Here is a 55,227-nt window from a genome sequence, read left to right as displayed (position 1 = left end):
GCGTGTACGTGTACGCGCCGTTCAGACTGAATTGCGGCGTGAACATATAGCTCGCGTTCACCTCGTAGTTGCTGAAGCTCGCACCCTGCCCGTTCTGCACGAGGCCGAGGCTGTTCGCGCCATTGATCGTGTCGAGGCCGCCCAGTTGCGAGCGGGTCCACACAAAGCCGAAGCGCGCATTGCGTGTGACGTAGTTCACGCCCGCGCCATAGGTGCGCTGCTGGGCCGCGATGAAGGTTCGGTCGGTGAGCGTGAGCGCGCCGTTCGTGTTGCTGCTGCCGCCGTTGTTCGCCTGCAGGTAGCCCGCGCCGAACTCGAATCCGCCGAAATCGTACGACGCGCCGAAACTATAGAGGCGATTGTCAGCAAAGCCGCCCGCTTCGTTCGAGAAGCCGTAGAGCGCGCCAAACTTCGCGCCGCCGTAGTTCGCGCTCGCGTACTTGACCGCGTTGTTCACGCGGAACGAGTTGTTGAGGTTGTCGTTGTCGTACGGGTGAGCCGAGAGATTGTTGCCGCCCGGATGACGCCCCGTGAAGCTGAGCGGCGCGAGATAGTCGACCACGGAGTCATACTGGCGGCCCAGCGTGAGCGCGCCGTAGCGATTGTTTTCGAGTCCCGCGTACGCCTGGTAGCCGAACATGCGGCCGCCCTGGCGCAGCGTGCCGTTCGTGACGCTAAAGCCGCTCTCAAGACGGAAGATGGCCCGCGTGCCGCCGCCCAGGTCTTCGCTGCCGGTCACGCCCCAGTGACTGCCCGTAACGTTGCCGCTGCCGGCCGCGAAGAGGCTATGGCCGCCAGCGTTGCTGTTGTACGAGAGACCGGCGTCGATCACGCCGTACAGCGTCACACTGCTTTGCGCGTGGGCCCCGCATGCATAGGCCGCGGTCAAGGCAGCGGCGACGAGCGTCTTTTTCATTGTTTTTTCCTTCGAGTTGTCACGAGTTTGACTTGAGGCTTGCGCCGCGCAGCGCGCAAACCGGCCCCGCATTCGCGCTGGGCGAATGCGGTCCGGTGTCGTGAAGACACGCGCTGAAACGGCGGATAGAACGGGCTGGCTACGCTGCGCTAGCGGCAGTTGGCGATGCCCTGTTGACCGGCGAGACCGTCGATCAGAACTTGAAGCTGTCCGCGCGAGCACGGCTCGATGCGCGCGCGAACGCTGAATACTTCAGCGAGGCTTTCGGCCGTGACGACCTCGGCCGGTGCGCCAAGGCGCGCAATGCGCCCCCGGTGCAGCAGCATCGCGCGGTCGCACGAACGCACGGCCGCGTTGATGTCGTGGAGCACAACCACGGTGACGATCGCGCGCTCGCGAGTCACGTCGCGCAGCACCTGCATCACCTGGAACTGATGATTGAGGTCGAGCGCGGAGCACGGCTCGTCGAGCAGCAGCACCTGCGGATCGCGCACCAGCGCCTGGGCAATCCCCACCAACTGGCGCTGCCCGCCCGAGAGTTCGTCGAGCGAGCGGCCCGCGAGCGCGGCAATGCCAAGCCGCTCGAGCACCGCATGCGCGTGCGCGATTTGGGTGGAAGATGCGCCGCGCTGCAATGCCGGATCGCGTCCCGCACGCGCGGCCACCACGACCGACTCCAGCACGCCCAGGCGCACGCCGGCCGGCAACGCCTGCGGCAGATACACCACGCTATGCGAACGCGCGCCAGAAACGGTGAGCTTGAGCGGCGCGCCATCGAGCGAAAGCGACCCGCTATGTGGCGCGTTCAGGCCCGCCAGCGTGCGCAGCAAGGTGGATTTGCCGCTGCCGTTCGGCCCGAGCAGCGCCGTGATCTCGCCGCGCGCGAGCGGCCCGGCGCTCAATTCGCTCAGCACTTCGCGCTTGCCGTAGCGCACCGAAAGCGCGTGAATCGACAGTCCGCTCATTGCGACATCCCCTGCGAGCGCACGACGATGCCGAGAAAGAGCGGAATGCCCACGAGCGCCGTGACGATCCCCACGGGAATGAGCACGCCAGGCACGAGCAGCTTCGAGGCGATGGAGGCGAGCGAGAGCATCAGCGCGCCGAGCAGCAGGCTGCCCGGCAGGTAGAAGCGATGATCCTCGCCGAACAGCGTGCGCGCGATATGCGGCGCAATCAGCCCGACAAAGCCGATGGTCCCGACGAACGACACGGCCAGCGCCGAAAGCGCCGACACGCGCAGCAGCGTGCCCAGGCGCAGGCGCCGCACGTCGATGCCGAAGCTCGCCGCGCGCTCTTCGCCCAGGCGCAGCGCGGTGAGCGTCCACGCGTTGCGCATCGAAAACGGCAGGGCCAGCGCGAGCGCTGCCGTGAGCACGCCGATCTTCGGCCAGTCGGCGCGAGCGAGCGAACCGAGCGTCCAGAACACGAGGCCTTGCAGCGCGTCGGCGGAAGCGATGAACTGCATCAGCTCGACGAGCGCATGAAACGAGAACACGAGCGCGATGCCCATGAGCACGACGCCCGCCGTGCTCATGCCGCGCCAGCGCGCGACGAAATCGAGCAGCAGCGCCGAGGCGAACGCGAACACGAATGCGTTGGCCGAGACGATCCACGTTTGCGCGACGCCTGGAATCGCCACGTCGAGCACGATGGCGAGCGACGCGCCGAAAGCCGCCGCCGCCGAAACGCCCAGCGTATAGGGGCTCGCGAGCGGATTGTTGAGGATCGTCTGCATCTCCGCGCCCGAAATGCCGAGCGAGGCGCCGACCACGAGTGCCATGACCGCATACGGCAAGCGGATCTGCCAGACGATCACGCTATTGGCGGGGTCGGCAGATGCGGGCACGAAGATCGTGCGCAGCAAAGTCGCAATGGGCAGGCCCGAAGGGCCCGAGCTGAGGTCGAACAGCAGTGAGGCGACGATCAGCAACGCGACCGCGACGAGGCACAGCGCGCGGCGCCGCGTGAGGCGCGCGTAGGCGCGCATCTGCAGCGTTGCATCGGGCGTCGCGTCCGCCGGCTGCGCGGCCTCTGCGGCGAGGCGCATGCCATTCATCGCGCGGCCTGCTGCGCTGGCGCATCGACCCACTCCGTGCCCGTATCGGGAATCGCGAGGAAGCGGCGATACAGCTCGCGCTCGGTCGCATGCACATCGAGCGTGCTGAACTGCTGCGGATAGAACCACTTCGCAAACGCCTCGATCGCGACGATGTTGTACGGCGAGTCGTAATAGTTGTGCGAGATGCCATGCACGCGGCCATCGTGAATCGCCTTGATGGCGTTAAAGCCTGGGCGCGCGGCCAGTTGCGCGAGGCTCGCGTCGGCGTCGTGCTCGCTCGTGAGCGCGCCTACGCGCAACGAAGCGAGGCCGGGCTTCGTGCGGCTGCCCGTGGCGATATACACATCGGGCTGCGCGGCGATCACCTGCTCCATGCTGATGTCGCCGAGCACGCCGGGCAACAGGCCCGCCGCGATGTTGCGGCCGCCCGCGGCATCCACGAATTCGCCGAAATTGCCCTTGCCCGCCGTGTGGCAGCAGCCGGCATCCCACACGCCCGCCAGCATGTCCACGAACACCTTCGGGCGCTGCGACTCGGGAATCGCGTTCACCACTTGCTGCACGCGCGCGAGATGCTGCTGGTAGAACTGGATGTAGGCATCGGCTTCCTTCTCGCGATGCAGCACCTCGCCGAGCAGCTTGATGCTCGGCAGCGTGTTCTGCATGGGGTGCACGCGGAAGTCGACGAACACCACGGTCGTGCCGGTCGCTTCGAGCTGCTTCACGAGCGCGTTGTAGCGGCTCGGGCCATGGCCCGCCACGCTGAAGATCGCCACGTCGGGCTTGAGCGCGAGCGCCTTCTCGTCGCTGATGCTGTCCTCAGTCGCCTTGCCGATCAGCGGAATCTGGCGGATTTCCGGGAAGCGTTGCGCGTAGGCGTCGTAAGTCTGCGGATCCATGGTCGGCAGGTCGCCCTGCCAGCCCACGATGCGCGCGAGCGGCTTCTGGCCCTCGAGCAGCGCGACCGCCGAAAGCAGGCGGCTTTCGCCAAGCAGGATGCGATGCGGCTCGGCGGGCACCTTGATCGTGCGGCCCGCGAGGTCGGTCACGACGAGCGGCGCCTGAGCGGTTTGCGTGGCGGCTGCTGGCGTGGCGGCTTGCGCAACCGCGCTGCCGCTCAAGGCGATGGCGGCAGCGGTCGCAGCCATGACGGCGCCCCGCTGCGCCGCGTTGGTCAAGCCGGGGATCAATCGAAAGGTCAACATGATATATTCAGTAAATGCGAACGATTGCTATTTGCGGGTGCAACTTTAACGGCCGCTTGTAATGGCGATGTGTTGAAACCGGCCGTTTTGTAATGGAATGTGTTGGCGCGGCTTAAGGCCCGCGGCAGCAAGAGAAAAAAGATGGATCACATACTGGTCGTCGACGACGACGCCAACATCCGGCAACTGCTGCGCGACTACCTGCGCGAGATGGGCTACCAGGCGAGCGCCGCCACCAACGGCGCGCAGATGAAGCAGATACTCGCCACCCACCAGGTCGACCTGATCGTGCTCGACCTCATGCTCGACGGCGAAGACGGACTCGACCTCACGCGCGAGCTGCGGCGGGTTCACGACACGCCGGTCATCATTCTTTCGGCGCGCGGCGGGCTGCTCGACCGCATCCTCGGCCTCGAAATGGGCGCCGACGACTATCTGCCCAAGCCTTTCGATCCACGCGAGCTGCTCGCCAAGATCAAGGTTGTCCTGCGCCGCACGCGCGCGGTGCCCGGCACGCGACCCGCCGACGCGAACGCGTTCATCACCTTCGCCGGCTGGCGCCTCGACACGCGCATGAAGCAGATGCGTTCGCCCGACGGCGTGGTCGTTTCGCTCGGCGGCTCGGACTACCGCACGCTGCGCACCCTGCTCGATCATCCGAACCGCCCGCTTTCGCGCGAGTTTCTGCTCGACCAGGTGTTCAGCAAGAGCCTGACGCCGCTCGACCGCGCCATCGACGTATGCGTGAGCCGGCTGCGGCAGCAGCTCAAGGATTCGGCGCGCGAGGCCACGCTCATTCGCACCGTGCGCAACGAGGGCTATATGCTCGTGGCCGAAGTCGGGTACGAAGCGTGAGGCGGGTCGTTGATTTCGCTTCGAGGTTGCGCCTCTGGCCTGACACGCTTTACGGACGCCTCGTCGTGATCCTCGCGGCGGGCATGTTCGCGGGGCAATTGCTGACCAGCACGATCTGGTTCGAAACGCACGACAACCGCACGCTCGAAATTCCCGCGCGCCTCTTTGGCAGCCGTCTCGCCGATACGGTGCGCCTGATCCAGCGCGCGCCCAATGCCGCGACGCGCGAGGCGATCGTCGGCACGCTCGGCGACGACCGTTATCGCCTGCAGTGGGTGCAGGGCGCGCCGCTGCCCACGCCCGCCACGCTTTCGCTCGCGCAGCGTGCGACCGCCGGGCTGATCGAGGGTGTGATCCGCAAGCGCCTGGGAGAGCCCATCGACGTGCATCTCATCGACGCCCAGGTGCGCGACGGCGCGCGCCGCGAAGGCGGCGTGCTGAGCCTGTTCGACTCGCGCATGCCCACCGGCGACTTTCACGTGCAACTCGAAGTGCCAGGTCGTGGATGGCTCGATATCCACGCGAACGAAGGCCAGGCGGGCATGCATACCGAGCGCGGCGCGCTCGTGATGGATTACCTGTTGCGTATCTATCTGCTGCGCTTCGCAGCGGTGTGCCTGATCGCGATGGTCGCGGTGCGCTTTGCGCTCGCGCCTTTGCGCCGCTTCGCGGCGGCCGCCGAAGCGCTCGGGCGCAACATTTATCGCGCGCCGCTTGCCGAAGCCGGTCCGCGCGAAGTGCGCAATGCGGCGCACTCGTTCAACGCGATGCAGCAGCAGTTGATCGACAGCTTTGCTGCGCGCACGCGCTTTCTGAGCGCTGTATCGCACGACTTGCGCTCGCCGCTCACGCGCTTGCGCCTGCGCGTGGAAATGCTGCCGGACCCGGCTTCGCGCGAGCGTTTGCGCGGCGATCTCGAAGACATGGAAGGTATGGTGCGCGCTACGCTCGACGCCGTGCAGGGCGTGGAGATCACCGAGCCGCGCCAGCGCATCGACCTCGTTTCGATGCTCGAAGGACTCGCCGGCGATGCTCGCGAACAGGGCCAACGCGCGCGCGTGACCGGCAGCGTGCGCGCGCCCGTTCCAGGCTTTGCGCGCAACCTCAAACGCTGCCTCCAGAATCTGTTCGACAACGCGATTCGCTATGGCGGCGAGGCGAGCGTCACCGTGAGCGACGTTGGCGATGGCGTGCGCGTAATCATCAGCGACAACGGGCCCGGTATCGCCGACGCCGCGCTGCTCGAACGCGTGTTCGAGCCGTACTTCCGCATCGATTCACGCAGCAGCGATGCGCCCGGTGGCACGGGATTGGGGCTCACGATTGCGCGCAGCGTAGCGGCCGCGCATGGCGGCACGCTCATGCTGCGCAACCGGGTGGTGGATGGGCGCATCGTCGGGCTCGATGCGGATCTGACTTTGCCGCGAGGCGATTGACCGGCTCCGTGCTGCTTATGCCTTCAGCACCGACGGGTCGATATACCCCGGCACCGCAGCCGAAAGCGATTGCTTCAACTCACGGCTGCCCGCATCCGCCAGCACTTCGCTTTCGCCCGCTTCGAGCGCGTCGTAGGCCTGGCGAACGACATCGGCGGGACTGACTTTCGGCACGTCGAAGTCCTTGGTGAGATCGGTATCCACGAAGCCGACATGCACGCCGACCACGCCGATATTGCGCGCCCTGAAGTGCAGCCGGATGTTGTTGGTATAACTCCAGGCCGCCGCCTTCGAAGCGGAATACGGTGCAAGGAACGGCACGGCTCGCCACGTGACATCGGAGAGCACGTTGATCACACCGCCGTTGCCGTCGCTGGGCAGCACGGACTCGAACGCGCGGGTCGTGCGAATGACGCCATAAAAGTTCGTTTCGAAAATGCGCCGGGCCTGCTCCTCCGCCTCTGTCGCAAGCGGCGACTCGAGTATTTCCGCAATCCCCGCGTTGTTCACGAGCAGGGTCACGTCCGACGCGATCTTCGCCGCCGCCGTGACGGAGGCCGGATCCGTCACGTCGATCTTGACGGGAACGATGCCGGGCTCGCTAAAGCGTTCCGGGTTGCGCACCCCTGCGTAGACCTTGGCAGCTCCGCGGGCAAGCGCTTCGCGTGCAAAAGCCAGTCCGAGACCGCGGCTGGCGCCCGTGACGAACACAACGGAATTCTTGATCTTCATTTTGAATCTCCTGAATTAGCAGTGAAAAGTGATCGAGTGATCGAATCAGGCCTGGAAAAGCTCGCGGTTGGCGCGAACGAACGCCTCGACCGTCTGCGGCGCCTTTCCAGTGACTTGCTCGATGATGCTATCGGTACCCTTGAACACGCCGTTCTGGTAATCGACGGCGACTTCAATGAAATGCTGGATAGCAAACTCGGGAAGGTCGTACTTTTGCAAATGCGCGCGATATTCATCGAGCGTACCGGGGCGATAGACGATCTTCCGGTCGATGACCTTGCCGATTTCATCGGCAATGCCATGGTGGTCGAGTTCGACCGGGCCGCAAAGCTCGTAGGCCTTGCCAATGTGGCCCGACGGTTGCGCGAGCACCGTGGCGATGAAGCGTGCCTGGTCGACAGCGGCGATCGGCGCATGACGTCCCGCGCCGTACGGCAGCGTGATCTGCCCTTCCTCGACGATGGTGTCGCGCACCCACGGGAAGATCAGCCATTCGGAAAAGAAGGTCGGGCGAATATGAATGGTCGGCACACCTGACCAGTCGAGCACGCGCTCCGCGATCCAGTGATCGCGCGCCGCGTGGCTCTTCGCATGTTCGCGCGCGGAAATCTGCGACATTTCCACGACGACTTCGAGACCCGCACGGCGCGCGGCGTCCGCGAAATACGCGGTGCCCTGAATGAACCCGGGCCGCACGGGATAGCAGAGATAAGCGCCCGTCACGCCTGAAGTGGCGCGAATCAGGTCGTCGTGATCGAGCAGATCGCCCACCACGACTTCGGCGCCGGCGGCACGCAGCGCGGCACTGCGCGCGTCTTCCGTACGGACCATTGCGCGAACCGCATGGCCGGCTTCGAGCAGGTTGTTGACCACATGCACGCCGGTCTTGCCCGTGGCGCCGGTAATCAGGAATTTACGCTGTTGCATGATGAATCCTCCGTTTATAGTGCATATGCACATATGAGAGCGAGTTGAATCGCCAGTCGCTGGCGACAGCTTTCTTCAAAGCATTTCGATGTGTTGCCTCACGTCTTCCAGCAGCGACGCGGAAGCGTCCTGATCGGGGATGATGCGCGCCATGGTCAGCGCGCCGATCATGGCCGCGAGCGCGAACACGGCCTGCGAGCGGTCCGCCTCTTCCTCCGGTGTTGCCATGCGCGCGGCCAGCATGTCCACGAGCGCGCCGAACCCGCGCGTCGCCGCCGTGCGTGTAGCGTCGTCCGCGCGCGCCAGTTCGCTGCCCATGCCGGCAAGCGGGCAACCGTTCGCTCGCGCATCGCGATGACCGGTGGACATGTACGCATCCACGACCGCCCGGAACGCGTCCTCGCCCGTAGCGCCATCGGCGGCCGCGGCGAGATTTTCGACGATGCCGGCAAGCCCCGCCTCGCAAGCTTCGGCAACCAGTTGATCTTTCGACTCGAAATGGCGATAAAACCCGCCATGCGAAAGTCCCGCGGCGGCCATCACGTCGGCGAGGCCCGTTGCGTGGATGCCATTCGCCCTGAATGCGCCGGCCGCGACTTCCACGATGCGCTCGCGCGTTTGCGCCGTTTCGACCTTTGACTTCCTCATGATGACCTGCGCTCCGTGATTCGATGTTGCTTTAGATGGTAGTCATCATCTAAACGGAAGTCAAGGCGCGTTTCAGTGGGACCGCGAGGATGGACCGTTTTATTTTGGTGCCCGTTGGTTATTCGAGCGGCCGTTCCGCACTGAAAGAAGTCGTCGCCGGCCATCGGACTTTGCACCCTCCACAGCTGATACCGCGGTTGTACAATCCGTAACTCGCGAACCATCTCCGCTGCCATGCTGAAAATCAGCCCCCCGACGTTGAGCGATGCCGAGGCGCTACTGGCATTCGAGGTCGAAAACCGCGCCTACTTCGAGCAATGGATTAACGCTCGCGCTAACGACTACTACAGTGCTTCCGCCGTTCGCAAATCGATAGAAGGAGCAACGAGCGATAAAGACGCCGATCGAGCCTATCAGTACCTCGTTTGGCTCGACGATACGATCGTCGGTAGAGTCAATCTCGTCAGCATTACTCGCCCATATTTCAACAAGGCGACGCTTGGATATCGCATAGGAGAGCACTTTGCCGGACGTGGCTATGCATCTGAAGCCGTTAGGCTTGCGATCCATATTGCAGCAAAGGAGCTAAATTTGTCGCGAGTCGAGGCAATTGTACGGCCTCAAAACATCGGGTCGATGCGTGTCCTGGAACGGAACGGGTTCGTGGCGTTTGGGCGAGCCAGCAGGGCCATGCATCTCCATGGCGAATGGCACGACCTCGTCTATTTCGAATGCCATCTCGACGAGCCGGGAGCGGCGCCTGCGATAGGCCCAGGGAAGGCTGAGTGGACTCCCAATTCGATCTAGTCGTTTTGGGACGGATGATAAGCAAAGCGCCAATTTTTACGCAGCCGAATGGCCGTTATCGCTCAAAAACGCACCAATCCACGCCCTCTTTGGTAGGACCGCTATCGGTCGGGTAGCGCCCACGGGTCAGACTAGATCTCCCTTCAATCGAAAGGAGATTGGCATGAGCACATCAACCAGCACAGGTCTGCAGCGGGCAACCGCTTGTTCGTGCAAAGGAATTTGCAACGAACTTCGCTCTGCTGTCGACGGGCCGAAGGCGGCCGATGAATAAGAAAAAACGCCACTGGCACAAGCCAGTGGCGTTTTTCACTGCATCGACCCACCGCCTTCCGGAGCCACCGCGGCGGCGGCGAGCGGGCAGTCCTTACACGGCGGCGATCGCCTGGCGGGCGGAAGCGAGCGCCGCGCTCGCTGCGTCCGGGCCCATCGCCAGGCCTTCAGCGTGGATGAAGCTCACATCGGTCATGCCGAGGAAGCCGAGGAACGACGTCAGGTACGGCGTCTGACTGTCGTGCGGGGTGCCGTGATACTTGCCGCCGCGCGCCGTGACAACGTACACCTTCTTGCCCGTAACGAGGCCTTCGGGGCCGTTTGCGGTGTACCGGAACGTGATGCCGGCTCGCGCGATGAAGTCGAAGTACGTCTTCAGTTGCGACGAGATGCCGAAGTTGTACATCGGCGCGCCGATCACGATAACGTCCGCGGCTTGCAATTCTGCGATGAGCGCTTCACTGCGCGCGGCGATGGCCTGCTGCTCCGGCGTGCGCTGCTCAGCCGGCGTGAAGAACGCGCCAAGAATGGCGTCGTCGAGGTGCGGCAGCGGCTCGGCCTGCAGGTTGCGCGTGACGACTTGCGCACCCGGATTCGATTGTTGCAGCTTCTCCGTCAGTTCGTTGACGAGGAGCGTCGACTGTGCGCCTTGCGAGCGGGCGGCGGAATTGATTTGCAGGATCGTGGTCATCGTGGTCTCAGGCTTCAGTTTGGGGCGCACAGTGTGGCGCGAGTGAAGCCATTGTCCGCGGTAATCGGGACTGGATAAATCCATCCGGGCGCGATGAATTGTTGCACCAGCGGGACAATCATCCGTGCTCAGCCGCGCTGAGGCGGCGCATTGGTGACATTCGGGTCTACAGTGAGCTGTCTCGCAGGACATCGCGCAGGTGAGAAAACGACGTTCCGGCCGCTACACCACGCGATGATATGTTGCGTGAGCCGCGCAGCGGTACCCCGCGGCTGGTCCCGTAACAGCATGCCGGCGTCCGCGCAAAATCCCTCAAGAGCGACCTCGTCCATCTCCGCCTCCGGATTCTGCTTGCACGCACCGGGTACCCGATATCCGCGAGTACCGCTTCTGTTCGACTGAGTATCGGGTCCGGGATACCCGTTGTGGCGACGAGTGCAAGGACTGGAGCCTGGAGAATTGTCCGTTCTGGGAGCACCAACAGGAACCCGCCGGTCCTCGCGGGAAGACGTGGCGGGCGGGTGTTGCAGGTGGATGACAAGCGGACGCGAGGCGACGGAGCCTCGTGCCTCGACGCCTCGGCACCGGCGGTGCCGAATCAGTTGTCGTCGCTTCTGGACGGGAGATGCTCGTGAGGCTCGGGCTCGGCCGCGTCGGCGTCAGGCAGGTCGTCGGGGGCCGGATTTTTTCGGCCCGTCTGTCCGGCCGGCCGATCGGGCTGGCCAGTCGTACCGGCGGAAGGGCGCGCGGCGTCGGGAGCGGTGCCGGTCGGACCGGCGGGTGGATGGGAGGTCATGATGGGCTCCTGCGCTGAAGAATGCAGCTCCATCATGATAGACCGCGTGGCCGGTCCGGGGGAGACGCGCGGGCAAGCCGGGGAAAACATGGGACGTTGACGAGGTCAGCCTTGCCCAGCTCGAGGAAGTCCAGGCGCAGCTTCATCGCGATCTGCCGCGCGCGCTATCCCCGAACCACGGCGATTTTCTTTTATCCCTCGTGAGTCTGGACCCCGACTGGGCGCTGATGCTTTACAACCATCTGCGCGATATGCCCGCGATACGCTGGAAGATTGAAAACCTGAGCAAGCTTCGCACACGCGACAAACGGCGCTTTTCCGATCAGGAAGCACGACTACGCGAAGCATTTGCAGCAATTGATCGCGAGGACAAGCGCGCATAGGAGATCGCGTGCGCGTCGGTTTCGCCTGATAAGTCGCGAACCGGGCCAGAAGGAGGCTTTCATTTGATACGTCGCCATGACAGTGAGCCGGCTGCTGCCCTTCCGCAAGCGGCCACTCGATCGCCCTGAGCTCGCGTCGTATCATCGACCAAAGCAGTTCCCCTCAGACCGGTCAACATAGTCATGGCGCCTCAATTCGAAATCAGCGAAACCCTGGTCGGCGCACTTTCGCTGCGGGCCATCAAGTCATTTCTCGCGGCCGCAAAGTTCAGCAGTTTTACGGGGGCCGCCAACGCGCTGAGCGTGACCCCGGCGGCCGTAAGCAAGCAGGTGCGGGAACTGGAGGATTACCTCGGGACGGCGCTCTTTGTCCGCTCAGGCAGGACTGTCGCACTGACGGCCGATGGGGAGATGTTCAAGGATGCCGCCCAGCTTTCCCTGATCAATATTCATCAAGCCGCCGAACGCCTGCGCAAGAAAATCCCCGCCAGGCAGACCCTGACCGTATGCTGTTCGCCAGCGTTTTCGGCGCTATGGCTCCACAGGCGACTGCCCGAATTCCTTCAGGACGCCCCGGATATCGAACTCACCGTGCTGGCCACGCAGAATTACGTCTCGATGGAAGGAGGGGTGCGGCCGGATGTGTACATCGCGAAACTGGCCAGCTTGCGCGACGGATACGACAGCGAGCACCTGTTCGACGACGAGGTCTATCCGGTCTGCACCCCCCAATATCTGCAGAACCATGGTCCGATCGAGTCGCCCGAAGACCTGCTGAACGTGTCGCTGCTGGACCTCAGCGCCTACGGCCGTTCGCAGATCTCCGAGCATATCGACTGGAAAGTCTGGCTGGCGCTGCACGACGTGGACACCCCTTGGTGCGCAGACACGCCGCGACAACTGTTCACCAGCAATGACTATCCGGCCATCGTGCAACTGGCGCTGGCACATCAGGGAGTGGCGCTGGGCTGGCATCATCTCGTCGGACACCTGGTCGATAGCGGCGAGCTGGTGCGTCCACTGCCGCACAAGACCGTGATGAGGAATCGTGGCCATTACCTTTCAGTGCGGAAGGACAAGGCCGACGCCAGCGTATGCAAACGGTTCTGCCAGTGGATCAGGCAGCAACTCGCGCTGCAATCTTCAACCAAAAGTTGAAGGACTGCCGCAGAAAATGTCGTTTTGGTTACCAATGAAACCAGCATAGATTTCTCTTCATGCCGCACAGGCGCGGCGATCCGGAAGAGGACATCAGTACATGGGTTTCAAGAGAAGCATCCATGCCGTGGAGACCCATTCGGGCATCCCCATGCGCGTTGTGACCGGCGGTATCCCGCACATTCCCGGCGACACTGTCCAGGCCAAGATGAAATGGCTGGAGGCCAATGACGACGGTCTGCGCAAGCTGCTGCTGCGTGAGCCGCGGGGCTACCCGGCCCATTGCTGCAATATCGTCGTGCCGCCCTGCCATCCGGAAGCAGACGCCGGCTACATCATCCTGGAGCAGGTCGAGTACCCGATGATGTCGGGCGGTAACACCATCTCCGTGGCTACCGTGCTGCTGGAAATGGGCATGCTGCCGATGCAGGAGCCGGTGACCGAGCTGACGTTGGAAGCGCCGGCCGGGCTCATCCGCATCACCGCCGAGTGCAAGGACGGCAAGGTCAAGAGCGTGAAGTTCACAAACGTACCGGCATTTGCCGCGCATCTCGATGCCTTGATCGACGTGCCGCATCTGGGCAAGGTGCGAGTGGACGTCGGCTGGGGCGGCATGTTTTACGTCATTGCCGACGTGCAGCAGTTTCCCGGGCTCGAACTGAAGCCTGAGCATGGCAAGGAGATCACGCGAGTCTCGGCCATGATCCGGCAGGCCGCCATCGAACAGCTGCCGGTCGCGCATCCCGACTATCCGGGCGTCGGCATCACCATTTCGCAGCTCTCGGGCCCGACGGATGATCCGCGGGCAGACTGGAAGAACGCGGTCACCATGCCCACGGGGCCGCTTTCCTGGGACGATCCTGCCACCTGGACCGGCGCGATCGACCGTTGCCCCTGCGGCACCGGCACCTGCGCCAAGATGGCCGTGCTGCACGCCAAGGGTGAATTGCCGCTGCATCAGGAGTTCCGGCACCAGGGAATCCTCGGTACGGTCTTCACTGGCAGCCTCGTGGGGACGACTCGAATCGGCGAGCAGGCGGCCGTGATACCGACACTGGCCGGCACTAGCTGGATCCATGGCATCAACACGATCGTGCTGGATCACGACGATCCGTTTCCGGAGGGCTACACCCTCGGGGACATCTGGCCGAAACAGTAGGAACGGTACGCATGCAGACCATCTCCTCGCAGCAGATCCAGTCGGTGCTGAACTGGAACGGCGTTCTTGACGCGTTACACCAGGGGCATTCCGGGTCCCGGCCCATGGGCGACGCTTACTTCATTGGAGATGCGAGCTTTGGCCTGTTCAGCCGTGGCGTGATTCTTCCGGGCATGGGTGCTGGGGTCAAAATCGCCTCGATCCATCGGGCCAACGGCGCTGCCGACCCACCCCTACCGACGGAGCAGGCTGCGTTTCTGGTTTTGGACGAGCGTACCAAGGGTCTCGTCGCCATGCTTGACGGTCCCGAAATCACGCGATGGAAGACCGCGGCCGACTCCGCGCTGGCGGCACGCATGCTAAGCAGCGAGCACAGCGAGGTCCTGCTGGTCCTGGGCGCGGGTCCGGTTGCACGGTCTTTAACGGACGCTTACCTGCACATCCGGCCGTCCATCCGCGAAGTGTTGTTGTGGAATCGCACACAGTCGAAGCTGGTAGCCGCCCGCTCGGCGCTCGAAGCGAGAAACATCCGGGTACGGATTGTCGAGGGCCTCGATGCCGCGGTCGCCAAGGCAGACATCATTGCGGCCGCCACCAGCGCATCCACGCCCATGATTCGGGGTAAGTTCCTTCGTCCCGGTACCCATGTGGATCTGGTTGGCGGGTACCGGCCCGACATGCAGGAGGCGGATTGCGACGTGTTCCAGGGTGCCCGGATCTTCGTGGATGACCGCAAGACTGCTGCTCAGTCGGGCGACATCCAGATTCCTATGCAAGCGGGCGTGATTTGTGAAGGCGACATCGAGGGCGATCTATTCGATCTGTGCAGGATGCAGGCATTCCATCGCTCGGACGGAGACAGGACGGTTTACAAGAATGCCGGCGGTGCGCACCTGGACCTGATCATCAGCCAGTATGTTGTCGAGCAATTGAAATCACGCTAACGACAAGACTGGCTTCAGGAGGGAAATGACTCGGCAACCTGGAAGGACACGACTATCTGGAGAGCAACAAGTATCGATTGCTCGCATCACACGCTGAAGCAGATGAAGGCCACCGGTTTCTATCGGTGCGGATTCAATCCGGAACACGTGACATTCGGGAAGCATCGGATAGTAATAATTAAATAGTTAGTAATGCAGATATAAGCCCGTTGAGCGCGAAGATGTGGCGAGGTGGGTTGAGAAAGAGGAGCACGGAATCTGGTTGATGTGAGGTATCAGTTTTCTGAAAAATCGATGTCCGAAGTTTTCAGTGCCCGTAGGAATATGCATCAATTGTGCTCTACCAGTTGATGTGGACAGGTCGATATTTAGTGTGTTTCGCTGTCAATGTGCTGAGAAAACGCTCAGCTTTGATGGATTAGATCGTTTGATTTTTCCCCGTCGAATTGCACTGCTAGTCTGAAAATTCGGCAAGTTGAACATTTATTGAACTGGTGTCTGCCATGCGAAAAGCCCTCTTATCGATCCTCGTCACCACTGTCCTTTCCGGGATGACAGGCGAGGCTCTTGCACAACAGGTTGTCAAGATTGGCATCTCTGCGCCGCTCACCGGCATAGGTGCTGCGAATGGCAAGGACATGGAGAACGGCGCACGCCTCGCAATCGAAGAGGCGAATGCGCAGCATCTCAATATTGGTGGGAAGGAGGTCAAGTTCGAACTTGATTCCGTTGACGACCAGGGCGATCCGCGAATTGGCGTTCAGGTGGCGCAGAAGCTGGTCGACGACGGAGTGGCCGCAACAATCGGTTACTACAACTCTGGCGTTGCCCTGCCGTCCGCCCCCATCTTTGCGAAGGCCGGCATTCCACTGCTTGATCCCGCTGCGACCAATCCTCAGATTACGCGCCTCGGATTGACCAATGTCTTCCGGATCATCGCTACCGACGTCCAGAACTCGGGCAATGCTGGCAACTATGCGGTTACCGTAACGAAGGCAAAGCGAATTGCAACGATGGACGATCGCACCGCCTTTGGTCAAGGAGCCGTCGAAGAATTCAAGAAGGCCGTTCAGGCCGCAGGCGGATCGATCGTCACGTCTGAGTATACAAACGACAAGGCAGTTGAATTCAACGCATTGCTGACGAATATCAAGGGTGCGAATGCAGATCTTCTGTTTTTCTCTGGCAGCAATGCCCAAGCCGGACTGATCGCAAAACGCATGAAGCAGCTTGGAATGCACACCCAGTTTGTCGGAAGTGGAGGTATCGCGGATACCGTCTTTATCCAGTCGGCTGGAGACGCCGCGGATGGATCGATGGCGTGGGAGTACGGACGCCCGATTGACTCTCTGCCGACAGGCCGAGCATTCGTCCAGAAATACAAGAAGCGTTTTGGCATGGACCTCCTCACTTATTCACCGTTTTCCTATGACTGTGCATGGATTGCCATCGACGCGATGAAAAGGGCAGGCTCGACAAACCCGGCCGTCTTTATGACGGCGCTTCGCTCAACCCAATATGATGGGATCACAGGCCACATTTCATTCGATAAGATTGGCGATTTGGCCAATCCCACCTCAACGCTGTATCAGGTTAAAAACGGCAAATGGGTCCCTGTAACAACGATTGGCGCAAGATAGGCAGCGAAAAATCGAAGGCTTCGTGCGCCATGGTACGCGAAGCCTTCATCGTACGTGTTAGCTCTCGCGACCGCTCGAGAGGTCCGAGGTACACCATACAACGGCCGGTCGACTGGGAACCTTTGAGCGGCAGCAACGGGTCGAAAATCGGCGTTGCTGCCGGCCTTAGGCCAACCGACGCCGGGTCATGCAGCACCGTTCTCCCGCGCCATCATTACCCCGCCCATGCTTACCTGGGGATGCCGGTTCAACCCGCCATAAACGCAACGCCGCGCCGGCTCAGCGCGGCGAGACGACAATCGCGACCCGGCGGTTTTGTGCGCGCCCGGCTTCCGTGCGGTTGTCGCCCACCGGGTCGCGCTTGCCTTTGCCGATGATCTCGACGTGTTCGGCAGGAAGGCCGGCGTCGACGAGTTCGAGCGCAACGACTTCGGCACGGCGTCTGGACAATTCAAAGTCATAGGTGTTCGAGCCCTCCCCGTCGCTGTAGCCATAGACGCGCACGCTGTTGAGTCCCGCCGACGTAAGCGTGTGACCAATGCGCTCGACAATCCGGCGGGCGTCAGGCTTGAGGTTATAGCGGTCGAAGTCGAACAGGATGGGTCCGGTCAAGCCGAACTCGAAGCCCTGCCCGGTCTCCTCGAATCCCGCAGACGTGAGTGCCTGGACCTGCTTCTGCGTCAGACCGCGGTAAAGCGGCGGCGTTTTGCAGCCTGCAAGCAGCAAACACAGGAACAGCGCGCTCACAATACTTGATCGCCAGATCCTTGCAGGAGACGAGTTTTTCTTCATCGTATTCCCCTCGAGCGCGCCTGCTTCGCGCGCTGGTTCGCATCCTTGCGACGGTCCGGCTGTTGCGCCATGCCATCGCGTCAAGCCGGGCCGGCAACACCTTCGGCGAACTGCCACGAGCCCGGTCGCGCCCGCTTGGCCCGGTACATCGCCGCATCCGCAGCGCGCAGCAAGCCGGTCGCGTCGCACGCGTGATCGGGATACAGCGCAATCCCGATGCTCATCATGGCGGCGACCGTGCGGCCATCGGACAACGTGATCGACAGCGCCATGCCGGACAGGATGTCCTCGGCAATACGGGCGGCGCTGGCCAGTTCGCGCATCGGCGCCAGCATCACGGCGAATTCGTCGCCGCCCAGGCGCGCGACCAGATCGACCTCGCGTAGCTGCGTGCGCAGCCGCGCCGCGATGCCGATCAGCACCGCGTCGCCGGCGTCATGGCCGAAGCAGTCGTTGATCTCCTTGAAGCGGTCACAGTCGAGATAGAGAACGGCGACCCGCTGCTCCGTCACCATGGCCTCGTCGAGAGCGCGCTTGAGGCGTACCTCGAACTGCAAACGGTTGGGCAAGCCGGTGAGCGCATCGTGCGTTGCCTTGTGTTCGAGCGAGGCGTTTTCGTTGCGCAGGTGGTTTTGCCAGTCTTCGAATTCATCGAGCAAGGCGTTGAAGTCGTCGCCGAGCTGATTCAGTTCAGCAATCGCAGTGGGCTCGACCCGTCGCTCGAACGCGCGTTCGCGCCGCACTGCGTGGGCGACGCCGGCCAGCGCGCGCAGCGGGGCGACGATGTTGCGCACCACGCGCTTCGAGCTGACATAGGCGCCAAGTACGCTAACGGCGAGGCAGGCCAGGATACCGCCGACGCCGCCGAGCAGGAAGCCGAAGAACTGATGCCCCTGGCCACGCACTTCGACGTAACCGACGGCGATGCCGTCATGCAGCACCGGTACGGTCACGGGTCCGGGCAGCGCAACGTCGGCGACTGCCCGCTCGAGCCGGGCGATCGCGCTGGCGGCTGGCGCCTGCCATGCCGCGAACGGCCGGTTCCTGCTATCCGTGACGACGATCTCAGCCATGTCCTCTTCCTTGGCGATCAGCTCGATCGCCTGGGTCGCTGCGACACGGTCGCCGAACACCAACGCCGCCTCGACCGTATAGCCGAGCGAGCGTGCCAGCAGGTTCAGGTTGTTGCCGGAATAGGCGCGTAATGCGATCACAGCGACCATGATCAACGACACCGTGGCCATTGTGACGGCGACGAACGCCAGACGCAGGTGCGCGCGGCGCAATACGCCTTCCAGCGTCGGGCGCGGCGTGGGCGGAGGGGAAACGGGGGGCGCGGGCTGTGTCATGGCGTCACCGGCCGCCGCGCGAGGTTGAGTACATTCGGGTGGACTCGTACGCCGCTGCGCGCCACGGCATCGAGATTGATATCGAACGTTATGCGTTCGCCATCGACATTCAGACAGAACATGCTGCCTGTGGTGCAGGACGGATCGTGTTCCGCAATTGTCAGGACAGAATGGCCAGCCACGGCGGCGCTGACCTGCTGTCGCTCGGTGTCGCTCAGGTCGCCAAGATAGACGACCTGGCAGGTCGCGCCGAGGGTGGAATCATCAAACTGGACGTGCTGTACCTCGAGCGGCGTCGAGCCGGCCTGCAGCGCGTCGACGAGGCCTTGCGCGTAGTCGGGCCGGCCCGTCACACACAGGTGCAGGCGCGCGGGCGGCGTCGGCCAGCGCGTAAAGCTGATGATGCCCAGCACGACCCGGCGCACGGCGGCGTCGCGTGGCGAAACGGCGGGGTCGGTGCGGCTCGCGCCGGCAATGTACGCGGCGTTGGCTGGATCGACTGAATTGGCGGGTGTGTCGGCGGGCGCAGCCGGTGCCGCGCCCAGCGCGCAAGCCAATGCGAGCAGGACATGGCGAAGCGAGGCCGACCAGCCAGGCCGGCCAGACGTCGCCAGCGCGGCGATCTCCGTCGCGCACCCTGGCCTCAGTGCAGACGCACGACAGGCACCCGCCGCGCGCACGTTCGCATCCATGATGAAAACACTTTTTGGCGTCGATCCGCGCGCTGCCTTCTGGCTCCCGCTATTTGCGGGCCTGCACCAGCTTGTGCGCATAGAAATTCATCTTAGGCGCAAAGTCGCACAATCAACCAGTAGGAAACACCTGTTTTCGTCGTGGCCAGCGACGATTGCCGCTTTGCAGCGAAGTGACGTGCACATTTTCGGGTCAAAACCGTCCGTGCAGGTTGCCGTGCAGCACGTTCGAGGCGCCGCATTCGCGTGGCCTCTGACAGTAGTACGATATTCGCTCGCCGCCGCGCCGTATGCGATGCGATGCGTCGCTCCGCGCTGGCGAGACCGTTCCGGATAAGGAGGAACTATGCGCGTGCTGATAGTTGGCGCAACCGGACTGATCGGCAAGGAAATCGTTCGACTGCTCTCGCCCGAACACGAGATCATTGGTGCAAGCCGAAATGGCCCGGACCTCTTCGTAGACATCGCTGAGAAGGCATCCATCGTCTCAATGTATCAACAGGTCAGAGCCGTTGATGCCGTGATTTGCGCTGCGGGTGCGGCGAAATTCGCACCGCTTGAATCGCTGACGGATGAAGACTTCGGGTTCAGTCTGGCGAACAAGCTGATGGGCCAGGTCAATCTCGTCCGGTGCTCGGTCGGACACGTCACCCAAGGTGGGTCTTTGACGCTGACCAGCGGCATTCTCTCCCTGCATCCGGTCACAGGGAGTGCCGTGGTGGGCATCGTGAATGCAGGGGTCGAGGCGTTCGTCCGCTCCGCAGCTCTCGAATTGCGGGGTACACGGATTAACGTGGTCAGCCCAGGCTGGGTTTCAGAAACACTTGCCGCGATGGGGCAGGCTTATTCGGCAGGTACTCCCGCCGCGGTGGTGGCCCAGGCCTACAAGCGAAGCCTGGTCGAGAACATCACAGGCCAGGTCATTCCAGTCAGAAAGGCGTGAAAGCAGCGCCACCGTCGTACCAATCCAAGCATTGAGGAGATGACCATGAACCTCGCCGGCAAGACAATATTTATGTCAGGCGGCAGTCGGGGTATCGGACTCGCCATTGCACTGCGCGCGGCACGCGACGGAGCGAACGTTGTGATTGCAGCGAAAACGGCCGACCCGGACCCGCGGCTTGAAGGCACGATACATACGGCCGCCGCTGCAGTGGAAGCGGCTGGCGGAAAGGCGCTTCCACTCGTCGTCGACATCCGTGATGAGGAGCGCGTAAAGAACGCCGTTGCCAGGACCATCGAGGTATTCGGCGGTATCGACATACTCGTGAACAACGCGAGTGCTATCCGCCTGACGGGAACGCTGGATACACCCGTCAAGCGGTACGACCTGATGCACGGGGTGAACGGCAGGGGCACATTTGTCTGTGCGCAGGCCTGTCTGCCCCACCTGCTCAATGCGCCTAATCCACACATTCTGACGCTGTCACCACCGCTCGTCACAGACGCAAAGTGGTTCAAGGATTTCCCGGCATATGCCATTGCAAAATACACGATGAGCCTGTTTACGCTCGCGCTCGCTGGCGAGTTCAAGGACCGTGGCATCGCCGTGAATTCTCTGTGGCCAAGAACCGCGATTGCGACTGCCGCCGTTCGAAACGAGATTGGCGGTGCACGGATGATCGCTGCGTGCCGAAAGCCGGAGATCGTTGCCGACGCAGCCCACTTCATTCTGACGCGCCCATCAAGGGAGTCCACCGGAAAATTCTTTCTGGATGACGAAGTTCTCTTGGGGGCTGGCGTCCGGGACTTCTCGCAATACGACGTCGAGCCTGGCGCGGCATTGCAGGCCGATCTTTTCGTTGAGGCCTTGCCGGGCATGCTACGGGCAGACAATATGATAAAAGCCGCGAAGCCCTCGTGAGTGCGTGAGCGGCAATCTACCTTCACCAACTCCACCACAATCAGGTTTCCTGAACAAGTTGGCGTTACCGGCGGTGACGCGAATGAAGTGACAACAGGAGCGGCAGTCGACAGGTTGCCGTGCGGCTACGAATTAGTCCAGCCAAACGAAGCGGCCGCGCACCGCTCATACCGCCCCGTCGTAACCGACAGGGCGGCCTGGCGACGGCGAACCGCTTTTGAGAGCTCACTCGAATACGATTCGCGGGAAGTAGAGGGAGACAATCCAGTTAGGCCGGTCGACGATCTCGCTGATGCGCAGGTCGGCGCAAACGCTGCACAACAGGTAGGCATCGATCGCGCTGATGTGATGTTCTCGCGTCAGAAGGTCGATCATTCCAGTGACAGCAGCCCGAGCATCTTCCATCAGATCCGGACCGATGCCAGTGGTGACTTCGTAACCCTTCGAATCGAGATGACGGCTGACAGGGCCCGGCGTTGTAAAGCGGGGAAACGCGAGGTTCGCCTGTTTGACCAGTTCGAATTTCGCGGTCAGTGCTACCGGGCTCTCGATGGCCGTTCCGCATACCTCGCCGTCACCTTGTGCGGCGTGCGTGTCACCCACCGAGAATAGCGCGCCCTCCACCTCCACAGGGAGATAGAGTTCTGTGCCTGCACCAATGTCGCGGATATCCATGTTGCCGCCGACACGACGTGGTGGAATCACGCTGTGCAAACCCGGCTCTCCCGGGGCGAGGCCGATCGTGCCGCAAAATGGCTTTAAGGGAACACGTCCACCAGGGCCGTACATGGCAGGGATCGTCAGATCTGCTGCGTATTTCCAGATGTGCAGGGCGGGGTCGGGAAACTGATCTGCGAGCAAGCCAAAGCCGGGAATGTTTGCTGTCCACCCCCAACCCGACGGAGCAAACGACAACAGTGTGACCTTGACGGCGTCGCCCGGTTTCGCGCCGTCGATATAGATCGGGCCAACAACCGGGTTCACCTTCGCGAAGTCCAGTCGCGCAATTTCGCCGACGGTCGAACGGGCAGTGAGCTGACCACCCGATGCGTCGACGGGAAAGAACTCGACCGTTTCACCGGGAGCCACGGTCAACACAGGTGTTAGCGACTGGTCCCAGCCAAAATGGCTCTGGTGCTCATGAATTGAATGGCGCGCCCAAGGTATTCCGCTCATTACCTACCTCCTGGAAGCCGGCCAGGTCAAACGACAACGAGAGCACGAGGTCAATCGACTATCTGTGCGTTTGCGCACATTACGAATATTGACTCCCAAGTCAGGTTGCCCGAATGGCGTGCCGCGCTTTGCCCAGGGATTTGCCGCTGATTCGATGTTCTGAACGGGTTTGCCCGGCGCTGTGGAGAACTGCTCGTGGTCGGCGCGCGTCCACGGGTGAGCTCTGCGTTCACCACCAGCCAGCGCGGGACCCGTTTAAACGAAAGCCGGCGCGAGAGCGAAGCACCGCGGTGGTCGCAATTGCAGATCGAGGCCTTTGGCCAGGCTTCACTTGCGCGGAACAGCCACCAGCCCTTTATCTGGTCATCTGCGATCCGGCCCGCATCACTTATGACGTTCAGCGTCGGGACCCGATACGGGGATAGTCCACTCATCCACCGCTTCCCCCGCCTCGGGCTCGCGCTCTCGCCGAAGCTCCAGGATGCGACCGTGAGCGACAACCACTTTCAGGTCGAGTCTCACGCCTTTGCGGAAGTGGAACAAATAAGCGGTGAAGGAGGCTGTGTTGCTGGCAAGGTAACCGTCACTCAGAAACTGTCGGCGCGCGACAAGTCCATCGCTTGCCACCCAGTAATCGGCCATGGCGCAATCGAGCGACTTTGTCTGCCACTCCTTTCTCGGCAGGTCTTCGGGGAACGGCTCGAAATCCCGAGAAAACTCGAATGTATCGTTCATCCTCGAGCGCGGCTTCGCTGGTGTTAGCGTCGATCAAGGGTAGCATGGCGTCCGCTTTCTCCGGGCTGGAACTGCAGAACTGGTTCGGGCCGCTTGCGCGCCACAGTTTGCCCGCTGCCGGAATGTGCGGGACGGGACCGCACCGGAATCCGTAAGTTGCAGTGGAAGTTGAGAAAAGGTGCACCAACATCAGGTGCATTCCTCACCAACAGATTGCTCACCATGAAAATGGAAAGCTGGGTTGATCCATCGAGCGGAAATGGCATCCGTTGCGTCGCATCGACCCTGAACTCGATGTCGAAGAGTTCTCCCGCCACGTGCTCGCGGCACACAAGACAGGATTCCAAGGCATCGGCACACAATCTCGGGCTCTTCTGGGAAGGCGTGTGGGGTGCAAACAACAGCAGCCCTGTTCCGGACCGGATCAAGGCCATGCAAAGCTATCGACGAGGTGGAGATGACCTGCGCTGCCAACGCCGTCTGGAAGCGCTGCGTTGAAGCCGGTCTCGGGCAGCCACCAGCGCGCGCCAGAACGGTGACGGAGACAGGGCTTTCGCGTGTGGCCAGGGACGAATCCACAATGCGTCAATGTTTCTGCGATTCTTTTCGAGCACTGTTCCTGCACCATTTCAAAATCAGTCTTCGCGGCGTAGCCTGCAGGCTTCCCTGGGACTCCCGGTTGCCGGGTAGATCGCGACTGCCGCGCGGCAATCATATGCTGCCGCCGTCCGGGATTAGAATGACGAATATCTGCACCGGGTCTGGGTCGTTGAAGGCCGGACCCTGCGCTGTCCGTGGACCTGCTGATTGGCAGGTGTCATACCGGTATGGTAAAAAGTCGTCCCTTGCGGGTAATCGCCCAACGCGATGCCGTATTCTCGCAATTTCAGGTTTCAACATCGACAGGATTCAAAAATGGCAACTGGCACAGTGAAATGGTTCAACGATGCGAAAGGCTTTGGCTTCATCACCCCGGATGACGGCGGCGAAGACCTGTTCGCCCACTTTTCCGAAATCAAGACTGAGGGCTTCAAGTCACTGCAGGAAAACCAGAAGGTAAGCTTCGATGTGAAGATGGGGCCGAAGGGCAAGCAGGCTGCAAATATCAAGCCAGCCTGACCGCCGCGCGTCGCATCCAGATGTATGGCCCGTCCCGCGGGCCAGTTTTTCTTGCGCCCTGCGTATCAATCGTCAATGAAACGATGGGCATCCGGCACAAGTTGCGCAACGAACAACTGTGCTGTCTGCAGGAACGTCAGCGTCTCGTGATCGTTCTCAGTTCCCGTCAGGGCGCCGCCTCGCCGACAACGAGCAGGCTCCGGTAATGATCCGCAGCGTCTTCCGCGCCGGCAACAACGCTGTCCTCGACGAATCGACATCCCCGACCAGAAGCACTACGATCGAAAACATGCCGGTCGCCATCGCAGGTGCCCGTCGCAAGATAATTTTCTGAAGATTCGCACTAACCGCGCCGCCCACCGATGTCGTGGCCCATAGCGCCTCGCGGCGCATGCGTAGTGAACCGGCGCGGTCCCGTGCAGGATGGCAGTGAACGTGACGCCGTCCGCCGCGTAGATTGTTTGAATCAGGCGAGGAGGCAGGTGCCGGAAATACGTGGCGCTATCCTCGGTGGGTGCCCGTCGATGCCACCACCCGGTGGACCGACGCCGGAAGCCGTGCTTTCAGGGGAATCGCCATGACGACGACTGAGTCACTTCTGACGTTGGCCGAATATCTCGAGCTGTCCCTGAACGCTGGTGGAAGCGTGATCATGATGCAGAAATGCAATGACGCCTGTGCCATGTACGTTGGCGATGCCAGGAGAGATCAGGATCGCCTGAGATATCACGGGAACATTGCCGCAAACCTGGCCGAAGAAATCCTTGAACAAACCCACGCTGGACGAAACCGGCTGGAGATTGGCGGACAGCAATACCGTTTTATCCGGAGCTTCAAACATTTTGAGGATCGCGGCGCGGTCGTTTTCGCGCCGTCGTGACACCGGACGCACGACGATTTCGGGAACCGTAAATTTGACGTTTCCGGGCAGGTTGTCCATTCCCAAATACTGAAAATCCTCATCAAGGACTTGTCAGGTGAAGTACGTCGCGCTCGGAGATGATCGGGTGGTCGACCTGCCAGTCGGCGGCCAGCGTCATGAGCGGTCGTCACGCGGCTCCAGGCATTCAGATGACGCACAAAGGCCCTGAGGGTCAACCCGTCTCTCAAGCAGGGTTGCCAGATTGTGGTGAGCATCCACGTACGACGGGTCAAGCTCAAGGCAACGCTCATCGCTTTCAGCGCCGTCAAGCCGCCCCGGTTCCTCAAGGGCAACGGCCCGCTCTCCAAGGTTGAAATGCTCCAGAGATATCAGGCCGGTCGCAATTACGCCCACTGTTAGAATGGCTGCCTTTTTTCAGGAGACGCAAATGTCCTGGTTTATCTATGAAGTGCCCGAATACAACGAAGACGGGGCGCGCATCGAGCCCTTCAGCGAGCTGCGTAGCCGCGTCGTGAAACTAAGTGGGCAGGCAATGGCTGACGAACTGGAAAGCGTCCGGGAGAACGCCGCAACGACGGCGGACACGCCCACGCGCCCGCTGCGCACGGCGGAAAACCCTCACGTATTTCCGATCCCCTATGCCGACTCCATGATCCTGGTCGGGTTTATCTTCGAACTGAAGCGCGAGTTCCGGCAGCTGGTGGTGTCACCCGTGGAAATGCCCTGGCTCAAGGACGCGTAGAAAACCATACGAGCGAAGCAGGCCCTCGTACCGCCCCGGTCGTTCGATCAAGCGGTGAGACTTGCCAGCGCAGCCGTCAAGCCAGGAAGCGTTACTTTGCATCGGGAACCGAGCGCCCAAAAATCGAAAGACCGCTTAGCTCTGGGTATTTTCCTCGCAATCCTTCCAGTACCGCAGCGGATCCAGATGTTGCGGGTAGTGTGAGTTGAGCCACGCTGTCAGCCTGCCCCAATCCGGATGATTGGTACCGGATTTTGCAGACCAGATTGATGATCTCTCGAGAATCTGGCTGTTTGCGCGATCACGGACTACCAGGCTACCCAGTCCAGTCGAACTGTTCGCCTGCGAATCAACCAGATACCGCGGCAGAATCCTGAGTTCAGCGTCCTCGGCCCACCCGTACAAGGCACGGACCACGCCTGACGAATCTCGCAACTCGATGGGTCCACTTTGCGGGCGAACAGCTGTCCATCCTTCAGGAAATTCGGCGACAACCTCGTTTCCCCCTTCCCGCACCCACTTCATGCGCCATGCCCGCGCCATCGCCTCGCGCATGCGGGATACCGACTCGTAGCCAGCAGGCAACTCGATCGCTACCGGAAGCGTGATGAGATTGTCTTTCCAGAGTTTGGCTTCGTCGTCGACGCGCTCGACCTTGGCGAACGCCACTGATTCGAATGGGTTCTCGGGCCGGCTCGACACCTTCACGTTCCCGCTGGGTAGTCCCTCGAAAAGTCGTTCAGCATCATGACGCGTAAGTTTCGCCTTTCCTTTCTTCATTTGTCCCTCTTCAGCATGATTGTCTTGCCAATGCACCGCCCTGAAATACCAACTCGGGCGCGTTTGAACGGCCCCGTGATCTCATTTTGAGCTATTCGCTTGTTCGCATTACCCTGAGGTACTGGCGCGGCTTGTGTCGCCATCCCTCCCCCCGGATATCGGATGAATCGATCCACAGAGCCTTGGACGACGCCGGGCAACGCTATCTCGTGAGATGACCTTCGTGAATTGACGATAGCTGGCTGTTGCTGCCCGTGCGCAGTCTATTGAGCCTCTCGGCCGCCGCCCACTGAAGCAATTAGCCCCCGGCCCGCTTCGCACTATGGCCGGACTTTTTGAGTTCTTCGATGACGCGGTCGCAATGGTCGCCCTGCACTTCAATCACGCCATCCTTGACCGTTCCACCCGAGCCGCAGGCCGCGCGCAACTGCTTACCCAGCAAGGCCAGGCCAGCGGGGTCAAGCGCCAACCCCTTAACGATCGTCACGCTCTTCCCGCCCCGACCTTTGGTCTCGCGAACCACCCGTGCAACGCCGTCGCCTGCCTGTCGTGTACTGGCGATCGTCCGGCAAACACATTGCGCGAGCACCCGCCTGCAATCGGGACACATCCGCCCGCCGTCAGTGGAATAAACGAGGCCACCCTTCGCACTGCTCTTCATGATTGGTTTACTAAAAGACATCAAGGTCGACAACCAATGAGTCTAGCAGGTGACGTCTGCCCCTTCCTGCTACGTCAAATCTCTTTCCGAACCTCGGCTACGTAGCGGAGCTAGATGGCAACTGCACGACCCAGACGCTCTTCGTCGACGAGCATGTCCGTGACGTGCGTAACACCTTTCCTAATCTGCAGCTGCCATTCACGCTCGCGCCAATCGAAACACAGGTGCATACGCATACGCAGTCTGCCTCCGACCCAGGCATTGCGTGACTGCGTGAGACCCTCTGCGACATGTTCCGGCAGCCCGATGACTGACACGCATCCATCGCGCTGATAGCGGCACACGATTTCGGCTGATTTGACGCCGGATTCCCCCATCCTCGACACTGCCTGGCATATGTTGCGCGCGCGGTGGACTCGCGCACTGCCCCTTTCACAGCGAGTACCTATGGCTTCCGTTCATTCTCCGGCCTCCGTGGCGCACGCGGCCAGGCACACCGAGCGCTCCCTCAAACGCATCGTGATTGCGTCCGTAGCCGGCAATGCGATGGAATGGTACGACTTCTTCGTGTACAGCACAGCCGCCGCGCTCGTATTCGGTCAGCTGTTCTTTCCGCCAGACGCCGACCCGCTCGTGGGTACGCTCGGTGCGTTCGCAGCCTTCGCAATCGGCTTCGTTGCGCGCCCACTGGGCGGCATTGTTTTCGGTCATATCGGCGACCGCTACGGGCGGCGTGCGTCGCTCGTCTGGACGTTGCTCATCATGGGCTTCGCGACCTTCGGCATCGGCCTGCTGCCGGGTTATGCCCAGGCAGGCCTGTGGGCGCCCGCTGCACTCGTCGTGTTGCGGGTCTTCCAGGGCATTGCGTCGGGAGGCGAATGGGGCGGCGGCGTCCTGATGATCAGCGAGAGCGCTCCGCCCGAAAAGCGCGGCTACTACGCAGCGTGGAGCCAGTTGGGCGTGGGCGCCGGCTTTGTGCTTTCGTCCGCAGCGTTTCTTGCAGTCGAGGCGCTGCCTCGCGAGCAATTCCTCTCGTGGGGCTGGCGCCTGCCCTTTCTCGCGAGCATTCTCATCTTCGCAGTGGGCGTGTATATCCGCCGGCGTCTGCCCGAAAGCCGCGACTTCCAGACTGCCGAAAAGGCGGGAAAGACCGCGCACATGCCGGTGCTCGAAGCCATCAGGCGGCACCCCAAAGAGATCCTCATGGCGATGGGCCTGCGAGTCGCGGAGAACGGCGGAGCCTACATTTTCCTTGCGTTCTCGCTCGTCTACGGCAAATTTGCGGGTATCCCGAGTTCGACCATGCTCACCGGCGTGATGATCGCCATGATCGTCGAAATGGGCGCGATGCTTGCGTGGGGAAAGCTTTCGGACCGTATTGGCCGCAAGCCCGTTTACATGATTGGCGCTCTCTCGCTCGTCGCCATGGCGTTCCCGTTCTTCTGGCTGCTCAACACGCACTCCACGCCGCTCATCTGGCTCGCGCTCGTGGCAGGCACCGCAATCTGCCACGGCGCGATGATCGGTACGCTGCCCGCATTGGTCGGCGAACTCTTCAGCACCGAGGTGCGATACTCGGGTGTCGCGCTCGGCCACGAAGTGGCATCGATTTTCGCGGGCGGTCTCTCACCGTTGATCGCCACGGCTCTGCTTTCCCGCTTTCACGCTTACTGGCCTGTCTCGCTGTTTCTGGCCGCGCTCGGCATGGTCACAGTCGTAACGTTGAGATTCACACGCGAAACCCGTCAAACATAAGGGCGCGAGATGATCAATGCAGTGCCTGGCTGCTGCCGATGGTCTCGTCATCTGCGTCATCGCGCGAGGCTTCATCGAGGATCGCGCACCGGAAGTCGAACTTGACGCGAAGGATCGCCAGTTCAACACGTGCGTCGCCGCGATGGCCACTGAGGCGAGTATTGATCTCCTCCTCGACGGCGAGAATCGCCTGCTCGACGCTCTCCGGATCATCGCGATCGAATCCGACCTCAACCTCAATGCTCTCCAGAAGGTTCAACGCTGCAGCAATGTCTTCGGAAGCAACGAATAGCGTTTCGGCGTTTTCTCTCATCTCCCCTCCCGGTTGCGTTGTCCACCGTCTTCAGACAGGTGCGAGTTGCACGACTATCGTTGCACATCCAGAAGAAAACTACCGGGGACGAAGGCGGGTGTTGGGCTCGAAACAACGGATGGCTTGCGGTCCATCGTGAAGCGAATAGAATAGAAGGTTCCAGCTGGTCTCAAGCCCCAGTCAACGGCGGTAGCGCCGACACCGCCTCCGCAAAACAATCGATCAAATAATCGCACGCAGCCGTATTCAACGCGTCGCGTCGCGATACGATTCCGACCGTCACCCGCGGCAAGCGTTCCACGACCGGAATGGCGACCACACCGCCACTGAACCACGGCGATTCGAGAAAGGCCTTGGGGCAGCACGACAGCAGATCGCTGTTGGCCGACATCGAAAAACTGGCGCTGAACGAACTGCATTCCATCACGACGCGCGGTGCACCCGCGCCCATATCGACGAAATAATCCTGCAAGACCCGGCCAATGCTTTCGGGCGTCGTGTTCAACATCCATTCGGCACCCGCGAGTTCGAAGATCGACCGCGCGTTGGCGAGCGGATGGCCCTGCCGCGCGGAAATGATCAGTTCTGCTTCGAGAAGCGGTCGAAACTGGAATTCGTTCGAGATCTTTGTATCGTCGAGAATAGCGATGGCAAAGTCGAGCGTACCATCGCGCACTCCCGCCATTGCCTGAGTCAGAAAGCCTTCTTGCACCGCAAGCCGCGTCGTTGCCATGCGCTTCCTGAACATCCTGATGGCGCGCGGCAGGTATTTCAGCGATATCAGCGGCGTCACCGCGCATGACACTACGCCGCCCTCGAGACCCGAGAGTCGATACACGTCATCACGCGCGTGCTGCATTTCCGCGAGTATGAGCTTCGCCCGCGTATAGATAGCGCGGCCGAATTGCGTGAGTTGAGCGCCACGCGCGCTGCGTGCGACGAGCGGTACGCCAAGATCCTGTTCGAGCTCGCGGATTGCCTTGGTGAGCGCGGGTTGCGAAAGGCAGACGGTCCTGGCCGCGGCGCGCAAGCTGCCGTGCTCGGCAATCGCGACGAGCGCGCGTAACTGGTTGTGCTTCAAGGTCGTGATTCCGGAATCGAGATCGGACGGGGTCCGGGGCGGACCCATGCGTGTGACACGGTCCATGCTACCCCGGAAGAAATATCGGAACCATGCGGCTTAGCCCGCATCTGCGCGGGCGTGTGATAACCGCGCGTTATCACAATAAGAAAAAGCAAATCGGTGGCTTTATTTTGTCTCCCTAGACTCTTCCTGTCGTCATGAGCGAGTCATGCAAAGCTCCTGGCGCGTATGCCATATCGACGAACGATTCACTTTCGACAGGAATGCCGTTCATGAAGTCAACCTCCATGCGGTCCGCCGCACTCGCATCGTCGGCGCCAGCGCGACCCATTTCGACCCGCAGCCTGATCGTCGCGACCACGATCGGCAATGCCTTCGAGTTTTTCGATCTCACCGTCTACAGCTTCTTTGCCGTCCTTCTGGGCAAACTCTTTTTCCCGCTTGCCACGCCACAACAACAGTTATTGCTTTCCGTGGGCACGTTCGGCGTGGGCTTCATCGCCCGACCGCTGGGCGGCGTCATGTTCGGGCTGATCGCAGACCGCTTTGGGCGCGTCGCCGCGATGAACCTCACGCTGCTGGCCATGGCGCTCGGCACGGGCTTGATCGGCCTCACGCCCACCTACGCGCAGATCGGCATCGCCGCGCCGCTCCTCGTGCTCGTCGCACGGCTTCTTCAGGGGTTCTCCGCGGGCGGCGAAGTCGGCGTGGCGACGACCCTGCTTGCCGAGCGAGCGCGTGTTGGCGAGCGCGGTTTCATCACGAGCTGGCAGTTCGCGAGCCAGGGCGCAGCCGCTCTCGCCGGCTCTTTCGTCGGCTTTCTGCTCTCGCACTTTCTCGACACGGCTTCGCTGGAGAGCTGGGGCTGGCGTGTGCCGTTTCTCGCGGGCGTGTTGATCGCGCCGCTTGGCCTCTACCTTCGCGCGCGCATCGGCGACGATGCGCACCGCGCATCCGACGCCAGCCATGGCGGGCACGGCGTGCTTCGGACCGTCTTCACACGCGACGGCAAACAGCTTCTCCTCGCCCTGCTGCTCGTCATTGGCGGTACGTCCGCGCATTTCATCGTGCTCTATTACATGTCGACCTATGCGATCAAGGTCCTGCACCTGCCCATGGATACCGCCATGTGGTGCGGCATGCTTTCGGGTGCGGTGATGCTGGTAATGTCGCCGATTGGCGGGCGCTGGTCGGATCGCTACGGCCGCAAACGCGTCACTTTCGTTTCGCGCGCGCTGCTCACACTGCTCATCCTGCCCGGGTTTCTCGCGATCACGCACAAGCCATCCGTCCTCACGCTTTATCTCGTCGTCTGCGCTCTCGCGTCACTGCATTCCATCAACGCTGGCGCAACCGGCCCTCTGCTTCCGGAACTCTTCCCACGCAGCACGCGTGCAACCGGGCTTTCGCTTTCCTATGCGGCCGGTGTTTCGATCTTCGGCGGCTTCGCGCAGTTCATCGTCACCTGGCTCATCGGCGCGACAGGCGAACCCACTTCGCCGGCATGGTACGTAATCGTATGTGGCCTGCTTTCGCTCGTGCCTCTCGCTTTCATCACGGAACGGGCCAACGAAGAGATCTAGCCGCTTCCCGCTTCTTTTCACGTCCGTTTTTCATCCCGCTGCAACCGAATACTCTGCTATGTACGACACGCCAAACACTGCCTCATCCACCTCCGACACTAATTCGTTATGCGAATTATCTGCGCTCGCGCTGCTCGAACTTCAGTTGAAGCGCGAAGTGAGTGCCGTCGAGATACTCGACTCCCACCTCGCCCGCATTGAAACGGTCAACCCGCGCGTCAACGCGCTCGTCACCGTCGCCGATCCGGAGCGACTCCGCGCACGCGCCCGGGAGATCGATGCGCGCTGGGCGCGTGGCGAATGGCAAGGCGCTTTGCACGGCCTTCCCGTCTCGCAGAAAGACCTGACCGCCACGCGCGGTGTTCGCACCACGTATGGCTCGAAGGCCTTCGAACATCACGTGCCGGACCATAGCGCACTGATCGTGCGGCGCTGCGATTCAGCAGGCGCGCTCATGATCGGCAAGTCGAACACGCCCGAGTTCGGCGCGGGCTCGCATACGTTCAACGATGTGTTCGGCGCGACCCGCAACCCGTGGGACCCGAGCAAGTCCGCCGGCGGAAGCAGCGGCGGCGCAGCGGCTTCGGTGGCTTGCGGCATGAATCCGCTTGCCTGTGGCAGCGACATGGGCGGCTCGCTGCGCAATCCCGCGGCCTGGAACGCCATCGTGGGGCTGCGGCCGTCGCCGGGGCGCGTGCCGCGCGCGCCCGATCTCAACGGCTGGACCACGCTGGGCGTGGACGGCCCGATGGCGCGCAACGTGGCGGATACTGCCTTGCTCCTCAGCGCGATCGCCGGTCCGAGCGGCGAAACCGCAACCGAGCTGGGCGAGCCCGGTGCACGGTTCGCGCGGCCCCTGCAGCGCGATTTCCGCGGTGTGCGCGTGGCCTTCTCGGAGAGTCTCGCGGGGCTGCCCGTGGACCCCGAAATCCGGCGCATGGTGCAAACGCAGGCGGCCGTATTCGAATCGCTCGGCTGCGAAGTGGTTTTCGCGGACCCCGATCTCGCAGACGCCGAAGACGTCTTCCGAATGGAGCGCGCGTGGATGGTCGGCACGCTCGTTCAGCAGCTCGATGCGCAAGCGCAGTCGCTCCTGAAGCCCGAGATCGAAGACGAATGCCGCCTGCACCGCTCGATGAGCGCCGCCGATCTCGGCCAGATGTTCGTGCGCAAGACGGCGCTCTTTCAGCGTATGCGCGAATTCATGAGCCAGCATCCGTTCTACGTGTTGCCGGCCACGCAGATGCATCCATTCGACGCTTCGCTGCGCTGGCCCACCTCATTCATGGGCGAGCGCTATACGTCGTACATCGACTGGATGCGCATCTGCTGGTATCTCTCCTCGACCGAATCGCCGGTGCTTGCCGTGCCGTGCGGTTTCAGTGCCTCGGGACTGCCGGTCGGCATGCAGATCGCCGGCCGCTACCGCGACGACTGGGGTGTACTGCAACTCGGCTATGCCTATGAGCAGGCGGCCGCGCACAGCATGCCGAGCCCGCCCGTGATCGGCGCCTAGCGCCTGCGCCCTTCGCGGCGCCTCCACGCAATCCGGTTTCCCTGGGCGCTCCGCGTGAGAGCGCCCCAACCTCGCGTGCCCGCTCCTCGCGGCGCGCTCCTGTTCGTGCAGTCACAACCTGAGCGTCTGACCACATGAAAAAAAAGCTTCTCGCAGTTTGCGCAGCGGCCGCCACACCCGCGCTCGCGCAGGCACAAAGCTCCGTCACGCTGTACGGCATCATCGACGAAGGCATCAGTTATTTCAGCAATGTCGCCACGGCCAACGCAGGCGGCGGTGTTTCCGGTCACAGCGCCGTGCGTCTCTTGAGCGGCGTGATGCAGCAAAGCCGCTGGGGGCTGCGCGGTTCAGAGGACGTGGGCGGCGGCTTCAAGACGATTTTCGTGCTGGAGAACGGCTTTGACGCGAGCACGGGGAAGGCCGGCCAGGGCGGACTGCTGTTCGGCAAGAAGGCCTATGTGGGCATGGCTTCGCCGTACGGCACACTCACGCTCGGGCGCCAGTACGACACCAACGTCGACATGATCGGCACGATGGAAGCGGGTGGCCAGTGGGGCGGCTACATGGTCGCGCACCCCGGCGACCTCGACAATATCAACAACACCAACTCCACCAACAACGCTATCAAGTTCACAAGCAACACGTATGCGGGTTTCACATTCGCGGGGATGTTCAGCCCAGGCGGCGTGGCCGGCAACTTCGCGCGCAATCGCATCTGGTCGGCAACGGCGGGCTATGCGAATGGCGCGCTCACGCTCGCTGCGGGCTATCTCGACGTGCAGAACCCCAACACCGCCTTTTTCGGAAGCGGCGGCAGCCCGGCCGCCGTCGTCAACGGCGTGCCGGGCAACAACATGCTCTCGCCTGTCTACTCGGGCTACGCATCCGCGCAATCGATGGGTGTATTCGCCGCCGCGGCCGCCATCACGGCGGGCTCGGGCACTGCGGGCGTTGTCTACTCGAACACGCGCTTTCGCGATCTCGGCGATCTTTCCTCCGGTCCCAACCCGCGTGGCCTGAGCGGCACGGCGATGTTCAACAATGTCGAAGTCAATTTCCGCTATCAATTCACGCCATTTCTGCTGTGGGGTATTGCGTACAACTACACACACGGCAATTCGATGGCGGGCGAAAGCGGCGCGACGTACAACCAGTTCGCGACGGGCGTCGACTATCTGCTTTCGAAGCGCACCGACGTCTACCTGATTGGCGTTTATCAGCATGCGTCGGGAACCGATTCGACCGGCAACGCCGCCGTGGCCGCCATCAATGGACCTTCCGCATCCGCAAACGACAAGCAGGCGATCATTCGCGTTGGTATGCGGCACAAGTTCTGATACGGCGCGCCTCATGGAGGCGCTATAGAACAACGGCGCCTCGAATGAGGCGCCGCCCTTTACTGCGTCATTTGAATAATCGTGCCGCCGCTCAGGACAATTACGCCGTTGCCTCGGCGCGCAGGCGATAGACGAGCTGGTTGTCCTTACCCTGCAGCAGCGGCGTGAGCGTGAAATTGAACTCGATGTTCTTGTACGTATCGGCTTTCAGGCCGAGCGCCGTACCACCGGTCTTTTCCGTCACGGGCGGAATCAGTTCTTCACGGGTCGCGTAGGCGAAGTCGTCCCAAATGAGCGGATCGCCTTCGATATTGAATTGCGTCGTGAGCTTGCGGCTGTTATCCGCCGAGACGAAGAAGTGCACGTGCGCCGGGCGGTTGCCGTGGCGGCCAAGACCGTTGAGCAGCTGCTGGGTCGAGCCGTGCGGCGGGCAGCCGTAGCCCACCGGCATGAGCGTGCGGAATTCGTACTTGCCGTCTGCGCCGGTCTTGACCGCGCCGCGCAGGTTGAAGTCGTCCTGTGCGCCGGTCGGGTCGAAGTGCGAGTAGAAGCCCTTCGAATTGGCGTGCCAGCATTCGACTACGGCGCCCGCGAGCGGCTTGCCGTCGAGGCCGGTGACCGTGCCGTGAATCACGAGCGGACCCGCATCGGCGTCCGGGTTGATGTCGATTCGCGAAACGCTCTCGTGCACCGGTGCGCCCGCAACGTAAAGCGGCCCTTCGATGGTGCGCGGCGTGCCGCCTTCGAGACCCACCGCCTTGTCGGCGGCATCCATGCGGATGTCGAGGTACTTTTCCAGACCAAGACCCGCAGCGAGCAGCGCCGCTTCGCCGTCCTGGCCGAGCTTGTTCAGATAGTTCACGCCGGCCCAGATTTCATCGGGCGTGATGTCGAGATCGTCGATGGCCTTGAACAGGTCGCCCAGCAGTCGATGAGTGATCTGCTGGAAACGGGCATTGCCGCTGCTACCGTTGAGATTCGCCGCTGCCTTCAGCAGGTCCTGCACTTCCTTTGTTTCGAATACTTTTGCGCTCATGGTCTTTGTCTCCTGGTGATTCCTGGTGCTTGCTGATATTGGGGGGATTAGCTCAAGCGTCGTTGTCCCGAACCGAGGACGGGTGGCGACACAACGGCGTGACCGTTATCTTCATGTACGGGAAAAGCGGCAAGGCGGTGAGGATGTCGTGCAGTTCTGCATTGCTCTCTACATCGAAGATGCTGTAGTTCGCGTACTCGCCCACCAGTCGCCAGATATGGCGCCACTTGCCGCTGCGTTGCAGCTCCTGCGAATACTCCTTTTCGCGCGACTTGATCTGATTGGCGACTTCGGCAGGCATGTCGGCCGGGATGTTCACATCCATTCGTACGTGGAAAAGCATCGTCTTGTCCGTTTATCAGGTGTCCAGATTACTTCGTGACTTTCATCAGGCCGTCGCGGGTGAAGCGCTTGACCTTCGCTTCATCCAGTTCGATGCCCAGACCCGGCCCGTTCGGCACCGTCAGCTCGAAGTCGCTGTAGTCCAGCGGGGAAGTGAGAATCTCTTCGGTGATCAGCAAGGGGCCAAAGAGTTCAGTGCCCCACTGGAGGTTCGCGAAGCTCGCGAACAGGTGTGCCGACGCCACCGTGCTGAACGCACCTTCGAGCATCGTGCCGCCGTACAGCTCGATACCCGCGGCGTCCGCAATCGTGGCCACGCGCTGCGCCGCGAACAGTCCGCCGCTTTGTTCGATCTTGATGGCGAACACATCGGCGCCCTCGTTCTTCGCAATCTCGAACGCGCTTTCCGGGCCTTGCAGGATTTCGTCGGCCATCAACGCCACCGGGAAACGGCGCATGAGGCGCGCCAGCGCCGCGGGCGTTGCGACCGGCTGTTCGACCAGTTCGCAGCCGGCTTCCGCCAGCGCGGGAATCGCCCACGCCGCCTGCGTCTCGCTCCAGGCCATGTTGACGTCCACGCGCACGGCGGCGCGATCGCCCATCGCCTTCTTGATTTCGGCAACGTGCTTGATGTCCGTCTTGAGTTCCTTCGCGCCGATCTTCAGCTTGAAGATCTTGTGGCGGCGTACTTCGAGCATCGACTCGGCTTCGGCGATGTCCTTGGCCGTATCGCCCGAAGCGAGCGTCCATGCCACCGGCAGGCGCTCGCGGCGGCGGCCGCCCAGCAGTTCGCTCACCGGCACGCCGAGGCGCTTGCCCTGCGCATCGAGCAGCGCGGTTTCCAGCGCGCACTTGGCGAAGTGATTGACCTTTACGAGCTTGCCCAGGTGCGCCATGAGCGCCTGGATACGCGTGGCGTCCTGGCCGATCATCGCCGGCGCGAAGTAGGCGTCGATCGCCAGTTTCATCGCTTCCGGGCTTTCCGGGCCGTAGGCCATGCCGGCAATCGTCGTACCTTCACCGATGCCGGTCACGCCATCGCTGCAGTAGACCTTTACCAGCATCAGGGTTTGCCCGTACATCGTGGCGACGGATAGCTTGTGAGGGCGAATCGTCGGCAGATCTACCAGGCGGGTTTCGATACGTTCGATCGTCGCTGCATTCATTAGGATGTCGTATTAACTACGCGTGGGGATTCATCCCAGAAATTAGAGACTGGCGCCATATCTGTCAAATCAATCATATATGGCGGGTATCATCCATGGCATCGATTTTCATGGGGCGACTGCCGACTGATAACGCGGCGCCAGTCCAAGATGTTCGAGCAATCGCCCGAACTCGCCGAGCCTGCGCTTCACGTAAGCGGGCACCTCGACGTCCGCGTAGTCATAGAAGCCTTTGCCGTCGCGAATGCCATCACGCCCTTCCTCCATATGGCGCGTGACGATGGAGGCCGGTTCGAAGCGCTGACCGATCTCATTCGCGAGGTAATGCGACGCGTAATAGAGAATGTCGCAACCGCCCCAGTCGATGAACTCCAGCAACCCCAGGATCGAAAAGCGCAGACCAAAGCCCGTACGCACGGCCGTGTCGATGTCGTGTGCGCTGGCCACGCCCTCCTCCACCATGCGCGCCGCCTCGTTCATGACGAGCGCCTGAAGGCGCGGCACGATATAGCCCGCCGATGGCGCGCATTCCACGCTGACCTTGCCCGCGCGGCGCAGCAGATCCTTGAGCCGCGCGACGACCGCATCGTCCGTCAAGCTGCTGCGGCTGATCTCGACGAGCGGCATGAGATGTGCGGGATTGAGCCAGTGAGCATTGACGAGACGCCGCGGATGCGTGACCACCTTTTGCAGATCGGTGACGAGAAACGTCGATGTCGTGGACGCAATCGTCGCCGCATCGCCGACATGCGCACAGAGCCACGCGAACGCCGCCTCTTTGGCTGGCATCACTTCGGGCACCGCCTCGAACACGACCTCGCAGCCGGCGAGCGAGGCCTCGGCGCCCACGCGATCGAGCACTTCGACACGCGCGAGCGCTTCGTCGGCCTCGCTGGCGTCGATGCGCCCGAAGTCGACCAGGGTCTGCAATTGCCGCGCGATTTCGCCGAGGGCGGCCGCGGCGAACGCGGTGCGCGCTGCCTGATCACGCTCTTTGAAGTCGATGAGCGTCACGTGCAATCCGGCAAACGCGAACGCGAGCGCAATGCCCTGACCCATGCGTCCCGCGCCGAGCACATGTACGCGCTTTACGTCGGCGGCGCTGTGCATCATGCGAGCCCCCGTGCCAGCATATTGCGCATGGCTTCGCGCGAAAGCGTGGCCAGCCCGAGGTTTTCGAGCGTGCGCCCTTCGCCATAGAGGTCCCGCTCCGACACCGCGCTCGCGATGCTCAGAAGTCCCTGTGCGACCGGCGTAGGCACGCCAGCCCAGCGCCCTACCGAAACGATGAGCGAGAGGCCGAGCCGCGTGTCCTCCAGCATGTAGCGGTGCGCCTTCAGGTCGATCTTCTCGCGCCAGTCGCCGCTGTCCGTGAGTTTGCCGTGCGCGCCGCGCCCGTACATCCACTCGTCGCCCTCACTTGCGTAGTGATCGGCGAGCGGAAAGTGCGGCGCGCCGTATCCCAACGCTTCGCGCACCGCCATGCGCTCGGCGTCGAGCGCATTCGTCACGCGGCGAATCGACGGCTGCGTGCCTTCGTTGTGAATGTCCCAAGCGTCGAAATGCTCGAGCGGCCCCGCGTTCATCATGATGAGTGGCGGGTGTATCACCGGCCCCGCATTCATGAGCGCGCCGCTCAACGCATCTTCGATGGGCTCGACGCTCGCGTAGCCTTCCTTGAGCACTGGAAACGCCCACTCGCCCGCTTCTGCCGGAAACACACCGGTAGGCAGCCGCGTGGCGTAGGCGCTAATGACCACATCGTTCTCGCCGTGGCGTCGTACGAGATACGGCAACGTGCCCGTTTCCGCGAACGCCACGCGCGCGCGGTTGCCCGCGTCGGCCATCGCCTTCGCGAACACATAACTGCCAAATGTGCCCGGCGGCAGAAATACCACCTGATCGTCTGCAAGGTGAGGCGCGAGTTGGCTTGCCAGCGATTCGTGCGTGGTAGACGGCAGCGGGATCACGATGAGGCGCGCCTCGCGCACCGCGCTGCCGAGATCGTCAGCAAGCCGTATCGCGCCGCGCGTCTCGCCAACCGGCACGCGCCGCTTGCCGCGCCAGTCCTTCACGTTCAGTTCGCCAAGCTCGCGCAAACGCGCGCATGCGGCGGTATCGCGCCGCCACCACGTCACGTCGTGGCCCTTTTCGAGCATGTCGATCGCCGCCGCAAAGCACCCGTGCCCGCCACCCAGTACGCTAACCTTCATTCTCAACCTCCTTGTGCAATCACTTGATTCATGGGTTAGCGTCGAGATTAAAGGGGCGGCACGCGCACTGCGATTCAACACGCGCAATCGCTATTCAATGCCGGCAACACATTCGCGCGGCGTATGAGGGTGAATCCTTTCTTGCACAGACTTATTGACCATCGGATCATATGCGCGAGGCTCTGCCGTCACTTCGAGGCTATTGAACGATGGAAATTGCGATTCCCCGCAAACACAGCAACCGGCTCGGCGCCTCGCGTGCGCGCGAGGACGTCGAGCGCGAAGTGGCGAAGTTGCTTTGCGAGCACCGCATGGAAGTATCGGGCCGAGAGCCGCTGAATGCCGAACTGTATGGCGTCGCGATGCATCGTGCGAGCCTGCTCGAGCTGTGCTACGGCCGCGAGACGCAGATCGATGCGGGCGAACTCGATCATCATTACCTCTTTCGCACGACACTTGCAGGCCGTTGCGAACTGCAATCGGGCAATGAGCGCGTGTCGCTTTCGGCGGGTAGCCTCAGCGTGTCGTCGCCTTCGCGCAAGAGCCGCATTCGCACCGACACGGCGTGCCGCAGCCTGCTGCTGCGTATCGATCGCGCCGCGCTCGAGATCAAGCTCGCGGAGATGCTGCAAAGCTCGCTGCGCCGCCCGCTCGTGTTCGACCTCGAAATTGGCGGCACACACAGCGGGGCCGCCGTGTTTCATTCCACCCTGCGCTATTTGTGCACCCTGTGCGAGCAGATCGAGCCGAGCGCGCGCGACAGTCTGCTCGGTCCCGAACTCACGCAGTGGCTCGCCACGTTGTTGCTCATGCAACTTCCCCATTCATACAGCGAAATGCTCGCGCGCGGCGCGAAGCCGCCGCTGCCCGCGCACGTCAAACGGGCGCGCGACTATATCGCGTCGCATCTCGGCGATACGCTTGCGGTTGCAACGCTCGCGCACGTGGCGGGCGTGTCGCCCCGCACGCTGCAAAACGGCTTCAGACAGTTCCTCGACCAGTCGCCCGCCGACTATATCCGCGAGCGGCGCATCGAAGCCGTGCATCGCGCGCTGAAAGCGGAACCGGAGCGCAGCGTGACCGACGTATTGCTCGAACACGGCGTGCACAGCTTCGGCCATTTCGCGAAAGCGTATGCGCGGCGCTACGGCTATCCGCCCTCCGCGACCGCGAAGTGCGTCTCGTGAATCGCGCCCCATGCCAAACGCCACTGACCCCATAGCGCCCTCGGGCGACGATCCCCTCGACACACCTGCCGACGCACTGCGCGTGCAGGATCTCGACCTGAATCTGCTCAAGACCTTCAACGCGGTCTATGCGGAAAAGCACGTCGGGCGCGCGGCGCTGCGCCTTGGCATCACGCAGCCTTCGGTGAGCCATGCGCTAGGACGGCTGCGCCTCCTGTTTCATGACGCCCTCTTCGTGCGCACGGGCGGCGGCGTCGAACCCACGCCGCGGGCGCAGCGTCTCGCGGCCTCGATCGACCGCGCGCTCGCCATACTCCAGGCCGTGCTCGACGAAGGCGCCCAGTTCTCGCCCGCCACATCCCGCCGCACCTTTCGGCTGCATATGAGCGATTTCGCGGAAAGCGCATTCTTGCCCACCTTGATGCGCGAACTCGACGAGCGCGCGCCCGGCGTCGTGATCGAGACACTACATATCGAGGAAAGCCAGTTCAACGTGGCGGTGGAGTCGGGGCGCATCGACTTTGCAATGGGCCATTTTCCCCATGCATTCGCGCATTTCCATCGCAGCGAACTGCTGCAGGAGCGCTATGTCCTGATGATGGCGCGCCGAGTAGCCGAGCGTTACGGACTCGACGATCATTTCGTGCTCGACGCCACGTTGCCGCCCGCGCTGCAGTTCATCTCGGTGAGCTCGCACCCGCAAGCGATGGCGCTTCTCGAACAGCATGGCCTGACCTCACGCGTGCGTGTCGCCGTGCCGAACTTCATGGTCGTGCCCCCGATACTCTATCGCTGCGACTATGCGCTCATCCTGCCGCGCACCGTCGCGCGCGCATTCGCGCCGCTCGGCGAGATGGCCGCGTTCGAGATCGCCAATGCGTCGACGTGGCCCGTCAACGCATACTGGCATCGGCGCTTCGACGCCGATCCGGGCCACCGCTGGCTGCGTGCGCTATTGATGGAACTGTTCCACATCGGTACACGCGAGCCGTACGACAGCTGGCTCGCGATTCCGCCCAATCTCAAGCCGCCCGCCCTCAATGCATAAGGGCGAACGCCTCGTTTAGAACGACGTGAGAATGCCCGCCACGATCGAGCTTGCCGTGGCGCCTGGCTTGCCGAGCGGCACCGCGCCGCCGCCCGCGCCGTTAATGGAAAACGCGGCGTGCTCGCCGTTGTGGACCAGCGCCGCGCCCGTATAGAGCACCGTGCGCTTCGAGAGCGGATAGTCGAGGCGCAGGCCGTACGAGTCGGCATTGCCCTCGCTGTCCGCGATCTTGTGATAGTGACCGTAGCTCACGAGCAGCGACGCGCGGCCAATGGGCACCGTCGCATTCAATTCGAAGAAGTCGTTGTGCGGGTTCGAATATGCGCTTGCCACCGCTGTCGTCACGTCGGGACCGCCACGATGGCGCAAATAGATGAACGCGGGCTTGACGAAGCCGAAATCGTATGAGATCGCGCCGAGCGCGTAGTTGCCGGTGCCGGTGGGGCTCGTCGGCGACAGCGCCGCAGCCGTTGCCGTGCTGAACTTCTGCTGCATGTAGTCGACGTCGATCGAAAGCGGCCCGTTCGCGTAGTTGACGCCGGCGCCATAGGTGTCGCCGAGTGTGGAAGGCACGTTGCTCGCGCCGTTCGCGCCGCGCGAAGCGGTGGCGCGCAGGAGAAACCCGGCCAGGCGCGGCGACGTGTAGCGCAGCGTGTTGCTCGTACGCAGGAACCAGGGCTGCACGAAGTTGTTCGACGCATTGCCCCATGCAAGGCCCGCGCCGTATCCCGGCAAGCTGTAGGTCACGAACGACGTGTGCAGGATCGTATAGGTTTCGCCGGCCTGCAGGCCGCCAAAAGGTCCGGTCAACCCCACCCACGCCTCACGGCCGAACAGTGCGCCGTTGCCGCTGATCGCACCCGTGGCGGAATTGAAGCCGTTTTCGAGCTTGAAGATCGTCGCGTATCCGCCGCCGAGATCCTCCACGCCCTTCAAGCCCCATTGCGTCGCGAAGAGATTGCCCGTTCCCATGCGCACCACGTGATTCGGCCCGAAGTTCGCGTACTCGATCGACGTGTCGATGCGGCCATAGAGCGTGAGGCTCGATTGAGCGAGCGCCGGTGCGGCCGCCACGCCCACGATTGCAATACACCACTTCCAGTTGGTCATTTATGTCGTCCCCGCGAGTCATGAAGAATCGGGGCGAGTCTAGAAAGGCCAATAACCCGAGTCGATCTAACCAGCCGCATATCACTTATAGATTGCGTTCATGAACGCCGCGGCACGTGGTCAAAGAGGCCGCGAACGCCCGTCTGTGCGGCAATTCCCGGAGAGACCCCTGGTAATTTCTTTAGGCCGCTCGGTAGTTGCGAGCAGACGGCTGGGAAATTTGTATCTATGTCTGTGAAATTTGTTTGCGTACGCTGGTCCCCCAGAGTGCATGCACCTGAGACCACACGACCGACACATCGGAGATACGCCATGACCCCCACGCCCGCCAGCGCGCCAGCCAGCCCAACGAGCGCCAGACGCTACACCTATGAGTGGTACGTAGTGCTCATCTGCATGCTCGCCTATGTCTTTTCGTTCGTCGATCGCCAGGTGCTGGCGCTCATGATCGAGCCGATCAAGCGAGACCTGCATCTCACCGATACGCAGTTCAGCCTCGTGCACGGCTTCGCGTTCTCGCTCTTCTACGCGGTAATGGGGATTCCGCTCGCGTACCTCGCCGACCGCTTTGCGCGCCCGCGCATCATCGCCACGGGCATCGCGCTCTGGAGCGTCGCCACGGCCGCTTGCGGCGTCAGCCAAAACTTCCTGCACATGTTTCTCGCGCGCATGAGCGTGGGCGTGGGCGAAGCCTCGCTCTCGCCGGGCACCTATTCCATGCTCGCCGACTACTTCCCCAAGGAAAAGCTCGGCCGCGCGGCAGGCGTCTATTCGTTGGGCTCGTTCATTGGCGGCGGCATTGCGTTTTTGATCGGCGGCTATGTGATCGCGCTGCTCAAGCAGGCCTCGATGGTCACGCTGCCCGTGGTCGGTTCCGTGCATGGCTGGCAAGTCACGTTCTTTATCGTGGGGCTGCCGGGGCTTCTCGTGGGTCTTCTCTTCATCCTCACGGTACGCGATCCGCAGCGCAAGGGGCTCGTGCAGGACGCGAGCGGCAATGCCCGGCGCGTTTCGATCGCCGAGTCCGCGCGCTTTATTCGTTCGCATGGCAAAACATTCTTTTGCCACTACATCGGCTTCTCGTTCTACGCGATGACGCTGTTCTGCCTCATGAGCTGGACGCCCGCGTTTTATATCCGCCGCTTCGGCATGTCGCCGGTGGAAGCGGGCTATACGCTCGGCACGATCCTGCTCGTGGCCAATACGACAGGCGTGTTCTGCGGCGGATGGCTGAACGACTGGCTGATGCGCCGCGGCCGCACCGACGGCCCCATGCTCGCCGGTTGCATTGGCGCAGCGGCCATGGTGCTGCCTGCTGCCGCTTTTACGCAGGTGAGCAGCCTTGGCGGCTCGCTCACGCTGCTCGTGATCGCCATGTTCTTCGCCTCGTTCCCGATGCCGACCTCGACCGCCGCGATGCAAACGCTCGCGCCCAACCAGATGCGTGCGCAGATTTCCGCCGTGTTCCTGCTCGTGTCGAACCTGCTCGGGCTTGGCGTCGGCACCACGCTCGTCGCATTGTTGACCGACAAGGTGTTCGGCACGCCGCTTGCCGTTGGGCATTCCATGTCGATCGTGAGCCTCGTCGCGGCGCTGCTCGCGACCGTGCTGCTGGGCTTCGGCTGCCGCCAGTTCCGCCTGAGCCTCGCGCGTGAGGACGCGCAATCGCATGGCGCAGACGCCGACGTGGACGCACAAGGCGTGGCAGCCGCAACGCTGAGCGCCACGCGCGCCTGAGATCAACAAGCGCCTCCCGCGCCCGCATTATCAATGGCATTTATCCGGGAGGCCATTTTTTATCGATTTGCCCGATCGACCGGGCGGCCGTATGCTCGGTTCAACCCCTCGCGCATCGCGCGCGAGTGTTCCATTCAGTCCAGCATCAAGCAACTACCGCTACTTCAGCGATCGGGCCTCAACATGCAAGCCACTTCATTCAAGGTTCGCGTCGACGCAATGCACGACGAAGCACACGGCATTCGCTCGTTCAGCATTTCGCGGCTCGACGGCCAGCCGTTCGACGCCTACGAGCCGGGCGCGCATATCGACGTCACGGCGCCGTCCGGCGTCACGCGCCAATACTCGCTCTGCGGCGACCCGGACCAGCGCGAGATGCAACTCTTCGCCGTGAAGCGCGAGAGCGCATCGCGCGGCGGCTCCCGTTCGCTGCACGACGACGTGACGGTCGGCACCGAACTCGCGGTTGGCGCGCCCCGCAATCTGTTCCAGCTTGCGCCGGGTGCGCAGCGCCACGTGCTGATTGGCGCGGGCATTGGCATTACGCCGCTTTTGTCGATGGCGTATCGCCTCGTCAAGCAGAATGCGCCATTCGAATTGCACTACTTCGCCCGCAGCCAGGAACATGCGGCGTTCCTGCCGCTGCTCGCTCGCGCGCCGTTTGCGGCCTACGTGAAGCTGCATTACGGCGTGGAGCCCGACGCGCTGGACGGCGCGCTCGCGTGGTGTCTCGCCACCGCCGCCACGGGCACGCACGTTTATACCTGCGGGCCTTCCGCGTTCATGGAGCGCGTAGTCGCAGCCGCCGAACAGCGCCTGCCCGAAGACGCGATCCATCTGGAACGCTTCGCGGCGGAGCCTGCGGCACCAGAAAGCAGTGCGGCGCTCGACGCGTTCGACGTGCAACTGGCCAGCACGGGTCAAACCGTGCGTGTGGAAAAGAACACGTCGATTGTCGATGCGCTCGCAACCATCGGCGTCGAGGTCGATACATCATGTGGAGAAGGCGTTTGCGGCACCTGCATGATCGACGTCGTGGCGGGCGAGCCTGAGCATCGCGACCACTGCCTGAGCAAGGCGGAACGCGCGAGCAACAAGGTCATCTGCTGCTGCATTTCGCGCTCGCGCTCGCCGGTTCTCGTGCTCGATCTCTGACCAACGCTTCGTTCAGCGCTTCTCCTTGTCGAAGCGCTCCATGATGCCGTGAATCAGCCCACGCATCCACGCAATGCCTTCGTCGTCGTGGAAGTGCTCATGCCAGTGCATCGTCACGGCGGCGACGGGCATGGCCACGGGCAGCACGTAGATCTGGAAGCGCCCGTCCGCGTTGAAGATCTGCGCGAGGCGGCGCGGCAGCGTCGCGAATAGATCCGTCACGGCGAGCACGCCCGGCAGCGCGACGAAGTGCGGCAATTCGAGCGCGATGTTTCGGCCCACGCCTTGCGAGCGCAGCGCGTCGTCCAGCGCGTGATGACTGTGCTCGACCGACTTCACCTGCACATGCGAGGCCTCGACGAACTGCGCGAGGCTCAGCGCCTCGCCGCGCGGCAAGCCGCGCCGACGGCGCGTCATGCATACATACGTCTCCTCGAACAGCAACTGATGGCGCGTGCGCGAAGTCAGTTCGGGCAAGTTGCCGATCGCGAAATCGAGGCGGCTCGAGCGCAGCGCATCTTCAATCGCCTCCACGGGCAGCGGCTCGATACAGACCTTGATCTTCGGCGCCTCACGATGAAGCGCCTCGCAAATCGACGGCAAGTAAGCCATTTCTCCCGCATCCGAAAGCGAGAGCCTGAACGTGCGCGTGCTCACCGCCGGATCGAAGCGCTCCGCATAGCGCAGCGCCTCGCGCACGGTGTCGAGCGCGCGGCCGACGATCGAGGCGAGCTCCAGCGCGATCGGCGTGGGCTGCATGCCCGCGCGCGTGCGGATGAAAAGCGGATCGTCAAACAGTGAGCGCAGCCGCGAGAGCGAATAGCTGATGGCGGGCTGCGAGAGCGCGAGCCGCTCGCCGGCCTTCGTGAGGCTGCGCTCCTCGACGATGGCCTGAAAAACCCGCAAAAGATTGAGATCAACGTTGTCGAGTGAGGGCATGGCTTTATCAACCGCGTTTATGTGATGTTCAATTTTAGATCGATTTGACGCATGAAGCACCAGAGACGAGACTTTCATCAACGCACAGGCGGCAAGCGCCCAGCGATCAACCACCTCGCGAGACATCGCGACCACCCCGATACTCTGACACCATGAGCGATACCTGGCAGACCATCGACACGAGTACGCTGCGCCCCCGCGTAGAGACAGACCGCATCTCGCCGTCGCTGTACTACGATCCGGCGCTGTTCGAAGCAGAACTCGAACGTATTTTCTACAAGACGTGGATCTGGGTTGCGCACGAAAGCGAACTGCCCAACGCGGGCGACTTCCGCACCACGACCATTGGCCGTCAGCCTGTGATCGTCGTGCGCGACAAGACGGGCGCGGTGAACGTGCTGCAAAACCGCTGCCGCCATCGCGGCGCCACGGTATGCGAAGAGCACAAGGGCAACGCCAAGGGCTTCACGTGCCCCTACCATAGCTGGTCATACGCGCTCGACGGCACGCTGCGCGCGCTGCCCTATGGCGACGGCTACGAAGGCGTGTGCGAGAAAGGCGACCTGCCGCTCGAAAAGCTGCGCGTGGGCATTTATCAGGGCCTTATCTTCGCGAGCTTCAATCAGGAGATCGAACCGCTCGAAGATTTCCTCGGCGGCGCCAAGCCGTGGATCGACCTGTTCATGAAGCAAGGCGCGGGATACCCCGTGAAGGCGAACGGCGAGCACAAGTTCAAGTTCAAGGGCAACTGGAAGATCCAGCTCGAAAACACCACGGATCTCTATCACTTCCCGGTCGTGCACAAGTCGTGGATGAAATCGATCGATGACGAAACGGCTGCGGCGATCACGAGCTTCATGACGAGCGATCAGGCCTTCTGTCGCTCTCTCGGCAATGGCCATAGCCTCGCCGTGCTCGTGCCCGAACTCGTCGACCTCGACCAGGACGACGGCGCACCGCTGCCCGAGCGATTCCAGGAACTGGCCGCGCAGCTCGCCGAGCGTCACACGCCCGAAGAAGTGCGGCGCATCGTGCGCTCGCTCATGGGCGTGGGCTTCAATTTGAATCTGTTCCCGAATCTGGCGCTCTCGATGGCGTTCTTCCGCGTGCTGCGGCCTATTTCCGCAGAGGAAACCGAAATTCGCCACGTGGCGCTCGCCATGGACGGCGGTCCCGAGGAAGCCAACCGCGTGCGCCTGCGCATCCACGAGCACTTCCAGGGCCCGTTCGGCTTTGGCAGCCCCGACGACGCCGAAGCCTGGGAGCGCGTGCAGCGCGGCTCCCATGCCGGCCGTGACACCCCGATTCTCGTGAACCGCGGGCTGAACCGCGAAACCACGGCGCCGAACGGAGAAAAGACCGCACACGCCACCGACGAAACCGGCATGCGCGAAGCGTATGCGCAGTGGCGCGCCATGATGGAGGCATGATGGACGATCGAAACGTACTCAATTCGCAAGAGACTTTTACGCGCGCCGTGCAGTTCATCTGGCGCGAAGCGGAGATGCTGGACCGGCGCGAATACAGCGCTTGGCTCGACCTGTGGGACCCGCAAGGACACTACGTCGTGCCGATCGACCCGAACACGACCGACTTCGCGGCCTCGCTGAACTACGCGTACGACGACCAGCACATGCGCGAGATGCGTGTGCAGCGCATGACGTCGGGCTATTCGGCTTCGGCGAGCGACGCGGCGCGCACCGTGCGCACGGTTTCGCGCTTCACGCTCTCGAGCGATGCGGCCGATACCGTGGAAGTGAAGTCGGCGCAGATCATCGTGGCGTACAAGCGCGGCGCGAGCACGATCTTCGCGGCGGACCTCACGCACCGCATCGGTTTCGCAAGCGGTGAGCCGAAGCTTTTGCAGAAGGTGATCCGCCTGATCGATTCGACCGAAGCGCTGAGCGCAATCGGCTTCCTGCTCTAAAAACAAGGGGCGCGCGGCACGGCTCGCGCGCCCTGCTTCCATTCGACTCCATGCCTACACTCGAAGTCTATTTGCCCGCGGGCCACGCGCAAGCACGCAAGGCACAACTGATCGGGCGCCTCACCGAAGCCACCGTCGAGGCGATCGGCGCGCCGGCCGAAGCCGTGCGCATTCTGCTGAGCGAATTGGCCGACACGCATTACGGCATTGGCGGCAAGCGAGCCGCAGACGGCGCGCCACCTTCATTGCCGGTGATCGTGGCGATTCTGATTGCCGGGCGAACGCTCGAGCAAAAGGCGCGACTAATCGATGCGCTCGCAACGACCAGCGCCGAGGTACTCGACTCGCCGCTAGAAGCAACGCGCGTGATCATCAAGGACATACCGAACACGGACTTCGGCCTTGGCGGCAAAACCGCGCGCTCGCTCGGGCGTTAAGTTGCGGATATGAGCGGCAGCGCGAACCGGCATTCGAGCCCGCCGCCAGGCGCGGGTTGTGCCCAGATCGCACCCTGGTGCCGCGTGACGATGTTCTTGCACAGCGAAAGGCCTATGCCGTTGCCGCCCGCCTTCGACGACGAAAAACCGTCGAAGAGGCGGCCATGCGCATCGGCGGGAACGCCTGGACCGTTGTCGATCACGCTCACGAGCGCTCTGCCTTCCCTTTCTTCGCACGCGAGCGTGAGATCGCGCCGGTCCGCATCGACGTCCGCCAGTGCGTCGATCGCGTTGAACGCGAGATTGAGCACCACCTGCCCGATCAACACGCGCTCGCACATCACGGGCAGCGCGGCCTTGGGCTGAACGATATGCACCCGCACGCCCGCATCGCGCGCACGCAGTTCGATGAAGTAGGCGACCTCGCTGAGAATGTCGCGCAGGTCCGCGCGCATTTCGGTCGGCTCGCGCTTCACGATGTATTCACGCACGCTCTTGATGATGAGCGCGGCGTGTTCCGCCTGCCGATCGGCACTGCGCAGGCCCCAGATCGCGTCTTCTACCGGCCCCGCCTGTTCGAGGCGTCTGATCGCACCTTCAATGAAATTGCGTACCGCAGCGAGCGGCTGGCTCAACTCGTGCGCAATGGCCGTGGCCATCTCTCCCATTGCGTTGTAGCGCCCGGCGTATTCGAGCATGCGCGCCTCGGTGCGGCGCGCTTCTTCAATGCTCACTTCGTCGGAGATGTCGCGAAAGTGGATCAACAGACCGTCGAGATCGCCTTCGATCACGAGCCGCCGGCAGGTGATGCGCAGCCAGCACGCGCTACCGTCGCGACGGGTCATGCGATAGCGCTGCGGCTCGGACGGGCCCTGCAGCGGCGCGTCGTCGAGTTGCTCGGCAAGGCGCTCGCGGTTGCGCTCGCTGCAATAGTCGAACACCGAACCCGGCGCATGTTCGGCGGCGAGGCCAAGCACGCGGCGCCCGGAGTCGCTGATGAATTCGACCGCGCCGTCGAGCGTGAGCACCGCCACGCCTTCGCTCAAGTCCTGCATGAATTCGCGCAGCCGCGTTTCATAGCGCCGCAGCGCCTGGCGCATCGCTTCTTCCGCGCTGATGTCGCGAAACTGCACCATCACGACGGCGCGCTCCGTGAGCGGCACGTAGGTTGCAATCGCCTCGGAAAGCATGTCCTGCCCCGTGCGCGAGCGATAGCACCATTCGTAGCCCTGCGGCCCTTCGGTGATCGAGCGGTCCATCGCCGCCACGGCGATTTCGCGCGCGTATTTCGGCTCCGGGCGCGTCATGTCGCGCGCTTTCAGCGGCAGCAATTCCTCGACGGAAAAGCCAAGCGCGATGCAAGCCGCGCGATTGGCCCAGACGATCGCCTTCGTGCTGGCGTCGTGCAGCAGCACGCACATCGTCAGGGCGTCGAGCAGGCGGCGGAAATCGTCTTCGGTGGGGTACGTCATGATCGTGAGCCGGATGCGGGCCGCATGCCCGCCTGGTGGTCCCCAAACGATAACATCCGGGCGCGGCGCGGGGAATCTGAAGATTTCTTTAGGCGCGCGGGGAACGCTACTTAAAAATGCGTGCGGCGTCCCAATTGATGACCCCTTTTTGCCTTTTTAGACTGAGTTCCAGACTTTGCGCACGTGAGCGTTCGCGCTGCGCCCGATACAGATGGCCTTAAAACTTGCGGCTCAGGAACTCAGGAGATACACCATGGCATCCGTTGCGACCGCTGTCGCATCCCATTGCGACCACAATGCACAAGCGTGCGCCACGCAGATGGGCAACCGCCTCTCGCTCGACGAGGTCATCGACGTCGTGGCCGCCCGCCGCGACGAATTCGACCGGCTTTCGCACGTGCCGCGCGACGTCATCGATCTCTTCAAACGCGCCGGCATTTATCGTGCGGGCACGCCCAAACGCTTTGGCGGCGACGCGCGCGCGCCCGGCGAATTTCTGGCGATGATCGAGCGCATCGCCGTGGCCGACGGCTCCGCGGCGTGGGTCGCGAGCTTCGGTTCGGCCAACGTCTACCTCGCGGCCCTGCCGCTCGAAACGCAGGCGCAAATTTACGCGAGCGGCCCCGACCAGGCGTTCGCCGGCGGCCTCTTTCCCGTGCAGACCGTGCAGCCTGTCGACGGCGGCTGGCGCGTGAACGGCACGTGGAAGTTCGCGAGCGGCTGCAAGGGCGCCGACTGGCTCGGCGTAGGCATCAGCACCGGCAACGGCGCAGGCAGCGGCCCGAACAAGCCGCGCACGGCCGTCTTTCGCCCCGAGCAGGTGGAGATCGTCGAGAACTGGAACGTGGTCGGCATGCAGGGCACAGGCAGCCACGACCTGCGCGTGACCGACCAGATCGTCACCGACGACTGGACCTTCGTACGCGGCGGCACGCCTTGCGTGGACGAGCCGCTCTATCGCTATCCGACCGTTGCGTACGCGGCCCAGGTGCTCGCGGTCGTGAACCTCGGTCTCGCGCGCGCCGCGCTCGACGTAGCCAACCATATGTCCGGCGGCCGCCGCACGACCACCGGCGCGCCGCAGCTCGCCGACCGCGCGTATTACCGCATCGAACTCGCGAAGGCCGAGGCGCAGTTGCGTTCTGCGCGCGCGTTTTTCTACGAGTCGACCGACAGCGTCTGGCAGTCGATTCTCGCCGGCAATCCCGTGACGCCCGAGCAGGTCAGCCTGCTGCGTCTCGCCGCCACGCACATTGCGCGCGAAGGCGCCGACGTCGTGAACCGCGCGTATCGCCTTGGCGGCACGATGGCGATCTACAAGACGCATCCGTTGCAGCGTTTGCTGCGCGACGCGATGGTCGTCACCCAGCACGCGTTCCTCGGCGAAGGCAATTTCGACGGCGCTGGCGCTGTGTTCGTCGGCGTGCCGCCGATTCCGGGCTATCTGTAACCGTACTCATCACCTATCAACAGGAATCGATCAAATGTCCGAAACAACCAATCCCCTTCCGCTGCGCGTCCTGTTCTGCTGCGGCGTGACGCAAAACTTCTTCGACCTGCCGCGCGAGAAGATCGGCGAAGTGTGGCAGGCGTACGGCAAGATGCTCGCCGCAATCGAAGCGATGGAAGGCGTCAAGGTGCTCGGCATCATGGACGACGACCGCCTCGTGGTGGGCCAGGCCGGTGGGGCGCCGTGGACCTTCTACATCATGGCCGATGTCGCCGACTTCGATAGCACCGTGGCCGTTTGCAATCTTTATCGCACGACGCCGGTGGGCGAGTACAACCTGTGGCGCTACGGCAAGATCGAGGCGCGTGTGGGTCGCGCGCTCGCCGTGCCGCCTGCGGTCCCGCCCGCGGTCAGTGCGTAATCCCATGGCGACGACCACCGACGCCGCGCGCACGATTGCGGCACTCGAAGCGCGCCTTGCCGCACTCGAAGGCGCTGCGGCCGCGCGCAAAACCATGGCGCGCTATATGGCGCTATGCGACGTGCCGAGCAGCGCGCTCGACGGCGAATCGCTCGCAAGCCTCTTCACGGCCGACGCGGTGTGGGAAGGCATCGGCAAGCAATATACGAGCAAGTTCGGCCGTCTCGAGGGGCGCGAGGCCATCGTCGCGATGCTTGCGCGCTATTTGCCGCCTGTGCCGCACTTCGCGACCAACGTGCACTTTCTCACCTCCGAGAGCATCGACATGGTGACGTCCACGCACGCAAAGGGACGCTGGATCATGCTGCAGGCTTCGGGCTACGTGGACGAGCGCGCGGAGCTGATCGGCGCACGGCTCGAAGTGGACTTCGTGCCGGAGTGTGCAAATTCGCCCGACGCTTCGACATGGCTCATCGCGCACTTTCGCACCGAGCGGCTTTTCGATGCGCCGTGGCGCGTGTCGCCGCGTCCCGCTCCCTGACCTCCAACGGAAATCGAATCGATGAGCGCATTGATCAGTGCCTTCACGCTTGGCGGCAACGGACCCACCATCGCCATCAAGGACACCATCGACATTGCGGGCATGCGCACGACGGGCGCGAGCCGCGCACTCGCAGAAACCGCGCCAGCGCAAACGCATGCAGACGTGGTTCAGTTGCTGCTCGACGCAAAGTGGAAGATCGTCGGCAAGGCCAACATGCATGAACTCGCGTTCGGCATGACGGGCATAAACGACTACACGGGCACGCCCGCCAATCCGCAAGACGCGGCGCGCATTCCGGGCGGCTCGTCGAGCGGCTCTGCGAGCGCAGTCGGCCAGGGGCTCGCGCAAGCCGCGCTCGGCACCGACACGGGCGGCTCGATTCGCGGTCCCGCGGCATGTTGCGGCGTAGTCGGCCTGAAACCCACTTTCGCCCGTGTGTCGCGGCGCGGCGTCGCGCCCGTCGAATCGACGCTCGATTGCGTGGGCCCGTTTGCCCGCGACGTACGCATGATCGTCGAAACGATGGGCGTGATCGCGCCCGCGTTCGACGTGGCGGCGGCGCTAAAGAAAGTCACGGCGTGCAGGGTCGGCATCGCGCAAGTCGATGCGCAAAGCGACCTGCTCGCCGCCGTTACGCGCGCGCCCCAACGTGCCGGGATGTCGTCGGAAGCCATCGAACTTGCGGGCCTCGCCGACGCTTTCCAGGCGGGCCTTGCGATCATCAACGCGGAAACGTGGGCGGCATTCGGTCATCTCGTGGATAGCGCCAAGCTCGGCGCTGATCTCGAAGCCCGCCTGCGCGCCGCTTCGTCGACGACGCCCGACCAGGTGAGCGCCGCGGAGCGCGTGCGCCGCAGCTTTACCGAGGCCGTCGATCGCGCGCTCGACAGCGTCGATGTGATCGTCATGCCGACGCTCCCCGCCCTGCCGATCACGATCGACGATGCGCGGCGAGGCGTTTCGGTGATCGCGATGTCGTCGCTGATCCGCCCGTTCAATCTCAGCGGTCATCCGGCGCTGAGCCTGCCGTTGCCGATCGAGGGCTCGCAGCTGTTGGCCGGGCTGCAAATCATTGGACGCCACGGCGCCGACGAACAGGTTTGCGCCGTTGCTGCGGCGTTCGAAGCCGCGCTCACCCACTGATCCATTAAGGAATAGAAACTCATGTCCAGCAGAGTCGTCCTCGTTACTGGCGCGGCGCGCGGCCTTGGCGCCGTGATCGCCGCGCGTTTTCATGCAGCGGGTTACCGTGTCGCCCTCGGCGACGTGGCATTCGACGCCGCCGCTGCCGTTGCGCGCGACTTGAGCGCCGATGAGTCGAGCGCGTTTGCGTTGACACTCGACGTCACGCGTAAAGAAGATTTTATGAGCGCGCGCGACGCGATCGTCGCGCGCTGGGGCCGCATCGATGCGCTTGTGAACAATGCGGGCGCGTCGAAGGTCGTACCCGTCATGGAGATTACGGCCGAGCAATTCGATCAGGTCATCGACATCAATCTGCGCAGCGTGCTGTTCGGCTGCCAGGTGTTCGGGCAGCACTTCGCGAACCAGGGCGACGGACGCATCGTCAACATTGCATCGCTCGCGGGCCAGAACGGCGGCTCGGCAACGGGTGCGCACTACGCAGCGGCCAAGGGCGGCGCCATCACGCTCACCAAGGTGTTCGCGCGCGACCTCGCCGCTTCGGGCGTGACCGTGAACGCCATTTCGCCGGGGCCGCTCGATTTGCCGATCGTGCACGAGAGCGTACCCGCAGACAAGCTCGACAAGGTCATTTCGAGCATTCCCGTGGGGCGCCTGGGCGCCGCCGACTACATCGCCGACGCCGCTGTGCTGCTCGCTTCGGGCAACGCGTATTTCGCCAATGGCGCGTGCTGGGACATCAACGGCGGCTTGTATATGCGTTGATTCGTGCGCTAAAACGCGCGACGCACACGCCGCATCACGGCGTGTGCGTTTGCGCGTCCTGGTCCCATACCGCCATCACATCGCGCACGAGCGTCGCGATGGACGCCACGCCGAGTTTCTCC

General features: G+C 62.8%; 56 protein-coding genes and 1 pseudogene (2 of these 57 only partly in view). 28 read left to right on the top strand and 29 right to left on the bottom strand.

Annotation, left to right across the window (positions count from 1 at the left end):
• The 4 genes from VSR72_RS01575 to VSR72_RS01560 form a co-directional block, all read right to left on the bottom strand.
• A protein-coding gene (locus VSR72_RS01575) for a porin (RefSeq protein WP_342950646.1) crosses the window boundary here: on the bottom strand, nt 1–916 show its 5' portion. It extends 224 nt beyond the left edge of the window; only the first 916 of its 1,140 coding nucleotides appear in the window; it begins with the start codon at nt 914–916; its stop codon lies off the left edge, out of view.
• Between the two features lie 149 nt (nt 917–1,065).
• Nucleotides 1,066–1,881 (bottom strand): ABC transporter ATP-binding protein, encoded by an 816-nt coding sequence (locus VSR72_RS01570; RefSeq protein WP_342950645.1) that lies wholly within the window; start codon nt 1,879–1,881, stop codon nt 1,066–1,068.
• Nucleotides 1,878–2,966 carry an iron ABC transporter permease gene (locus VSR72_RS01565; protein WP_342950992.1) on the bottom strand — a complete coding sequence of 363 codons (1,089 nt, stop codon included), beginning with the start codon at nt 2,964–2,966 and terminating at the stop codon, nt 1,878–1,880. Before VSR72_RS01565 ends, VSR72_RS01570 begins: the two co-directional genes overlap by 4 nt.
• 5 nt (nt 2,967–2,971) lie before the next feature.
• Complete coding sequence (locus VSR72_RS01560; protein WP_342950644.1) at nt 2,972–4,126, bottom strand: ABC transporter substrate-binding protein; 1,155 nt, start codon at nt 4,124–4,126, stop codon at nt 2,972–2,974.
• Between the two features lie 198 nt (nt 4,127–4,324).
• On the opposite strand from VSR72_RS01560, the gene VSR72_RS01555 reads away from it, so the two are divergent.
• Together VSR72_RS01555 and VSR72_RS01550 are read left to right on the top strand one after the other, a co-directional pair.
• Complete coding sequence (locus VSR72_RS01555) at nt 4,325–5,038, top strand: response regulator (protein ID WP_342950643.1); 714 nt, start codon at nt 4,325–4,327, stop codon at nt 5,036–5,038.
• 26 nt (nt 5,039–5,064) lie between these two features.
• Entirely contained in the window at nt 5,065–6,474 is a 1,410-nt protein-coding gene (locus VSR72_RS01550) for an ATP-binding protein (protein ID WP_342950642.1), read from the top strand.
• Between the two features lie 15 nt (nt 6,475–6,489).
• On the opposite strand, the gene VSR72_RS01545 is transcribed toward VSR72_RS01550, so the two are convergent.
• The 3 genes from VSR72_RS01545 to VSR72_RS01535 all read right to left on the bottom strand — a co-directional run bounded on the left by VSR72_RS01545 (nt 6,490) and on the right by VSR72_RS01535 (nt 8,781).
• Nucleotides 6,490–7,206, bottom strand: a complete 717-nt coding sequence (locus VSR72_RS01545) for an SDR family oxidoreductase (RefSeq protein ID WP_342950641.1) — start codon at nt 7,204–7,206, stop codon at nt 6,490–6,492.
• A gap of 45 nt (nt 7,207–7,251) precedes the next feature.
• Nucleotides 7,252–8,133, bottom strand: a complete 882-nt coding sequence (locus VSR72_RS01540; RefSeq protein ID WP_342950640.1) for an NAD(P)H-binding protein — start codon at nt 8,131–8,133, stop codon at nt 7,252–7,254.
• A gap of 75 nt (nt 8,134–8,208) precedes the next feature.
• The gene (locus VSR72_RS01535; protein ID WP_342950639.1) at nt 8,209–8,781 is read right to left on the bottom strand and encodes a TetR family transcriptional regulator; all 573 of its coding nucleotides are present in this window, start codon (nt 8,779–8,781) and stop codon (nt 8,209–8,211) included.
• A gap of 234 nt (nt 8,782–9,015) precedes the next feature.
• On the opposite strand from VSR72_RS01535, the gene VSR72_RS01530 reads away from it, so the two are divergent.
• Nucleotides 9,016–9,588: a GNAT family N-acetyltransferase gene (locus VSR72_RS01530; protein ID WP_342950638.1), complete on the top strand. Its 573-nt coding sequence runs from the start codon at nt 9,016–9,018 to the stop codon at nt 9,586–9,588.
• A 367-nt stretch (nt 9,589–9,955) separates the two neighbouring features.
• Here the strand turns inward: VSR72_RS01530 and VSR72_RS01525 are convergent, their stop codons facing one another.
• Both VSR72_RS01525 and VSR72_RS01520 read right to left on the bottom strand, forming a co-directional pair.
• Nucleotides 9,956–10,552 carry an NAD(P)H-dependent oxidoreductase gene (locus VSR72_RS01525; RefSeq protein WP_342950637.1) on the bottom strand — a complete coding sequence of 199 codons (597 nt, stop codon included), beginning with the start codon at nt 10,550–10,552 and terminating at the stop codon, nt 9,956–9,958.
• Nucleotides 10,553–11,150: 598 nt separating this feature from the next.
• Entirely contained in the window at nt 11,151–11,348 is a 198-nt protein-coding gene (locus VSR72_RS01520; protein WP_342950636.1) for a hypothetical protein, read from the bottom strand.
• A gap of 566 nt (nt 11,349–11,914) precedes the next feature.
• Between VSR72_RS01520 and VSR72_RS01515 the strand changes: the two genes are divergently transcribed.
• The 4 genes from VSR72_RS01515 (at nt 11,915) to VSR72_RS01500 (ending at nt 16,632) form a co-directional block, all read left to right on the top strand.
• Nucleotides 11,915–12,889 carry a LysR substrate-binding domain-containing protein gene (locus VSR72_RS01515; RefSeq protein ID WP_342950635.1) on the top strand — a complete coding sequence of 325 codons (975 nt, stop codon included), beginning with the start codon at nt 11,915–11,917 and terminating at the stop codon, nt 12,887–12,889.
• Nucleotides 12,890–12,989: 100 nt separating this feature from the next.
• Nucleotides 12,990–14,048 (top strand): proline racemase family protein, encoded by a 1,059-nt coding sequence (locus VSR72_RS01510; RefSeq protein ID WP_342950634.1) that lies wholly within the window; start codon nt 12,990–12,992, stop codon nt 14,046–14,048.
• 11 nt (nt 14,049–14,059) lie between these two features.
• Nucleotides 14,060–14,992 (top strand): ornithine cyclodeaminase, encoded by a 933-nt coding sequence (locus VSR72_RS01505; protein WP_342950633.1) that lies wholly within the window; start codon nt 14,060–14,062, stop codon nt 14,990–14,992.
• 551 nt (nt 14,993–15,543) lie between these two features.
• Nucleotides 15,544–16,632: a branched-chain amino acid ABC transporter substrate-binding protein gene (locus VSR72_RS01500; RefSeq protein WP_342950991.1), complete on the top strand. Its 1,089-nt coding sequence runs from the start codon at nt 15,544–15,546 to the stop codon at nt 16,630–16,632.
• 279 nt (nt 16,633–16,911) lie between these two features.
• Here the strand turns inward: VSR72_RS01500 and VSR72_RS01495 are convergent, their stop codons facing one another.
• From VSR72_RS01495 to VSR72_RS01485, 3 genes are all read right to left on the bottom strand, one after another.
• Complete coding sequence (locus VSR72_RS01495) at nt 16,912–17,424, bottom strand: OmpA family protein (protein ID WP_342950632.1); 513 nt, start codon at nt 17,422–17,424, stop codon at nt 16,912–16,914.
• Between the two features lie 80 nt (nt 17,425–17,504).
• The gene (locus tag VSR72_RS01490) at nt 17,505–18,773 is read right to left on the bottom strand and encodes a diguanylate cyclase (RefSeq protein WP_342950631.1); all 1,269 of its coding nucleotides are present in this window, start codon (nt 18,771–18,773) and stop codon (nt 17,505–17,507) included.
• Entirely contained in the window at nt 18,770–19,465 is a 696-nt protein-coding gene (locus VSR72_RS01485) for a YfiR family protein (protein WP_342950630.1), read from the bottom strand. The genes VSR72_RS01490 and VSR72_RS01485 overlap by 4 nt, the downstream gene beginning before the upstream one ends.
• Before the next feature lie 346 nt (nt 19,466–19,811).
• On the opposite strand from VSR72_RS01485, the gene VSR72_RS01480 reads away from it, so the two are divergent.
• Together VSR72_RS01480 and VSR72_RS01475 are read left to right on the top strand one after the other, a co-directional pair.
• On the top strand, nt 19,812–20,408 hold the full coding sequence (locus VSR72_RS01480) for a short chain dehydrogenase (protein WP_342950629.1): 597 nt from the start codon (nt 19,812–19,814) through the stop codon (nt 20,406–20,408).
• 45 nt (nt 20,409–20,453) lie between these two features.
• Nucleotides 20,454–21,329: an NAD(P)-dependent oxidoreductase gene (locus tag VSR72_RS01475; RefSeq protein WP_342950628.1), complete on the top strand. Its 876-nt coding sequence runs from the start codon at nt 20,454–20,456 to the stop codon at nt 21,327–21,329.
• Nucleotides 21,330–21,554: 225 nt separating this feature from the next.
• Here the strand turns inward: VSR72_RS01475 and VSR72_RS01470 are convergent, their stop codons facing one another.
• Together VSR72_RS01470 and VSR72_RS01465 are read right to left on the bottom strand one after the other, a co-directional pair.
• Entirely contained in the window at nt 21,555–22,505 is a 951-nt protein-coding gene (locus tag VSR72_RS01470) for an acetamidase/formamidase family protein (protein ID WP_342950627.1), read from the bottom strand.
• 384 nt (nt 22,506–22,889) lie between these two features.
• Nucleotides 22,890–23,240, bottom strand: coding sequence for a hypothetical protein (locus VSR72_RS01465; protein ID WP_342950626.1), 351 nt, complete (start codon nt 23,238–23,240; stop codon nt 22,890–22,892).
• Between the two features lie 156 nt (nt 23,241–23,396).
• Between VSR72_RS01465 and VSR72_RS01460 the strand changes: the two genes are divergently transcribed.
• A complete protein-coding gene (locus tag VSR72_RS01460; RefSeq protein ID WP_342950625.1) occupies nt 23,397–23,738 on the top strand; it encodes a hypothetical protein in 342 nt (113 codons plus the stop codon).
• A 417-nt stretch (nt 23,739–24,155) separates the two neighbouring features.
• Nucleotides 24,156–24,359, top strand: a complete 204-nt coding sequence (locus VSR72_RS01455; protein ID WP_042293433.1) for a cold-shock protein — start codon at nt 24,156–24,158, stop codon at nt 24,357–24,359.
• Nucleotides 24,360–24,951: 592 nt separating this feature from the next.
• On the opposite strand, the gene VSR72_RS01450 is transcribed toward VSR72_RS01455, so the two are convergent.
• Complete coding sequence (locus VSR72_RS01450; protein WP_342950624.1) at nt 24,952–25,299, bottom strand: hypothetical protein; 348 nt, start codon at nt 25,297–25,299, stop codon at nt 24,952–24,954.
• A gap of 370 nt (nt 25,300–25,669) precedes the next feature.
• Between VSR72_RS01450 and VSR72_RS01445 the strand changes: the two genes are divergently transcribed.
• A complete protein-coding gene (locus VSR72_RS01445) occupies nt 25,670–25,984 on the top strand; it encodes a helicase (RefSeq protein ID WP_342950623.1) in 315 nt (104 codons plus the stop codon).
• A 135-nt stretch (nt 25,985–26,119) separates the two neighbouring features.
• Here VSR72_RS01445 and VSR72_RS01440 read toward each other — a convergent pair whose 3' ends face one another.
• Nucleotides 26,120–26,764, bottom strand: a complete 645-nt coding sequence (locus VSR72_RS01440) for a hypothetical protein (RefSeq protein ID WP_342950622.1) — start codon at nt 26,762–26,764, stop codon at nt 26,120–26,122.
• 298 nt (nt 26,765–27,062) lie between these two features.
• The gene (locus VSR72_RS01435; protein ID WP_342950621.1) at nt 27,063–27,425 is read right to left on the bottom strand and encodes a translation initiation factor Sui1; all 363 of its coding nucleotides are present in this window, start codon (nt 27,423–27,425) and stop codon (nt 27,063–27,065) included.
• A gap of 447 nt (nt 27,426–27,872) precedes the next feature.
• Here VSR72_RS01435 and VSR72_RS01430 point away from each other — a divergent pair, with 447 nt between their 5' ends.
• Nucleotides 27,873–29,180, top strand: a complete 1,308-nt coding sequence (locus VSR72_RS01430) for an MFS transporter (protein ID WP_342950620.1) — start codon at nt 27,873–27,875, stop codon at nt 29,178–29,180.
• A 13-nt stretch (nt 29,181–29,193) separates the two neighbouring features.
• Here VSR72_RS01430 and VSR72_RS01425 read toward each other — a convergent pair whose 3' ends face one another.
• The 3 genes and pseudogenes from VSR72_RS01425 to VSR72_RS01415 form a co-directional block, all read right to left on the bottom strand.
• A complete protein-coding gene (locus VSR72_RS01425) occupies nt 29,194–29,493 on the bottom strand; it encodes a hypothetical protein (protein ID WP_342950619.1) in 300 nt (99 codons plus the stop codon).
• 169 nt (nt 29,494–29,662) lie between these two features.
• Nucleotides 29,663–30,331, bottom strand: a complete 669-nt coding sequence (locus tag VSR72_RS01420) for a LysR substrate-binding domain-containing protein (RefSeq protein ID WP_342950990.1) — start codon at nt 30,329–30,331, stop codon at nt 29,663–29,665.
• 117 nt (nt 30,332–30,448) lie between these two features.
• A pseudogene (locus VSR72_RS01415) lies at nt 30,449–30,622 on the bottom strand (LysR family transcriptional regulator); the annotation flags it as partial.
• 227 nt (nt 30,623–30,849) lie between these two features.
• Here VSR72_RS01415 and VSR72_RS01410 point away from each other — a divergent pair.
• The 3 genes from VSR72_RS01410 to VSR72_RS01400 all read left to right on the top strand — a co-directional run bounded on the left by VSR72_RS01410 (nt 30,850) and on the right by VSR72_RS01400 (nt 35,013).
• On the top strand, nt 30,850–32,160 hold the full coding sequence (locus VSR72_RS01410; protein ID WP_342950618.1) for an MFS transporter: 1,311 nt from the start codon (nt 30,850–30,852) through the stop codon (nt 32,158–32,160).
• A gap of 58 nt (nt 32,161–32,218) precedes the next feature.
• On the top strand, nt 32,219–33,676 hold the full coding sequence (locus tag VSR72_RS01405; RefSeq protein ID WP_342950617.1) for an amidase: 1,458 nt from the start codon (nt 32,219–32,221) through the stop codon (nt 33,674–33,676).
• Between the two features lie 134 nt (nt 33,677–33,810).
• Nucleotides 33,811–35,013: a porin gene (locus tag VSR72_RS01400; protein WP_342950616.1), complete on the top strand. Its 1,203-nt coding sequence runs from the start codon at nt 33,811–33,813 to the stop codon at nt 35,011–35,013.
• A 100-nt stretch (nt 35,014–35,113) separates the two neighbouring features.
• Here the strand turns inward: VSR72_RS01400 and catA are convergent, their stop codons facing one another.
• The 5 genes from catA to VSR72_RS01375 form a co-directional block, all read right to left on the bottom strand.
• Nucleotides 35,114–36,049, bottom strand: a complete 936-nt coding sequence (gene catA / locus VSR72_RS01395) for a catechol 1,2-dioxygenase (RefSeq protein ID WP_342950615.1) — start codon at nt 36,047–36,049, stop codon at nt 35,114–35,116.
• A gap of 52 nt (nt 36,050–36,101) precedes the next feature.
• Complete coding sequence (gene catC / locus VSR72_RS01390; RefSeq protein ID WP_342950614.1) at nt 36,102–36,392, bottom strand: muconolactone Delta-isomerase; 291 nt, start codon at nt 36,390–36,392, stop codon at nt 36,102–36,104.
• 28 nt (nt 36,393–36,420) lie between these two features.
• A complete protein-coding gene (locus VSR72_RS01385) occupies nt 36,421–37,557 on the bottom strand; it encodes a muconate/chloromuconate family cycloisomerase (protein ID WP_342950613.1) in 1,137 nt (378 codons plus the stop codon).
• Nucleotides 37,558–37,665: 108 nt separating this feature from the next.
• The gene (locus VSR72_RS01380) at nt 37,666–38,667 is read right to left on the bottom strand and encodes a 3-hydroxybutyryl-CoA dehydrogenase (protein ID WP_342950989.1); all 1,002 of its coding nucleotides are present in this window, start codon (nt 38,665–38,667) and stop codon (nt 37,666–37,668) included.
• Nucleotides 38,667–39,770, bottom strand: a complete 1,104-nt coding sequence (locus VSR72_RS01375) for an NAD/NADP octopine/nopaline dehydrogenase family protein (RefSeq protein WP_342950612.1) — start codon at nt 39,768–39,770, stop codon at nt 38,667–38,669. Before VSR72_RS01375 ends, VSR72_RS01380 begins: the two co-directional genes overlap by 1 nt.
• 209 nt (nt 39,771–39,979) lie before the next feature.
• Here VSR72_RS01375 and VSR72_RS01370 point away from each other — a divergent pair, with 209 nt between their 5' ends.
• Together VSR72_RS01370 and VSR72_RS01365 are read left to right on the top strand one after the other, a co-directional pair.
• Complete coding sequence (locus tag VSR72_RS01370) at nt 39,980–40,957, top strand: AraC family transcriptional regulator (protein ID WP_342950611.1); 978 nt, start codon at nt 39,980–39,982, stop codon at nt 40,955–40,957.
• 10 nt (nt 40,958–40,967) lie between these two features.
• The gene (locus VSR72_RS01365; protein WP_342950610.1) at nt 40,968–42,005 is read left to right on the top strand and encodes a LysR family transcriptional regulator; all 1,038 of its coding nucleotides are present in this window, start codon (nt 40,968–40,970) and stop codon (nt 42,003–42,005) included.
• Nucleotides 42,006–42,020: 15 nt separating this feature from the next.
• On the opposite strand, the gene VSR72_RS01360 is transcribed toward VSR72_RS01365, so the two are convergent.
• Nucleotides 42,021–43,115, bottom strand: coding sequence for a porin (locus VSR72_RS01360; RefSeq protein WP_342950609.1), 1,095 nt, complete (start codon nt 43,113–43,115; stop codon nt 42,021–42,023).
• A 312-nt stretch (nt 43,116–43,427) separates the two neighbouring features.
• Between VSR72_RS01360 and VSR72_RS01355 the strand changes: the two genes are divergently transcribed.
• Together VSR72_RS01355 and VSR72_RS01350 are read left to right on the top strand one after the other, a co-directional pair.
• Entirely contained in the window at nt 43,428–44,852 is a 1,425-nt protein-coding gene (locus VSR72_RS01355; protein WP_342950608.1) for an MFS transporter, read from the top strand.
• 183 nt (nt 44,853–45,035) lie between these two features.
• Complete coding sequence (locus VSR72_RS01350; RefSeq protein WP_342950607.1) at nt 45,036–46,007, top strand: PDR/VanB family oxidoreductase; 972 nt, start codon at nt 45,036–45,038, stop codon at nt 46,005–46,007.
• Nucleotides 46,008–46,019: 12 nt separating this feature from the next.
• Here VSR72_RS01350 and VSR72_RS01345 read toward each other — a convergent pair whose 3' ends face one another.
• Nucleotides 46,020–46,946: a LysR family transcriptional regulator gene (locus VSR72_RS01345; RefSeq protein WP_342950606.1), complete on the bottom strand. Its 927-nt coding sequence runs from the start codon at nt 46,944–46,946 to the stop codon at nt 46,020–46,022.
• A 152-nt stretch (nt 46,947–47,098) separates the two neighbouring features.
• On the opposite strand from VSR72_RS01345, the gene VSR72_RS01340 reads away from it, so the two are divergent.
• The 3 genes from VSR72_RS01340 to VSR72_RS01330 are packed head-to-tail and all read left to right on the top strand — an operon-like array spanning nt 47,099 to nt 49,310.
• Nucleotides 47,099–48,376, top strand: a complete 1,278-nt coding sequence (locus VSR72_RS01340; RefSeq protein WP_342950605.1) for an aromatic ring-hydroxylating dioxygenase subunit alpha — start codon at nt 47,099–47,101, stop codon at nt 48,374–48,376.
• Nucleotides 48,373–48,873, top strand: a complete 501-nt coding sequence (locus VSR72_RS01335) for an aromatic-ring-hydroxylating dioxygenase subunit beta (protein ID WP_342950604.1) — start codon at nt 48,373–48,375, stop codon at nt 48,871–48,873. The genes VSR72_RS01340 and VSR72_RS01335 overlap by 4 nt, the downstream gene beginning before the upstream one ends.
• Nucleotides 48,874–48,923: 50 nt before the next feature.
• The gene (locus VSR72_RS01330) at nt 48,924–49,310 is read left to right on the top strand and encodes a tautomerase family protein (protein WP_342950603.1); all 387 of its coding nucleotides are present in this window, start codon (nt 48,924–48,926) and stop codon (nt 49,308–49,310) included.
• Here the strand turns inward: VSR72_RS01330 and VSR72_RS01325 are convergent.
• Nucleotides 49,307–50,782: an ATP-binding protein gene (locus tag VSR72_RS01325; RefSeq protein WP_342950602.1), complete on the bottom strand. Its 1,476-nt coding sequence runs from the start codon at nt 50,780–50,782 to the stop codon at nt 49,307–49,309. The genes VSR72_RS01330 and VSR72_RS01325 overlap by 4 nt on opposite strands.
• A gap of 319 nt (nt 50,783–51,101) precedes the next feature.
• On the opposite strand from VSR72_RS01325, the gene VSR72_RS01320 reads away from it, so the two are divergent.
• Genes VSR72_RS01320 through VSR72_RS01300 form a run of 5 tightly spaced genes read left to right on the top strand, consistent with a single transcriptional unit; the run spans nt 51,102 to nt 55,105 of the window.
• A complete protein-coding gene (locus VSR72_RS01320) occupies nt 51,102–52,232 on the top strand; it encodes an acyl-CoA dehydrogenase family protein (protein WP_342950988.1) in 1,131 nt (376 codons plus the stop codon).
• A gap of 34 nt (nt 52,233–52,266) precedes the next feature.
• The gene (locus VSR72_RS01315; protein ID WP_342950601.1) at nt 52,267–52,653 is read left to right on the top strand and encodes a hypothetical protein; all 387 of its coding nucleotides are present in this window, start codon (nt 52,267–52,269) and stop codon (nt 52,651–52,653) included.
• Nucleotides 52,654–52,657: 4 nt separating this feature from the next.
• Nucleotides 52,658–53,194 carry a nuclear transport factor 2 family protein gene (locus tag VSR72_RS01310; RefSeq protein ID WP_342950600.1) on the top strand — a complete coding sequence of 179 codons (537 nt, stop codon included), beginning with the start codon at nt 52,658–52,660 and terminating at the stop codon, nt 53,192–53,194.
• 21 nt (nt 53,195–53,215) lie between these two features.
• On the top strand, nt 53,216–54,340 hold the full coding sequence (locus VSR72_RS01305) for an amidase (RefSeq protein WP_342950599.1): 1,125 nt from the start codon (nt 53,216–53,218) through the stop codon (nt 54,338–54,340).
• A 21-nt stretch (nt 54,341–54,361) separates the two neighbouring features.
• Nucleotides 54,362–55,105 (top strand): SDR family oxidoreductase, encoded by a 744-nt coding sequence (locus VSR72_RS01300; protein ID WP_342950598.1) that lies wholly within the window; start codon nt 54,362–54,364, stop codon nt 55,103–55,105.
• A gap of 34 nt (nt 55,106–55,139) precedes the next feature.
• Here VSR72_RS01300 and VSR72_RS01295 read toward each other — a convergent pair whose 3' ends face one another.
• Nucleotides 55,140–55,227, bottom strand: partial view of a response regulator gene (locus tag VSR72_RS01295; protein WP_342950597.1) — the final stretch only. Its footprint extends 548 nt past the window's final position; 88 of the gene's 636 nt are visible here — the last part of the coding sequence; its start codon lies off the right edge, out of view — the gene reads right to left on this strand; its stop codon occupies nt 55,140–55,142.

Source organism: Paraburkholderia sp. JHI869, assembly GCF_038900775.1.
Lineage (GTDB): Bacteria > Pseudomonadota > Gammaproteobacteria > Burkholderiales > Burkholderiaceae > Paraburkholderia.
The sequence above is the reverse complement of the archived record's forward strand: the minus strand, read 5'-3'. Positions and strand labels throughout refer to the sequence as shown.

Coding starts and splice junctions, on each gene's coding strand:
- VSR72_RS01560 (WP_342950644.1), bottom strand. CDS start 4,126: ATGGCTGCGACCGCTGCCGCCATCGCCTTGAGCGGCAGCGCGGTTGCG.
- VSR72_RS01370 (WP_342950611.1), top strand. CDS start 39,980: ATGGAAATTGCGATTCCCCGCAAACACAGCAACCGGCTCGGCGCCTCG.
- VSR72_RS01360 (WP_342950609.1), bottom strand. CDS start 43,115: ATGACCAACTGGAAGTGGTGTATTGCAATCGTGGGCGTGGCGGCCGCA.
- VSR72_RS01500 (WP_342950991.1), top strand. CDS start 15,544: ATGACAGGCGAGGCTCTTGCACAACAGGTTGTCAAGATTGGCATCTCT.
- VSR72_RS01515 (WP_342950635.1), top strand. CDS start 11,915: ATGGCGCCTCAATTCGAAATCAGCGAAACCCTGGTCGGCGCACTTTCG.
- VSR72_RS01425 (WP_342950619.1), bottom strand. CDS start 29,493: ATGAGAGAAAACGCCGAAACGCTATTCGTTGCTTCCGAAGACATTGCT.
- VSR72_RS01315 (WP_342950601.1), top strand. CDS start 52,267: ATGTCCGAAACAACCAATCCCCTTCCGCTGCGCGTCCTGTTCTGCTGC.
- VSR72_RS01510 (WP_342950634.1), top strand. CDS start 12,990: ATGGGTTTCAAGAGAAGCATCCATGCCGTGGAGACCCATTCGGGCATC.
- VSR72_RS01535 (WP_342950639.1), bottom strand. CDS start 8,781: ATGAGGAAGTCAAAGGTCGAAACGGCGCAAACGCGCGAGCGCATCGTG.
- VSR72_RS01545 (WP_342950641.1), bottom strand. CDS start 7,206: ATGAAGATCAAGAATTCCGTTGTGTTCGTCACGGGCGCCAGCCGCGGT.
- VSR72_RS01450 (WP_342950624.1), bottom strand. CDS start 25,299: ATGGACAACCTGCCCGGAAACGTCAAATTTACGGTTCCCGAAATCGTC.
- VSR72_RS01305 (WP_342950599.1), top strand. CDS start 53,216: ATGAGCGCATTGATCAGTGCCTTCACGCTTGGCGGCAACGGACCCACC.
- VSR72_RS01480 (WP_342950629.1), top strand. CDS start 19,812: ATGCGCGTGCTGATAGTTGGCGCAACCGGACTGATCGGCAAGGAAATC.
- VSR72_RS01350 (WP_342950607.1), top strand. CDS start 45,036: ATGCAAGCCACTTCATTCAAGGTTCGCGTCGACGCAATGCACGACGAA.
- VSR72_RS01410 (WP_342950618.1), top strand. CDS start 30,850: ATGAAGTCAACCTCCATGCGGTCCGCCGCACTCGCATCGTCGGCGCCA.
- VSR72_RS01325 (WP_342950602.1), bottom strand. CDS start 50,782: ATGACGTACCCCACCGAAGACGATTTCCGCCGCCTGCTCGACGCCCTG.
- VSR72_RS01320 (WP_342950988.1), top strand. CDS start 51,102: ATGGGCAACCGCCTCTCGCTCGACGAGGTCATCGACGTCGTGGCCGCC.
- VSR72_RS01300 (WP_342950598.1), top strand. CDS start 54,362: ATGTCCAGCAGAGTCGTCCTCGTTACTGGCGCGGCGCGCGGCCTTGGC.
- VSR72_RS01435 (WP_342950621.1), bottom strand. CDS start 27,425: ATGAAGAGCAGTGCGAAGGGTGGCCTCGTTTATTCCACTGACGGCGGG.
- VSR72_RS01555 (WP_342950643.1), top strand. CDS start 4,325: ATGGATCACATACTGGTCGTCGACGACGACGCCAACATCCGGCAACTG.
- VSR72_RS01310 (WP_342950600.1), top strand. CDS start 52,658: ATGGCGACGACCACCGACGCCGCGCGCACGATTGCGGCACTCGAAGCG.
- VSR72_RS01485 (WP_342950630.1), bottom strand. CDS start 19,465: ATGGATGCGAACGTGCGCGCGGCGGGTGCCTGTCGTGCGTCTGCACTG.
- VSR72_RS01525 (WP_342950637.1), bottom strand. CDS start 10,552: ATGACCACGATCCTGCAAATCAATTCCGCCGCCCGCTCGCAAGGCGCA.
- VSR72_RS01505 (WP_342950633.1), top strand. CDS start 14,060: ATGCAGACCATCTCCTCGCAGCAGATCCAGTCGGTGCTGAACTGGAAC.
- catC (WP_342950614.1), bottom strand. CDS start 36,392: ATGCTTTTCCACGTACGAATGGATGTGAACATCCCGGCCGACATGCCT.
- VSR72_RS01380 (WP_342950989.1), bottom strand. CDS start 38,667: ATGCACAGCGCCGCCGACGTAAAGCGCGTACATGTGCTCGGCGCGGGA.
- VSR72_RS01405 (WP_342950617.1), top strand. CDS start 32,219: ATGTACGACACGCCAAACACTGCCTCATCCACCTCCGACACTAATTCG.
- VSR72_RS01335 (WP_342950604.1), top strand. CDS start 48,373: ATGATGGACGATCGAAACGTACTCAATTCGCAAGAGACTTTTACGCGC.
- VSR72_RS01465 (WP_342950626.1), bottom strand. CDS start 23,240: ATGAACGATACATTCGAGTTTTCTCGGGATTTCGAGCCGTTCCCCGAA.
- VSR72_RS01570 (WP_342950645.1), bottom strand. CDS start 1,881: ATGAGCGGACTGTCGATTCACGCGCTTTCGGTGCGCTACGGCAAGCGC.
- VSR72_RS01400 (WP_342950616.1), top strand. CDS start 33,811: ATGAAAAAAAAGCTTCTCGCAGTTTGCGCAGCGGCCGCCACACCCGCG.
- VSR72_RS01430 (WP_342950620.1), top strand. CDS start 27,873: ATGGCTTCCGTTCATTCTCCGGCCTCCGTGGCGCACGCGGCCAGGCAC.
- VSR72_RS01330 (WP_342950603.1), top strand. CDS start 48,924: ATGCCTACACTCGAAGTCTATTTGCCCGCGGGCCACGCGCAAGCACGC.
- VSR72_RS01475 (WP_342950628.1), top strand. CDS start 20,454: ATGAACCTCGCCGGCAAGACAATATTTATGTCAGGCGGCAGTCGGGGT.
- VSR72_RS01355 (WP_342950608.1), top strand. CDS start 43,428: ATGACCCCCACGCCCGCCAGCGCGCCAGCCAGCCCAACGAGCGCCAGA.
- VSR72_RS01375 (WP_342950612.1), bottom strand. CDS start 39,770: ATGAAGGTTAGCGTACTGGGTGGCGGGCACGGGTGCTTTGCGGCGGCG.
- VSR72_RS01340 (WP_342950605.1), top strand. CDS start 47,099: ATGAGCGATACCTGGCAGACCATCGACACGAGTACGCTGCGCCCCCGC.
- VSR72_RS01520 (WP_342950636.1), bottom strand. CDS start 11,348: ATGACCTCCCATCCACCCGCCGGTCCGACCGGCACCGCTCCCGACGCC.
- VSR72_RS01455 (WP_042293433.1), top strand. CDS start 24,156: ATGGCAACTGGCACAGTGAAATGGTTCAACGATGCGAAAGGCTTTGGC.
- VSR72_RS01490 (WP_342950631.1), bottom strand. CDS start 18,773: ATGACACAGCCCGCGCCCCCCGTTTCCCCTCCGCCCACGCCGCGCCCG.
- VSR72_RS01530 (WP_342950638.1), top strand. CDS start 9,016: ATGCTGAAAATCAGCCCCCCGACGTTGAGCGATGCCGAGGCGCTACTG.
- VSR72_RS01540 (WP_342950640.1), bottom strand. CDS start 8,133: ATGCAACAGCGTAAATTCCTGATTACCGGCGCCACGGGCAAGACCGGC.
- VSR72_RS01445 (WP_342950623.1), top strand. CDS start 25,670: ATGTCCTGGTTTATCTATGAAGTGCCCGAATACAACGAAGACGGGGCG.
- VSR72_RS01385 (WP_342950613.1), bottom strand. CDS start 37,557: ATGAATGCAGCGACGATCGAACGTATCGAAACCCGCCTGGTAGATCTG.
- VSR72_RS01470 (WP_342950627.1), bottom strand. CDS start 22,505: ATGAGCGGAATACCTTGGGCGCGCCATTCAATTCATGAGCACCAGAGC.
- VSR72_RS01565 (WP_342950992.1), bottom strand. CDS start 2,966: ATGCGCCTCGCCGCAGAGGCCGCGCAGCCGGCGGACGCGACGCCCGAT.
- VSR72_RS01495 (WP_342950632.1), bottom strand. CDS start 17,424: ATGAAGAAAAACTCGTCTCCTGCAAGGATCTGGCGATCAAGTATTGTG.
- catA (WP_342950615.1), bottom strand. CDS start 36,049: ATGAGCGCAAAAGTATTCGAAACAAAGGAAGTGCAGGACCTGCTGAAG.
- VSR72_RS01345 (WP_342950606.1), bottom strand. CDS start 46,946: ATGCCCTCACTCGACAACGTTGATCTCAATCTTTTGCGGGTTTTTCAG.
- VSR72_RS01365 (WP_342950610.1), top strand. CDS start 40,968: ATGCCAAACGCCACTGACCCCATAGCGCCCTCGGGCGACGATCCCCTC.
- VSR72_RS01440 (WP_342950622.1), bottom strand. CDS start 26,764: ATGAAGAAAGGAAAGGCGAAACTTACGCGTCATGATGCTGAACGACTT.